Annotated in this window: 60 protein-coding genes and 7 pseudogenes (1 of these 67 running past the window's edge); 36 read left to right on the top strand and 31 right to left on the bottom strand. The window is 67.1% G+C overall.

All coding sequences use genetic code 11. From position 1 onward, the window contains the following. The first annotated feature begins 521 nt into the window (after positions 1–521). Positions 522–1415, top strand: coding sequence for a hypothetical protein (locus ACVGV0_RS09675; protein WP_459159523.1), 894 nt, complete (start codon positions 522–524; stop codon positions 1413–1415). A 105-nt stretch (positions 1416–1520) separates the two neighbouring features. Here the strand turns inward: ACVGV0_RS09675 and ACVGV0_RS09670 are convergent. Next, positions 1521–2027: pseudogene (locus ACVGV0_RS09670) on the bottom strand (Tn3 family transposase); the annotation flags it as partial. 7 nt (positions 2028–2034) lie between these two features. Here ACVGV0_RS09670 and ACVGV0_RS09665 point away from each other — a divergent pair. Next, positions 2035–2865 (top strand): UbiA family prenyltransferase, encoded by an 831-nt coding sequence (locus ACVGV0_RS09665; RefSeq protein ID WP_459159522.1) that lies wholly within the window; start codon positions 2035–2037, stop codon positions 2863–2865. Positions 2866–3497: 632 nt separating this feature from the next. Here ACVGV0_RS09665 and ACVGV0_RS09660 read toward each other — a convergent pair. From ACVGV0_RS09660 to ACVGV0_RS09650, 3 genes are all read right to left on the bottom strand, one after another. Next, positions 3498–3941, bottom strand: a complete 444-nt coding sequence (locus ACVGV0_RS09660; RefSeq protein WP_459159972.1) for an endonuclease/exonuclease/phosphatase family protein — start codon at positions 3939–3941, stop codon at positions 3498–3500. Further along, complete coding sequence (locus ACVGV0_RS09655) at positions 3857–4444, bottom strand: endonuclease/exonuclease/phosphatase family protein (RefSeq protein WP_459159521.1); 588 nt, start codon at positions 4442–4444, stop codon at positions 3857–3859. Before ACVGV0_RS09655 ends, ACVGV0_RS09660 begins: the two co-directional genes overlap by 85 nt. 316 nt (positions 4445–4760) lie before the next feature. Then, complete coding sequence (locus ACVGV0_RS09650) at positions 4761–4952, bottom strand: PspC domain-containing protein (protein ID WP_459159520.1); 192 nt, start codon at positions 4950–4952, stop codon at positions 4761–4763. 124 nt (positions 4953–5076) lie between these two features. Here ACVGV0_RS09650 and ACVGV0_RS09645 point away from each other — a divergent pair, with 124 nt between their 5' ends. The 5 genes and pseudogenes from ACVGV0_RS09645 to ACVGV0_RS09625 form a co-directional block, all read left to right on the top strand. Further along, positions 5077–5397 (top strand): hypothetical protein, encoded by a 321-nt coding sequence (locus tag ACVGV0_RS09645; RefSeq protein WP_459159519.1) that lies wholly within the window; start codon positions 5077–5079, stop codon positions 5395–5397. Positions 5398–5464: 67 nt separating this feature from the next. Continuing rightward, the gene (locus tag ACVGV0_RS09640; protein ID WP_459159518.1) at positions 5465–5728 is read left to right on the top strand and encodes a hypothetical protein; all 264 of its coding nucleotides are present in this window, start codon (positions 5465–5467) and stop codon (positions 5726–5728) included. A gap of 131 nt (positions 5729–5859) precedes the next feature. After that, the gene (locus ACVGV0_RS09635) at positions 5860–6240 is read left to right on the top strand and encodes a hypothetical protein (protein ID WP_459159517.1); all 381 of its coding nucleotides are present in this window, start codon (positions 5860–5862) and stop codon (positions 6238–6240) included. A 687-nt stretch (positions 6241–6927) separates the two neighbouring features. Next, complete coding sequence (locus ACVGV0_RS09630; protein ID WP_459159516.1) at positions 6928–7518, top strand: hypothetical protein; 591 nt, start codon at positions 6928–6930, stop codon at positions 7516–7518. A gap of 289 nt (positions 7519–7807) precedes the next feature. Beyond that, positions 7808–7942 (top strand): annotated as a pseudogene (locus ACVGV0_RS09625) (helix-turn-helix domain-containing protein); the annotation flags it as partial. Positions 7943–8264: 322 nt separating this feature from the next. On the opposite strand, the gene ACVGV0_RS09620 reads toward ACVGV0_RS09625, so the two are convergent. Then, positions 8265–9050: an alpha/beta fold hydrolase gene (locus tag ACVGV0_RS09620; RefSeq protein ID WP_459159515.1), complete on the bottom strand. Its 786-nt coding sequence runs from the start codon at positions 9048–9050 to the stop codon at positions 8265–8267. A 309-nt stretch (positions 9051–9359) separates the two neighbouring features. On the opposite strand from ACVGV0_RS09620, the pseudogene ACVGV0_RS09615 reads away from it, so the two are divergent. The 3 genes and pseudogenes from ACVGV0_RS09615 to ACVGV0_RS09605 all read left to right on the top strand — a co-directional run bounded on the left by ACVGV0_RS09615 (position 9360) and on the right by ACVGV0_RS09605 (position 12414). Continuing rightward, a pseudogene (locus tag ACVGV0_RS09615) lies at positions 9360–10861 on the top strand (ISL3 family transposase). A gap of 559 nt (positions 10862–11420) precedes the next feature. Continuing rightward, the gene (locus ACVGV0_RS09610; RefSeq protein WP_459159514.1) at positions 11421–11900 is read left to right on the top strand and encodes a hypothetical protein; all 480 of its coding nucleotides are present in this window, start codon (positions 11421–11423) and stop codon (positions 11898–11900) included. Between the two features lie 112 nt (positions 11901–12012). Continuing rightward, entirely contained in the window at positions 12013–12414 is a 402-nt protein-coding gene (locus ACVGV0_RS09605; RefSeq protein WP_459159513.1) for an STAS domain-containing protein, read from the top strand. Positions 12415–13079: 665 nt separating this feature from the next. Here the strand turns inward: ACVGV0_RS09605 and ACVGV0_RS09600 are convergent. From ACVGV0_RS09600 to ACVGV0_RS09575, 6 genes are all read right to left on the bottom strand, one after another. Next, positions 13080–13256 (bottom strand): ANTAR domain-containing protein, encoded by a 177-nt coding sequence (locus ACVGV0_RS09600; RefSeq protein ID WP_459159971.1) that lies wholly within the window; start codon positions 13254–13256, stop codon positions 13080–13082. Positions 13257–13605: 349 nt separating this feature from the next. Next, complete coding sequence (locus ACVGV0_RS09595) at positions 13606–13812, bottom strand: hypothetical protein (protein WP_459159512.1); 207 nt, start codon at positions 13810–13812, stop codon at positions 13606–13608. A 54-nt stretch (positions 13813–13866) separates the two neighbouring features. After that, on the bottom strand, positions 13867–14457 hold the full coding sequence (locus ACVGV0_RS09590) for a GAF and ANTAR domain-containing protein (protein WP_459159511.1): 591 nt from the start codon (positions 14455–14457) through the stop codon (positions 13867–13869). Between the two features lie 285 nt (positions 14458–14742). Further along, positions 14743–15468, bottom strand: coding sequence for a GAF and ANTAR domain-containing protein (locus ACVGV0_RS09585; RefSeq protein ID WP_459159510.1), 726 nt, complete (start codon positions 15466–15468; stop codon positions 14743–14745). 80 nt (positions 15469–15548) lie between these two features. Then, positions 15549–15914, bottom strand: coding sequence for a hypothetical protein (locus ACVGV0_RS09580; RefSeq protein ID WP_459159509.1), 366 nt, complete (start codon positions 15912–15914; stop codon positions 15549–15551). Between the two features lie 66 nt (positions 15915–15980). Beyond that, the gene (locus ACVGV0_RS09575) at positions 15981–16202 is read right to left on the bottom strand and encodes a TetR/AcrR family transcriptional regulator (RefSeq protein WP_459159508.1); all 222 of its coding nucleotides are present in this window, start codon (positions 16200–16202) and stop codon (positions 15981–15983) included. A 375-nt stretch (positions 16203–16577) separates the two neighbouring features. On the opposite strand from ACVGV0_RS09575, the gene ACVGV0_RS09570 reads away from it, so the two are divergent. From ACVGV0_RS09570 to ACVGV0_RS09560, 3 genes are read left to right on the top strand one after another with little or no spacing between them, the layout of a single operon-like run. Continuing rightward, complete coding sequence (locus ACVGV0_RS09570; RefSeq protein WP_459159507.1) at positions 16578–16817, top strand: STAS domain-containing protein; 240 nt, start codon at positions 16578–16580, stop codon at positions 16815–16817. Beyond that, entirely contained in the window at positions 16814–17155 is a 342-nt protein-coding gene (locus tag ACVGV0_RS09565; RefSeq protein ID WP_459159506.1) for a hypothetical protein, read from the top strand. The genes ACVGV0_RS09570 and ACVGV0_RS09565 overlap by 4 nt, the downstream gene beginning before the upstream one ends. A gap of 49 nt (positions 17156–17204) precedes the next feature. After that, positions 17205–19319: a sensor domain-containing protein gene (locus tag ACVGV0_RS09560; protein WP_459159505.1), complete on the top strand. Its 2115-nt coding sequence runs from the start codon at positions 17205–17207 to the stop codon at positions 19317–19319. Between the two features lie 83 nt (positions 19320–19402). Here ACVGV0_RS09560 and ACVGV0_RS09555 read toward each other — a convergent pair. Beyond that, positions 19403–19699, bottom strand: a pseudogene (locus ACVGV0_RS09555) (STAS domain-containing protein); the annotation flags it as partial. A 243-nt stretch (positions 19700–19942) separates the two neighbouring features. Between ACVGV0_RS09555 and ACVGV0_RS09550 the strand changes: the two are divergent. From ACVGV0_RS09550 to ku, 6 genes and pseudogenes are all read left to right on the top strand, one after another. Further along, entirely contained in the window at positions 19943–20683 is a 741-nt protein-coding gene (locus ACVGV0_RS09550; protein WP_459159504.1) for an OBAP family protein, read from the top strand. A gap of 261 nt (positions 20684–20944) precedes the next feature. Beyond that, positions 20945–21244 (top strand): hypothetical protein, encoded by a 300-nt coding sequence (locus ACVGV0_RS09545; RefSeq protein WP_459160131.1) that lies wholly within the window; start codon positions 20945–20947, stop codon positions 21242–21244. Next, the gene (locus tag ACVGV0_RS09540; protein WP_459159970.1) at positions 21186–21875 is read left to right on the top strand and encodes an ANTAR domain-containing protein; all 690 of its coding nucleotides are present in this window, start codon (positions 21186–21188) and stop codon (positions 21873–21875) included. The genes ACVGV0_RS09545 and ACVGV0_RS09540 overlap by 59 nt, the downstream gene beginning before the upstream one ends. A gap of 44 nt (positions 21876–21919) precedes the next feature. Next, positions 21920–22719 (top strand): IS5 family transposase gene (locus ACVGV0_RS09535; protein WP_459156287.1). Its coding sequence is split into 2 segments (ribosomal slippage): positions 21920–22265 and positions 22265–22719, totalling 801 coding nucleotides; the frame shifts between segments, so codons are not numbered across the junction. A gap of 385 nt (positions 22720–23104) precedes the next feature. Beyond that, positions 23105–23444, top strand: a pseudogene (locus ACVGV0_RS09530) (IS481 family transposase); the annotation flags it as partial. Between the two features lie 352 nt (positions 23445–23796). Beyond that, complete coding sequence (gene ku / locus ACVGV0_RS09525) at positions 23797–24783, top strand: non-homologous end joining protein Ku (protein ID WP_459159503.1); 987 nt, start codon at positions 23797–23799, stop codon at positions 24781–24783. 1211 nt (positions 24784–25994) lie between these two features. On the opposite strand, the gene ACVGV0_RS09520 is transcribed toward ku, so the two are convergent. The 3 genes from ACVGV0_RS09520 to ACVGV0_RS09510 all read right to left on the bottom strand — a co-directional run bounded on the left by ACVGV0_RS09520 (position 25995) and on the right by ACVGV0_RS09510 (position 28692). After that, the gene (locus ACVGV0_RS09520) at positions 25995–26471 is read right to left on the bottom strand and encodes a glutamate-cysteine ligase family protein (RefSeq protein WP_459159502.1); all 477 of its coding nucleotides are present in this window, start codon (positions 26469–26471) and stop codon (positions 25995–25997) included. A gap of 60 nt (positions 26472–26531) precedes the next feature. After that, the gene (locus ACVGV0_RS09515) at positions 26532–28247 is read right to left on the bottom strand and encodes an FAD-dependent oxidoreductase (protein ID WP_459159501.1); all 1716 of its coding nucleotides are present in this window, start codon (positions 28245–28247) and stop codon (positions 26532–26534) included. A gap of 76 nt (positions 28248–28323) precedes the next feature. Next, the gene (locus ACVGV0_RS09510) at positions 28324–28692 is read right to left on the bottom strand and encodes a plasmid stabilization protein (RefSeq protein WP_459159500.1); all 369 of its coding nucleotides are present in this window, start codon (positions 28690–28692) and stop codon (positions 28324–28326) included. 163 nt (positions 28693–28855) lie between these two features. On the opposite strand from ACVGV0_RS09510, the pseudogene ACVGV0_RS09505 reads away from it, so the two are divergent. Both ACVGV0_RS09505 and ACVGV0_RS09500 read left to right on the top strand, forming a co-directional pair. Continuing rightward, positions 28856–29137, top strand: a pseudogene (locus ACVGV0_RS09505) (patatin-like phospholipase family protein); the annotation flags it as partial. 65 nt (positions 29138–29202) lie between these two features. Then, on the top strand, positions 29203–29838 hold the full coding sequence (locus ACVGV0_RS09500; RefSeq protein ID WP_459159969.1) for a patatin-like phospholipase family protein: 636 nt from the start codon (positions 29203–29205) through the stop codon (positions 29836–29838). Positions 29839–29927: 89 nt separating this feature from the next. On the opposite strand, the gene ACVGV0_RS09495 is transcribed toward ACVGV0_RS09500, so the two are convergent. Continuing rightward, a complete protein-coding gene (locus ACVGV0_RS09495) occupies positions 29928–31235 on the bottom strand; it encodes a hypothetical protein (protein ID WP_459159499.1) in 1308 nt (435 codons plus the stop codon). Positions 31236–31721: 486 nt separating this feature from the next. Here ACVGV0_RS09495 and ACVGV0_RS09490 point away from each other — a divergent pair, with 486 nt between their 5' ends. Continuing rightward, positions 31722–32228: a hypothetical protein gene (locus ACVGV0_RS09490; protein ID WP_459159498.1), complete on the top strand. Its 507-nt coding sequence runs from the start codon at positions 31722–31724 to the stop codon at positions 32226–32228. Here ACVGV0_RS09490 and ACVGV0_RS09485 read toward each other — a convergent pair. The 4 genes from ACVGV0_RS09485 to ACVGV0_RS09470 all read right to left on the bottom strand — a co-directional run bounded on the left by ACVGV0_RS09485 (position 32225) and on the right by ACVGV0_RS09470 (position 35610). Next, complete coding sequence (locus ACVGV0_RS09485; RefSeq protein WP_459159497.1) at positions 32225–32638, bottom strand: multicopper oxidase domain-containing protein; 414 nt, start codon at positions 32636–32638, stop codon at positions 32225–32227. The genes ACVGV0_RS09490 and ACVGV0_RS09485 overlap by 4 nt on opposite strands. Positions 32639–32798: 160 nt before the next feature. Next, positions 32799–33497, bottom strand: a complete 699-nt coding sequence (locus ACVGV0_RS09480; protein WP_459159496.1) for a multicopper oxidase family protein — start codon at positions 33495–33497, stop codon at positions 32799–32801. A gap of 388 nt (positions 33498–33885) precedes the next feature. Beyond that, on the bottom strand, positions 33886–35286 hold the full coding sequence (locus ACVGV0_RS09475; protein ID WP_459159495.1) for an MBL fold metallo-hydrolase: 1401 nt from the start codon (positions 35284–35286) through the stop codon (positions 33886–33888). 3 nt (positions 35287–35289) lie between these two features. Beyond that, complete coding sequence (locus ACVGV0_RS09470) at positions 35290–35610, bottom strand: rhodanese-like domain-containing protein (protein ID WP_459159494.1); 321 nt, start codon at positions 35608–35610, stop codon at positions 35290–35292. A 310-nt stretch (positions 35611–35920) separates the two neighbouring features. On the opposite strand from ACVGV0_RS09470, the gene ACVGV0_RS09465 reads away from it, so the two are divergent. Continuing rightward, complete coding sequence (locus ACVGV0_RS09465; RefSeq protein WP_459159968.1) at positions 35921–36898, top strand: TIGR03557 family F420-dependent LLM class oxidoreductase; 978 nt, start codon at positions 35921–35923, stop codon at positions 36896–36898. 464 nt (positions 36899–37362) lie between these two features. Here the strand turns inward: ACVGV0_RS09465 and ACVGV0_RS09460 are convergent, their stop codons facing one another. The 5 genes from ACVGV0_RS09460 to ACVGV0_RS09440 form a co-directional block, all read right to left on the bottom strand. Then, the gene (locus ACVGV0_RS09460; protein WP_459159967.1) at positions 37363–37674 is read right to left on the bottom strand and encodes a DUF3500 domain-containing protein; all 312 of its coding nucleotides are present in this window, start codon (positions 37672–37674) and stop codon (positions 37363–37365) included. Positions 37675–37741: 67 nt separating this feature from the next. After that, a protein-coding gene (locus tag ACVGV0_RS09455) for an IS5 family transposase (RefSeq protein WP_459156287.1) occupies positions 37742–38541 on the bottom strand; the annotation gives its coding sequence in 2 pieces (ribosomal slippage) (positions 37742–38196 and positions 38196–38541; 801 coding nt in all). A 185-nt stretch (positions 38542–38726) separates the two neighbouring features. Then, positions 38727–39629 (bottom strand): non-homologous end-joining DNA ligase, encoded by a 903-nt coding sequence (gene ligD / locus ACVGV0_RS09450; RefSeq protein WP_459159493.1) that lies wholly within the window; start codon positions 39627–39629, stop codon positions 38727–38729. Between the two features lie 8 nt (positions 39630–39637). Next, positions 39638–40633: a non-homologous end-joining DNA ligase gene (ligD, locus tag ACVGV0_RS09445; RefSeq protein ID WP_459159492.1), complete on the bottom strand. Its 996-nt coding sequence runs from the start codon at positions 40631–40633 to the stop codon at positions 39638–39640. Next, a complete protein-coding gene (locus ACVGV0_RS09440; protein ID WP_459159491.1) occupies positions 40626–41216 on the bottom strand; it encodes a DNA polymerase ligase N-terminal domain-containing protein in 591 nt (196 codons plus the stop codon). The genes ligD (ACVGV0_RS09445) and ACVGV0_RS09440 overlap by 8 nt, the downstream gene beginning before the upstream one ends. Positions 41217–41509: 293 nt before the next feature. On the opposite strand from ACVGV0_RS09440, the gene mbhE reads away from it, so the two are divergent. From mbhE to mnhG, 7 genes are read left to right on the top strand one after another with little or no spacing between them, the layout of a single operon-like run. Beyond that, positions 41510–43771 carry a hydrogen gas-evolving membrane-bound hydrogenase subunit E gene (gene mbhE / locus ACVGV0_RS09435; protein WP_459159490.1) on the top strand — a complete coding sequence of 754 codons (2262 nt, stop codon included), beginning with the start codon at positions 41510–41512 and terminating at the stop codon, positions 43769–43771. After that, positions 43768–44187, top strand: coding sequence for an MnhB domain-containing protein (locus ACVGV0_RS09430; protein WP_459159489.1), 420 nt, complete (start codon positions 43768–43770; stop codon positions 44185–44187). The genes mbhE and ACVGV0_RS09430 overlap by 4 nt, the downstream gene beginning before the upstream one ends. Before the next feature lie 5 nt (positions 44188–44192). Next, positions 44193–44591, top strand: coding sequence for a sodium:proton antiporter (locus ACVGV0_RS09425; RefSeq protein ID WP_459159488.1), 399 nt, complete (start codon positions 44193–44195; stop codon positions 44589–44591). Further along, on the top strand, positions 44588–46027 hold the full coding sequence (locus ACVGV0_RS09420) for a complex I subunit 5 family protein (RefSeq protein WP_459159487.1): 1440 nt from the start codon (positions 44588–44590) through the stop codon (positions 46025–46027). The genes ACVGV0_RS09425 and ACVGV0_RS09420 overlap by 4 nt, the downstream gene beginning before the upstream one ends. Next, complete coding sequence (locus ACVGV0_RS09415) at positions 46024–46356, top strand: Na+/H+ antiporter subunit E (RefSeq protein WP_459159486.1); 333 nt, start codon at positions 46024–46026, stop codon at positions 46354–46356. The genes ACVGV0_RS09420 and ACVGV0_RS09415 overlap by 4 nt, the downstream gene beginning before the upstream one ends. Further along, a complete protein-coding gene (locus tag ACVGV0_RS09410) occupies positions 46353–46628 on the top strand; it encodes a monovalent cation/H+ antiporter complex subunit F (protein WP_459159485.1) in 276 nt (91 codons plus the stop codon). The genes ACVGV0_RS09415 and ACVGV0_RS09410 overlap by 4 nt, the downstream gene beginning before the upstream one ends. Then, positions 46625–47014 (top strand): monovalent cation/H(+) antiporter subunit G, encoded by a 390-nt coding sequence (mnhG, locus tag ACVGV0_RS09405; protein ID WP_459159484.1) that lies wholly within the window; start codon positions 46625–46627, stop codon positions 47012–47014. The genes ACVGV0_RS09410 and mnhG overlap by 4 nt, the downstream gene beginning before the upstream one ends. Positions 47015–47393: 379 nt before the next feature. Here mnhG and ACVGV0_RS09400 read toward each other — a convergent pair whose 3' ends face one another. From ACVGV0_RS09400 to ACVGV0_RS09385, 4 genes are all read right to left on the bottom strand, one after another. Continuing rightward, positions 47394–47531, bottom strand: a complete 138-nt coding sequence (locus ACVGV0_RS09400) for a hypothetical protein (RefSeq protein WP_459159483.1) — start codon at positions 47529–47531, stop codon at positions 47394–47396. A gap of 277 nt (positions 47532–47808) precedes the next feature. Further along, the gene (locus ACVGV0_RS09395; RefSeq protein ID WP_459160130.1) at positions 47809–48063 is read right to left on the bottom strand and encodes a hypothetical protein; all 255 of its coding nucleotides are present in this window, start codon (positions 48061–48063) and stop codon (positions 47809–47811) included. Continuing rightward, positions 47987–48145: an IS3 family transposase gene (locus tag ACVGV0_RS09390; protein ID WP_459159482.1), complete on the bottom strand. Its 159-nt coding sequence runs from the start codon at positions 48143–48145 to the stop codon at positions 47987–47989. The genes ACVGV0_RS09395 and ACVGV0_RS09390 overlap by 77 nt, the downstream gene beginning before the upstream one ends. A gap of 375 nt (positions 48146–48520) precedes the next feature. Continuing rightward, complete coding sequence (locus ACVGV0_RS09385) at positions 48521–48718, bottom strand: DUF2795 domain-containing protein (protein ID WP_459159481.1); 198 nt, start codon at positions 48716–48718, stop codon at positions 48521–48523. Between the two features lie 179 nt (positions 48719–48897). Here ACVGV0_RS09385 and ACVGV0_RS09380 point away from each other — a divergent pair, with 179 nt between their 5' ends. Both ACVGV0_RS09380 and ACVGV0_RS09375 read left to right on the top strand, forming a co-directional pair. Next, complete coding sequence (locus tag ACVGV0_RS09380) at positions 48898–49179, top strand: CocE/NonD family hydrolase C-terminal non-catalytic domain-containing protein (protein WP_459159480.1); 282 nt, start codon at positions 48898–48900, stop codon at positions 49177–49179. Further along, a complete protein-coding gene (locus ACVGV0_RS09375) occupies positions 49094–49288 on the top strand; it encodes a hypothetical protein (RefSeq protein WP_459160129.1) in 195 nt (64 codons plus the stop codon). Before ACVGV0_RS09380 ends, ACVGV0_RS09375 begins: the two co-directional genes overlap by 86 nt. Before the next feature lie 348 nt (positions 49289–49636). On the opposite strand, the gene ACVGV0_RS09370 is transcribed toward ACVGV0_RS09375, so the two are convergent. Continuing rightward, positions 49637–49831, bottom strand: coding sequence for a ubiquitin-like protein Pup (locus ACVGV0_RS09370; protein ID WP_459159479.1), 195 nt, complete (start codon positions 49829–49831; stop codon positions 49637–49639). Positions 49832–50042: 211 nt separating this feature from the next. Between ACVGV0_RS09370 and ACVGV0_RS09365 the strand changes: the two genes are divergently transcribed. From ACVGV0_RS09365 to ACVGV0_RS09355, 3 genes and pseudogenes are all read left to right on the top strand, one after another. Then, positions 50043–50612 (top strand): hemerythrin domain-containing protein, encoded by a 570-nt coding sequence (locus ACVGV0_RS09365; protein WP_459159478.1) that lies wholly within the window; start codon positions 50043–50045, stop codon positions 50610–50612. Positions 50613–51552: 940 nt separating this feature from the next. Continuing rightward, positions 51553–52734 carry a zinc-dependent alcohol dehydrogenase gene (locus tag ACVGV0_RS09360; RefSeq protein WP_459159477.1) on the top strand — a complete coding sequence of 394 codons (1182 nt, stop codon included), beginning with the start codon at positions 51553–51555 and terminating at the stop codon, positions 52732–52734. Between the two features lie 286 nt (positions 52735–53020). Continuing rightward, positions 53021–53158: pseudogene (locus tag ACVGV0_RS09355) on the top strand (hypothetical protein); the annotation flags it as partial. Between the two features lie 212 nt (positions 53159–53370). Here ACVGV0_RS09355 and ACVGV0_RS09350 read toward each other — a convergent pair. Beyond that, the gene (locus ACVGV0_RS09350; RefSeq protein WP_459159966.1) at positions 53371–53697 is read right to left on the bottom strand and encodes a hypothetical protein; all 327 of its coding nucleotides are present in this window, start codon (positions 53695–53697) and stop codon (positions 53371–53373) included. Between the two features lie 170 nt (positions 53698–53867). On the opposite strand from ACVGV0_RS09350, the gene fdh reads away from it, so the two are divergent. Continuing rightward, positions 53868–54662 carry the start of a formate dehydrogenase gene (gene fdh, locus ACVGV0_RS09345; protein WP_459159476.1) on the top strand. The gene runs 2508 nt beyond the window's last position, so only the first 795 of its 3303 coding nucleotides appear in the window; it begins with the start codon at positions 53868–53870; the stop codon falls past the right edge of the window.

The following is a 54662-nucleotide window of genomic DNA, read 5'->3' as shown; positions in this document are numbered from 1 at the left end:
CACGGACTTCCCCAACCGGCCTCTGTCCTGCTCGTCGGCGACTACCTCGGAGTGTACCCGCACCGGTGGCCCGAGACCGACCGCGGCGTCGACGAGGGCTTTTGCCGGATGGAACATCTGCGTCTGCTGCCTGCCGAGCAGGCCGCCGGCCACGCCGCAGGGAAGCCAGGCCCCGGAGTATGCGACGACGAACCACCCGGCTACTTTGCCGGAGCTTCCCTGCTAACGAGCTGGGCTGTGTGCGAACCACCCCAACACGGATGCTCACATCCAGCAGAGTCAATTAATCGCCCAAATGGATGCTACACACTGTTATATTTTTCATGCCCGCCCCTTTCGCTGTTCAGCCGAATTTGCCAAGCTGACCGCATTTTCTGCTGCATTCGTGTAGTCATGATCATCTTTTAGTGTCTGGCCCTTGTTGTTCTTCGCGAGGAGCTCTAATCTCGAATGTGGCGCTGTCACGCCGAAGTTAGCGGCGTGGAGGCGCTGCCGATATGACACTACTCCGTTAGGAGGTCATGGTGGGAATCTCGGTCGACATCGACCTCGGCACGGACAAGAGCAAGTCCAAAGGATCCGTTTCTGGCAGTGTGACTCATCAGATCACACCTGCCGAAGCCGCAAAGTTCAACGTCGATGACGGCAAGCTCAAAGGCCTGGTTTCCCGCGCCATCAATAATCCCGTACACGGTGCTTGGCTGCATGATCCCACCACCCATGCTCCGTACTCCAACATGTACAAGTACTACTCGAAGAACAACTGGAACCCGGTCACAGTGACCCTTGCGGCCAAGAGCGTCGAAATTGTCGACATGACCCCTGAGTCGCAAATGGCTGGGCACAACACAATCTACAACGACACACCGCATCCAGTGCAGCACACGGCAGGCGGCACTACCGCTAGCTCCGAAAGCGTCGAACATAGCTGGTCCAACAGTCAAAGCTTCGAGCTGGGACAGTCGATCTCGTACTCGATTGGAATACCGGGTGTCGAAGGGGTTAGCGGGGAAACATCATTTAAATACAACCAGCAATGGGGGAAAAGCGGTACCCACAAAAAGGAAGTTCAGCTGACCGTCTCGAACAGCGTTCAATCCGAGGTTCCTGCGGGACAGTGGGAGACTACCTATATCTGGGGTACGGTCAGTACCGTCAAAGCGCGAGTCACCTACGAGGCGACCCTGAGTGGCGACTGTGCCTTTACTACCGATTGGAAAACTCCACACGACTGGTGGGGACAGGGGCATCGCGACCACTGCATGGGCATCAATGAAGTGCTGAGCAAGTCCAACCTTCCCCAGGTAGCCACCATCACCGAGACGCTTTCCATTGGTTTTTACAGCGCCGTGGATCTGTATGTGACCCCGCACAACTTCGATCCGCACTATCTTCCCAAGAGGGACGATTCGTGACGCGGCAAACGAACTGAAACTGCCCATAGGTGAGCTTTCCCCCGGTCCACCGGGGGAAGCTCAGCGCAGCTGTTTGAGGATGGCGTCGAGGTAGACGCTGTTTCACAGCACGACCATGTTCAGCACCAGCCCGAGCGTGCCGAGCTGGTTTTCCTGACCTTGGCGGTAAGGCTGATACAGCTGGCCGCGTTTGCCGTGGAAGATCCGCCGGGCCAGCGCGTGGCGGGATTCTTGAGTGTTGATCTGGGTGTGGATGCGGCGCCGGTAGGTCTCATCAGCGTCGACGAAGGCCAGCATGTGCAGAGTTTTGGCGATACGTCTGTATTCGGCCAGGGCCTTGCCCAGGGTGATTGGGCTTCCACCGCCCTGGGTGATGTGCATCAGCTCTGAGGCCTTCATCGCCCCGGTGGACAGCGACCGGTCACGCAGGAGGTCGGGCCAGTTGCGCCGGATCAACTCCAGGTCGAGCAGGCGCGGGCGGTGTCGGTAGGCGCGGACGCGGCAGAGCAGTTGGAGCAGATGGCTCGTTTGGTGGTGCGGCGTGACCGTTGATGAGCTGATGCCGACTCGGGAACACGCCCTCAGTCGGGTGCGGCGGGAGTGGGCGATCACGTGGCGGATGCTGCGGGACAACACGCTGGTCACTTTCGTGCCGCACCTGGTGTTCTTGCTGGGGGCCTGCGCGGTGCACGGCACCCCGGTTGTTGGCGTTGCCTGGGGTGTGCTGGCGCTGGCCGTGCTCACCGTGTTGTTCGGGTATACCTTCGAAGCGGCCAATCAAGCGTTCGGGGTCGACGAAGACCGCGTGAACAAGCCACACCGTCCGGTTCCGCAAGGGTTGACCACGCCGCGTGGGCTGCTGTTCCGGTATGCGGTGGCGACGCCGCTGTACACTCTCGCGGGCTGGGTGTTCGGGGTGTTGCCGTGGGTTCTGGTCTGGCAGGTCGTAACGGTCCTGGTGTATCTCGTCTTGCCGCAGCGGTGGTACTTCTGCTTCAAGAATCCGTCCACCATGATCGCGGCGTTCGTGCAGCTCGCGATCAGTTGGGAACTCGTGGCGCCGCTGGATCGGTTCGCGGTCACGTGGATCTTGGTGGCGGGCGTGGGCTGGACTGTCGCGCTGCACTACGAGGACGTGCGGGACATGGACGGTGACCGCGCGGCCGGGAGGCGCACGTTTCCGCTGCTGATCGGGGCGTGGCCGGTGCGGATCTGGTTCACGGCGGTGCTGCTGGTGTTGCCGATGGTGCAGCACATGGTGTTGTGGGCGTCGAGTGGCGCGGGCCTGTGGCGGATACTGCTGGCCGATGCGCTCGTGTTCGTGCCGTGCTGGGTGTCGGCCTACCGGTCCCTGCGGTGGCGTGGCCCGCGTGCGGACGCGGTCACGTACCAGGTTTACTGCACCGTCTACGGTTTGGGGCTGCTTCAGTTGTTCGTGCTCTACATCTGACCCGGAAGACGGGGTTTAGGTGTTTCGCAAGCCCGGCAAGCTCCACGGCGACAAAGCCTACGATCAGACCGAACTGCGCCGCTGGGTCCGTGATCAGGGCTTCACCGGGCGCATCGCCTGCACCGGCAGTGAACCCCGCGACACTCTCTTAGCGCTGTCTGTCGTTCGGATGTTCCTCACGCCCCAGTCTCGCGAAGCGCTCGGCTGGGAGAGTCCAGCCGAGCGCTTCGCGTGGGCGACCGTCGCATTCGGCGAGGCCGACATCGAGGTCGTGGTGACTGCGGTGGCTGGTGGGATCGGGTCGACCTCCAGCGCGGCACCCCGAGCTGCCACGGCACCCGGTTGGGCTTCGACCGCTTCGCGACATGCGCGCACGAGCTGTTCCTACCGGTCCGGGCTGGTCCAGGCCTCGCCACGGTGCTTCCGAGCACGACGAGCACGCGGAGTGGGAACGGCCCACGCCCGGGCAGTGGTACTGGCACGAGACCGATGGCGGACGACGCACGGTACAGATCACCCGCATCGACGTCGGCGCCAATGGCATGGGGCCTGAAGCAACATCGGAACGACAAACAGCGCTCAGCCTGGCTGCGCCAGTCAGCGGCGACTCCTGTCTGAGACACCGGTAGTGGTTATGCGGAGGTCGGGGAGATGTCGGCCAGGACGGGGCGGTGGTCAGATCCAGGATCGTTGCGGCGCTCGGTGGGATGCTCAGTGACCGAGCCGGGGTCGTTGTCGAACGTGGTGGCGGTGTCGACGTGGGTGACCAGGGCGTGGCTGACGAGGATGTGGTCGATCAGCTCGGGACGGCCCCGGTAGGTGCGCGAGTGGCGCTTGTCTTCGGGGATGAGCGGGGCGAGGTTCCACAGCCGGTCGCCGTCGCCGGCGTCGGGCCGGTCGAAGCCCCCGGTGCCGATCTCCGAGCCGGGTGGGCCATTGAGCAGGGTGGTGGTGGCTGCGTGTGGGGTGTCGTTGAGATCGCCAAGCACGATCACCGCGCGGTCCTGTCCCCGGCCGTCGAGGAGGCCGTTGGCGTAGCTGCGTACGGTGGCGGCTTCGGCGGCACGCCGATGCAGCGCATAGACCGCATACCGGGCACGTTCCCCCTCGTCGCGGGGCTGAATCGCCCGCCCGGATAGGTCAGCAGTTTCGATTTCATATGGCAGGTCACCAGCGTGATCGTGGTGCCCTCGGCCTCGACACGGGCGCGCAGCAGTGGGCGGCTCATCTCGCGGGTCGTGTCACCGTCGTCGTTGACCTGCACTCCGGCCAGTTCGGGTGGGTACTCGGCGCTCTGCTCGGTCTCGGACAGGGGCAGGCGGGACAAAAAGCCCACACGGATGCCACGCCCGTCGGGCTCGGCCAACGCGGTGTGCCACTGCCCCTGCAGATGCTGGACGAGATCCTCCAGGGCCTCGGGCTCACCGACCTCCTGCACGGCCAGCACCTGCGGGTTCATCGTCGTGATCGTGCCCGCGAGCGAGGCGAGCTTGGCCTGGTACTGCTCGTCGGTGTCCGGACCAGCCTCGCTGTCCGGACGGAACAGGTTCTCCAGGTTCCACGTCGCAACCCTGACCACAGCGTGCTCCCTGCCCGTCTCGACACCACGTCCATGATCACTCTCACCACAAGGCGACCAACATGCAACACCGCCGCGGTCACCAGCAGGCAAACATCCCCTGACACCGTCCCGAGCAACCCCTTGCCGTCGCGGACGATCTGGGGGCGTACAGGACCTGGCGGTACCGGGCTCTGAGTAGTAGGCGTACAGGATCTGGCGGTGCACACTCCAGTTACCGGTGTCGGAAACCACGTCGACAAACGCGGGAGGCGGTCGGCCTCGAGGCAGAGAACAGCCCGGTGAGGCCGTCACTGCTCAGAGCTCGCCGTCGGTGTCACGGGCGCGGGACCATCACCCACAGCACGAGGTAGAGCACGAACTGCGGACCCGGCAGCAGGCAGGAGAGCACGAACACCAGCCGCACCAATCCACGCGGCAGGCCGAACCGGTCGGCCAGACCCGCGCACACGCCGGCGATCCACGCGCCCTGGCGCGGACGGATGAGCCTGTTCTTCTGTGCCGTCATGCCCCCATCCTCCCGCAGAGGAAGGGCCCTGACGCGATGGGAGTCACCCAGGACCATCTTTATAACTGTTATAAATCTGGTCCTTAGTGATGACCACTACCCCACGTCGCTGCCGCCGCGCGCGGTGCTGCAGGACTGGGCCCGGCACGTGCAGCACGAGCTCGTCAGCGACACGCTCACCGCCGAGCAAGCCGTGGGCGCGTTGGCAGAGCTGCGCCGGGCGAGCCGGGATTTCAGTGCTCTGGCCGATGCGCTGCTGCTGGCCGCGCGCCGACAGGGCGCCTCACTGCCGGCCCTGGCCGCGGCCTGGTCCACGTCGGGCCGCCGCGAACTCGTCCGCGAGCCGGACGCTCGCCTCACAACGCTGGTCGACCGCGTCGGCACCGTCGAGGACGCCCTCGAGCGCATCCTGCGTCTACCCACGCCCGACAGCGACACGACGTGACCACCGGCGCCCATTTGTGCATTCGGGTGGGTACGATCACGCCGCGGCGCGAACTTGGGGGTGGAGCATGCGTCCTGAGGCGTTAGCGCAGCTCGTGGACCGGCAGGCAGACCTCGGCACCGGGTGGGTGCCGCTCCAGCAGGTGGCGCACCTGTTGGGATGGTCGCTGCAGCAGCAACGCAGCCAGCTCTCGACGCTGCAGCACGCGTTGGAAGCCCACCCGTGGTACCTCGCGTTGACGCAGGCGAGCACCGGCCCGGTCGTGCACGCCGGGGACCTGCGCGCTCGGGCCCGGCAGCTGACCCACGGCTACCGCGAAGGACTCGCCTGACAACCCGACCCCCCGGGAATGCGGGCACCGTTCGCGCGGCCGGCCGGTGCCACGGCATGACGTCACGCGAGTAGGTGGATCACCACCCCACGCTCTCCCCGAGTTGGCGTTCGCGCTGCATGCTGATCAGCATGATCGTCCCCCGAAACCACCGCCGCGGTGAGCAGCACAGCATCCTCGAGCACGCCCCGATCCTGCAGTTCGCCCCGAAACCGACGCAGGTCGTCGACGTCGAGCTGCACCGCGTGGCCGATCCCGAGGGCCCGGAGGTCACCGGCTGGACCGCGCGCTGGGGCCTGCACGGCTCGGACCGCAGCAGCGCAGACCACGACGAGGACCTCGCCGAGCTGCTCCGCGCGATCCTCGACGACCTCGTCCCGCTGTCCGAGTTCTACACCCTGACGCTGGCCTGGCAGCTCGGCGGAACCGCCCCCGAAGGGCACACCGTCGCCGAGGCCATCGCCGACGCCGGCATCACCCTGCCCACGAGCATGCCCCAGACCTACGCCTAACCCCGCTGCCGGGACGAGCACCGCGCACGAACGCGCCGCCGACGCCTCAGCACCGGGCCGCTGAGGTTGGCTGCGCGCGCCTGGCGCGACCGTCCGCGACCGATCGATCCGACCGCGGACCGAAAACCGCCACAACACCCTGTGATTTCCACTGAGACGCGAACAACCAGCGCACAGGGTGGTTTCGGCGGTTGAGGAACATCGGAACGACAAACGGCGCTAAGCCGTGAGCGTTGCTGGTCGGTGGGTTGAGCCGTGTCTCTTGCTCCGGCCGTCGAGGCAGGTCCCGCAGATAGTCATGCGTTATCTGCGGAACCCGCCCACCAGCACGCTCACCGCTTAGCGCACGATCCGACATGGATGTTCCTCAAGCCCCGCGCTTACCACCGCGGTGGTAGCCACTTTCGCCGACAAGGGACACCAAGGCGCTGGTGGCGCCGTCGGTACCCCGTACCGCGGCCGAACCTGGCCGAGTTCCCCAAACCTACAACCAGTGCCACGCCGCGGCAGCACCTCCCCACCATCCGCAACCTCCATCACGCTACGACGTAATCAGATTGAAAAGGGCTCCCTGATTCTGACATGAGCGTTTCGAGGTTCGACTGTCACTCGTCCAGCTGTTTCGACACCCGGTTCAGCACACCTAATCTCGGAGCTGGAAATTCCACGACGAAGGAGTCACAGGCGATGGCGTGCAACAACTCCGTCGAAGTCCTCCACGACGCCGTCAACACAGAAAAGCCGGTAGTCATCGTGAACAGGCTCAGCGGCGGATTCCTCTGGAACTCCGGTGACCTGCAGCTTGGTTGGGCCGAATACGACCTCAAGGACAAGAACGGCAACGTCAACCCCGCATACAGCTACCTCTGGCGCATCTACTCGGAGCGCGTCAACGGCGAAACCGTCTACCGCATCCGGACGAACGCCGGCGCGAACCCGGAAAACCAGACCCAGTATTTCTGGACCGTCAACACCACCGTCGATCCCGGAAATAGCGGCATCCTGTGGAAAGAGTGGATCGAAAGCGGTGACTGGGCGGATGCCCAGCGTTGGAGCATCATCACCACCTGCGAAGGTGGAGTCGCGTTCGTCCCGCACTACGCGCGAATCTACGTTCTCGGCCTCATGAACCGCGAGTTGACGTCAGGCGGATGCGTGCGTCCAGTCCACGTTTTCTACAACGGCTATATCGCCCTTGGCTGCACCTGGGAGATTGTCTACGAAGCTGAGGTCGATCTTGTTGCAGCGTCGAAGGCTGACAACCGGGTCGTCGGTTGATCCGAACGGCGGCCAGGGAGGCCACGATGCGCGGCTAACCTCCCGCCCGATCTGAGTAGTATTGGTACAAGATCTTTCGGTAGCTGGCGGTCCGCTGCTCTATCGGAGGATCCTGTACGTCTGCTGCTGATGTTGCGGTCATGAGGTTGTTGTCTGCTGACGGGGTATGCGAGGGGCGGGTCTTTCAACGGCGGGATGAGAAGTGCGACCAACTCGTCTGCCGAAACAGAAAGACCCGTCCATGCATCATCGTCATGCCCCGCTGTCTGTCGAGGGCCGCCGCTGACTCATCGCGTGGTGCCAGGGCCCGCCCGATCGCGCATGTCGCTGCCGAGATGGGCTCTCGCGTCAATGCGCATCCAAGTGGGTCAACCGGTGGCGCCGCTACGGCGAGGCTGGATTGCTCGACCGGCCCAGCGCCCCGCACCACCGGGCTTGAGGAACATCCATGCAGGATCGTGCGCTAAAACCCCGATACGCCCGCGCCTCGACCCACTCAACCCGTTCGTCGTTGCTGTCCATACCGGCCAGCCTGACAGGGGGTCCTGACATTGATGGATTTCAGTCAACACTGATGGCATAGCGACATCTATCTTGTTCCTCGCCGGAGTCACTGGTCAGCGATCTGTTTCCACCCGTTGGCCCCGTGACGCTCGTCCGCGTACCGGCTGACCACGCTCGCCAACGTCTCGTCGACCTCGGTGTAGCGGGCTGGGTTACTCCTCCAGTGCCTGATGTGCACGGATTCACGGAATCGCGGTGCTGATCTCCGCGGCGAGTTCCCCCGGCCCCTCGACGTGAGCGAGATGCCCCTGCCCGTCCAGGCGCACGACCTTCGCCTGCGGCATCGCCCCTGCCACGGCGTCGAACGCCGTTCCGTACGGCGGAATGCCGTCGTTGCGACCACCGAGGATGAGCGTGGTCGGGACCTCGACGGCCCCGTATCCCTCGAAACCGGGCTCGTGATCGTCGATCACCGCGAGTTCTTCGACTGCGGCAGGGGTGAGGAGGCGAAGCGACGACCACAGTTCGGAAGCGCGGAGCTCGGCGACATCCGCCGCGGGAACCCGCGCAATGTCCACGTTCACGATCTCCAGAGCCGCATCGAGGTCCCCGCGCTGGACGGCTTTCCGCAGCTTCGCGAGGGATTCACGACCGAACGGGCGAACGACCGGTTCGTAGAGCACCAGAGCGCGCACATCGTTGCGTTCCGCGGCCGCTTCCTGCGCGACAAGACCGCCGTAGCTGTGCCCGAACAGCACAGCAGGTTCACCGAGCGAGTCGAGCACGTGGTGGAGATCGTCGATCTCGGTGCGCAGCGAGTATCCGCCGCCGAGGGGACCGCTCGGCGCGCGACCCCTGCGGTTGAGCACGATCACGGGGTTGGGGAGCTCGATCGCGTCGACCACCTGCTGCCAGGCGTCGGCGTCGGCGAGGGCGCCGTGCACCAACACCAGCGGCGTGCCTTCCCCGGCGCGCATGTTGGCGATCAGTTCGATGCCGTCGGGACGGTCGAAGCGCAGCTCGTTCACGGCGACCCCTTCGTAGATCGGACTCTGCGCCAGGTCAACCCGCCTCGGAACGACAGTATTCCACCAGGCACGCGCCACGACGGCTCGTCACACGTCCACCTCCGCCAGCTCCTTTTCCCGCACACGCCGGTAGAGCAGCTTCTTGCCGACCTCGACGACCGAGTCGTCTCGCTCGAGGATCAGCATCCGCGCGGGGACTGTCAGGAGAACGGCTCTGTCCCATATTCGGTGGTGACGGTCCGTTTCGGTCGAGCGCGGTGCGTTATGCCAGGGTGATCCCGGTGCGACGTTGATCAACTTCTAAAACTAGTGTTCTCGGGATTGTCTTCGCTGGTCATCCAGGGGTTGAAGACGATGCCGGGACGATCGTTGTCCGAGCCGCGACACGGTCGCGACCGGTGGTGTGCCCGGGATGCGCCATGAAGACCGGGCGCGTGCATGGCTATGTCGAGCGGCGGCTCGCGGATGTGCCGGTGGATGGAAGACCGGTCGTGGTGCGAGTGCGGGCACGACGGATGCGTTGCTGCACTGTGGACTGCTCGCGGCAAACGTTCCGCGAGCCGCTGACCGTGGCCGGGCGGTATCAGCGCCGTACTGGCCGGCTGGCTACACAGGTGGGTCATGTGGTGCGGGAGTTGGCTGGTCGTGCTGGTGCCCGAGTGCTGGCCGGCCTCGGTGTGCTGATGTCACGACGTACCGCGCTGCGGACATTGTTGCGGTTACCGGTGCCGGACCGGCCGGTGCCGACGGTGATCGGCGTGGACGATTTCGCTTTGTGCAAGCGGCAGCGCTATGCCACTGTGATCATCGACGCGGGCACCGGTGAGCGCGTCGACATTCTGGCCGACCGCACCGCGGCCACGCTCGAAGCCTGGTTGCGCGAGCATCCCGGTGTCCGGGTGGTGTGCCGGGATGGGTCCGGCGCCTACGCTGAAGCGATCCGCCGCGCGCTGCCCACCGCGGTGCAGGTCGCGGATCGGTGGCACCTGTGGCCCGGCCTCGCCGCGGCCGTGCTCAAGGAAATCGCAGCACACAGCGCCTGCTGGGACAAAACTGGCCCACCACCCCGCGAAGGCAAACGCGCCGCCACGACCCGCGAACGCTGGCGGCAAGTGCATGATCTGCTCGATCGCGGCGTCGGGCTGCTCGAGGTCTCCCGCCGGTTGAACCTGGCGCTGAATACGGTCAAGCGCTACGCCCGCATCGACCAACCCGAACGATTGGTGCGGGCTCCGCAGTACCGGCCCACCCTGGTTGACCCGTTCCGGGACCACCTACGCCGCCGCCGTGAGGAAGATCCGGCTGTGCCCGTACTGCAGCTGTTCCACGAGATCACCGAGCTCGGCTACACCGGCAGCCAGAACCTGCTGTATCGCTACATCACGCAAGGACGCGTCGAGTCAGAGCGGCCGGCGATCTCTCCCAAACGCCTCACCCGCTACCTGCTGACCCACCCGGACAAGCTCACAGATCACCAGCGAGAGTGGATCGACGCCGCGACCGGTGCCTGCCCCGAGATGATGAGACTCGCTGCCCTCGTTGGCGACTTCGCCGCGCTGCTCCGTTCCAACGCTGGCAACGACGAATCCCTGAGTCGCTGGATCGAGCAGACTCGATCCGAAGAACTGCCCCACCTACACGCCTTCACCCGCGGCCTCGAGCTCGATCGCCAAGCCGTGGATGCCGCGGTCAACCTGCCATTCCACAATGGACGAACAGAAGGCGTGAACACCAAGACGAAGCTGATCAAGCGGCAGATGTACGGGCGCGCAGGCTTTACCCTGCTGCGCCACCGCATCCTCCTCGGCTGATACCACGAACCGTCACCACCGAATACGGGCCAGAGCCGTTCTCCTGACAGTCCCGTCCAGCGGTAGCCCCGCTCGAAGCCTGGTTGCGCGAGCATTCCGGCGTGCAGGTGGTCTGCCGAGATGGCTCCGGCGCCTACGCCGAAGCGGTCCGCCGCGTACTGCCCGAGGCGATACATGTCGCGAATCGGTGACACGTGTGATACGTGCGCCGTGAGGCGCTGGTTGATCGGGTGGAGGTGTGAGACCTTCGCCGCCCTCTTGTCGCAGCAGGGAAGTTGGGGGCAGCCCGATCTGGGCGGGGTTGATCGAGCGGGCAGGCACCTCGTCGGTGGAGACGAAGCTCAGCAGCCCTCCCAGGAGGTTCCCGCGAGGAGCACCAGAGGAGCTCGTTGCCGTGATGTGTGCACGCTGGATAGCCACCCCGAGTGCACATCGTCACGAGGTTTGGTGACCGCGATGTTCGTGCATCCGAGGGGAAGCACGAGCCCAATGCCCTGCCATCGCACTCGCGCGGATGGCAGGTCAAATACAGATGTGCACGCCCGCTAGGTAGGCAATTATGCAGGAACCCGACGAACGCTTAGCCATGCCGCAACCGTGCGATGAATGGTCTCAGTTGATCGTGGCCGCCGAGGCTGCCGGGCGAGAGGCCGCCCGGCAACTCGCACAGCGTTCCCCGTGTTCCCAGCTGGGCCGACGGGGCACCGCATCAATCGAGGTCACGCCTATCGATTCCCCCGTTGCCGCGTGGCTCTACGAAACGGACCGCGCGTTGCCCACCGCGACAGACAGCGGGGTGGTGCTGCCGTTGCCGGTGACCGCCGAGGATCTGGCCCCCGCTGCCAACGCGGCGGAGAAGGCCCACACCCTGCGCATCGCACGCGCCTACGCGAGTGCGTACGCCACGGTGCTGGAGGAAGAAGCTGGCGTGACCACCGAGATCCACCTCCTCGCCCGCCTGATGCCCCTCCCGCAGCAGCGCACGGAGCCGCCGGCCCGATCGGACACGCGGACGCCGCTCGTTCCGCCGACGCCGTAGACACATCGCCGGTTTCCGCCGACACTGGCACTGTGCGGCTCAGCTGCGAGAGCCGCACCCCAGTCATGAGTAGCCCGGCCCGGAAGCCGCAGCGAACGAAGCTGGTGCATCCATGCATGACCACCCTGATGCCAACACCGTGACAACATGTGCTGCTGCAACCGCGGAACCGCAGGAGATCCCTCGGCAGCAGCCCGCCGACCGGTTGCAGGTGGTAGTGAAACACTGTGGCGATGTTCTGACGCTGACCGCGAGCGGGGTCGTCGACGCCGACACCGCCCTCCGCTTCGGTGAACCTCTCCGCAACGGAGGCGCCAAGTTAACTGGATCCGTTTTGATCAACATGGCTGAAGTGTCGTCTCTCGATACCGCGGGGGTCGTGGCGCTGCTCGAAGCCGCACGGCGAGTGAAGATGGCCGGCGGAGTCCTGATCCTGGTACCCAGTGCCGCCGTCGAACAACTTCTCGAGCAACTCGAGCTGACCGAGCGGTTCACATTCCACCCTCGGACATAATTCGTGGCGCTCCACGACGACCAGCCTCCACGACCACCCCACCAGTGAGCCGGGGCACCGCCTCGACGGGTCAGGAGACTGCAGGCCAACGGCGCAGGGCCCGGTCGCCCCCGACTGGGATGCGATCACGTCGCCGCGACTGCCCAGGGAGGAGGAGTCTGCGGCCCGCCTAGTTGGTTCGTCCTGCATACCGGTCGTCCAGGACGCATACTCGGCTGGTCACGGCAATGGCTGTGACGATCGAAGTGGGTTGAGTTGCAGAGGGGCGGCATCGGACTCTCGGTCCCGGCTGCTCCCTGTGTCCTCCGGTAGGCGCGCACGGGCTGCAGGAGGGGATGCGCGCGGAGGTGAACAGAGCCTCGGGGCCTGCCATCGCGCCGACCCCGGGGCTTCTGTCGAAGCGGTAGAGCGTGCCGAGGACTCGTGCGCCACACAGCTCGACTGGTCACGCTCACTTGCGGCTGGCAACTGTCCCACCGCTGTCGAGCCTCGGAGGTGCCCGAGGGAACGGTCCACTTGACCGACGTGATCGTTTCAGTGCCGGGGAGGCCGCCACCGAGCGCTTTCCGCGCGAGGGCGCTCATATCCCGCTGGCCAGCAGACGTGTTCGTGCGCTCCGTTTCGGGTGCGCTCTGTCTCTTCCTGCTCCCACCGGGCGGAGTGGATCACACCTGCGGCTGGTGGGCGAGCAGGTGGGCAGGACGGATGGTGCGTTCGGCGAGGCTGCGGGCCAGGTCGGTGAGGTGTTGGTTGTTGGCGCGGGGGTAATCGCGCAGCAGTGCAAAGGTCTGCTGCGGGGACAGGCCGCCGGCTTCGGCGAGAACGCCGTTGGCTTGTTCGATGACGACGCGGTGGTGCAGGGTCGCTTGCAGCTGTTCGGGCAGGGTTTCCCGGCGGTGTGGTGGTGCAGGATGCCGACGGTGGCCTGGTCGGCCAGTGCTTGGCCGAGCTGGAGGCTGTCCTCGTCGACGGCGACGGGTTCGGTGTTGAGCAGGGTCGGCGCTCCGACCTTTTCGTGGCGTAGCCGCATGGGCAGGGCCGCGGCGGTGCGGAAGCCGGCGGCCATCGCGGCTTCGGTGAAGGCGGGCCAGCGGGTGTCTTCGGCGGCCAGGTCGGAACTGCTCACCGGGGCACTGGTCTGGATGCTGTCCTGGCAGGGGCCTTCGCGGGTTTGGGTGGCCAGAAGCTCGATCAGGCGCACGTCTTCGCTGGTGGCGGCGGTGGATGCCAGCCGCCGCTCTGGTCGGACAGGATCACGCCGGCTGCGGTCACGTCGAGCAGTTCTGCGGCGCGTTCGGCCAGCAGGGTCAGAAAGTCGAGGACGTCGAAGTCGTCGACCAGCGTGTCCGACAGGGCCACGAAGGTCTGGGCCAGCCGTTGTTCTCGCGGGGAATTCATCACCGATCTCGTTTCTCGTCCGTGCCGCAACCGCTGTCTCAGGCGGAGTTGTTCCTACGGGTCCTCGTCGGGGCTGAAGCGCAGCTGGCGGGTGGTGACCTGCCGGGCCACCTCGGTCAAGGAGAGCTCGTGGGTGTAGGCGTGTGCCCGCAGCCGCAGCAGCGCCGTCGCGCTGGTCGTCTCCAGCTGGACTTGGACCATGCCGGTGGCCTGGTGCACCTCGGCGTGCGGGTCGGCCAGCCAGCTGGCGTCGGCGCTGCTGCGGCCTTCCAGTTCACCGAGGATGGTGTGGGTGGCCAGCTCGGCCAGGATCACCCCGTCAGCGGTTTGGGCGGCCGACAGCGAGCCGGGCGTATCGCGGTAGAAGTCCAGTGAGCCCACGCGGATCACCCCTATGTGCAGGGGGAAGGAAAACACCGCGGCAGCTCCCCGCGCCTGCGCGGCGGGGGTGAAGCCGGGCCACCGGACGGTGGCGCTGGCCAGGTCGGCGATGAACACCGGCCCGCCGGTGGTGAAGGCGTCCAGGCAGGGGCCTTCGCCGACGGTGAGCTGCAGATCTTCCAGCCCGGCGCTGACGTCGTTGGTGGTATGCACCAGCCCGCGGCGCGGGTCGTGGTCGTTCCCGTCGGTGACCGGTGTGAGCACCGTGGCCCCGGCTCCGGTGACCGACAGCTGCTACACGGCCAGTGCCGCACAGCACACCCATCCGCGAGGTCGTCTCGTTCGCCCGGGCACTGGCCGTCTTCAGCTGGGACACCAGCAGTGCCCGCCGGTCCTCGCTCATCGTTCACTCCGTAGGTCAGCCGCTGCGGCGGCTGGAGGAGAATGCTCCCGCCGGCTGCTGGGCCGGGGCGACCGGCGAGACCTCAGTCCTTCCCTCGCGTCCGGGCCAAGACCTGCTCGGGGCCCCGCTTGGGAGAGGATCCTTCATCATTGCGACTGCGAGTCCGAACGTGCGTCCTGTCGGGTCAGCCACTGGGCGACCGCGACGAGTTTCATATTGGCCTCCTGCGAGGAGGACACCAGCAGCCGGAAGGCTTCGTCGGCCCCAACACCGAAGCGTTCCATGAGCACGCCCTTGGCCTGGCCGATCACATCACGGGTGGCCAAGGCCTGCTGCAGCCGAGCCACGTGGCGAGCCTCGCCCAGAGCCGTGGCCGCGTGCTCGGCGAACAACTCGCCCAGCAGGTGCGCGTTGCTGTCGAAACTGCGCGGACGAGCAGCATACAGGTTCAACGCTCCCAGTGAGCCGTCGCGGGCGAACAGTTGGAACGAGAGCATGCTGCCCACCCCGAGCGCGGCGGCCTGCGGGGCGAACCGCGGCCACCGGTGCGCCTCGCCGCTCAGGTCCGCGATGGTGACCGTGTGCTGGTCCCACAACGTCGTCACGCACGGGCCCTCGCGGTACTCGGCCTGCCACCGGTCGACCTCGTCGACTGTGGCGTGGCTGGTTGCCGCCGAGGTGATGGTGCTGTCTTTGTGCAGCAACGACACGCCGGCCTGTTCAGCACCTGGCACGGTTTTGACCGCCGCGGTCACGATCAGCGATAACGTGGCTGTCTCATCGCCGATCTGGGCCGTGATCAACTTCCGCGCCGCCGAGGAGAGGGCGGGCACGAAGCCGTCAGCCCCGGCGAGCGCGTCTGTGTCTGCCATCGTCTATGCCTGTTCCATTTCGGGCCCCCTCACCATGGGGCCAGTTCGAACTCAACCAACAGCTTTCGAGAACTCTCGCCTCAGCCGTGCCCGCCCCGGGCCCTGCGCTCGGGATGGGTCCTGGAAGGTTGCGGCTGGGGCTGCTGTGCGGCAGCGCAGTGCCCTGCGATGAGGGAGCGGGCCAGGAGTTGGGCGCGGCCAGCGGCCGCCTGATCACCTTCGGCCGCAGCGATGATCGCGCCTTTCATCATCAGATGGAAGCTGTGGGCGAACTCCTCCGGGGCGGCCAGTCCCGCCTGGTCGGCGAGGTCCTCGATCAGCGTGCGGATGTCGGCCAGGTAGTCGAGGCCGGCCTGGCCGAGCGGATGCGCTGGTCCCGTTTCCAGCAGCACATTGATAAACAGGCAGCCCTCGAAATCCGCACAGTGAAACCACTCGTCGAACACGTCGAAGACCGCTAGCAACTGCTGCTCGGCCGCGTCGGCCCGCGCCCGGATCCCCGCGGTCAGCAGTTACTGGGTCCAGCGCTGTTCGCGCTCGACCAAGCACGCCCGCACCCGCTCGGTCTTCGAGGCGAAGTGGCGATACAGGCTCGCCTTGGCCACACCGGAACGGGACACGATCTCGTCCACGCCCACGTCCCGCACACCGCGTCGGGTCCCCAACGTATACGCATGCGCCACGAGGCTGGCCCGCACCGTCGACCGTGCTACCACCACCGGTTCGTGTGTCATCAGTCCGAGTGCAGGCAGGCAGCCCTCCGCGTAGATAGGCAGAGCGGTCTCACCGTCAGTACGTTGGACTCGGTTGGTTTAACAGAAAGCCGCCAGGAGGACATCAGGCGTGGTGCCTGCGGCACCCCGCTCTGCGACGAATGGGGCTTTCTGATGCATCCATCCGAGTTGGCCTCTCGCTCGGGGCCGAGCACGAGCAGTAGCGGCGCTTCAGAAGCGGGAACCGCTATCACTCGTTCGGGGGTCAATCTGCGAGTGAGCTATCCGGCTCCGCAGCTGGCTGTGGTGCAACGTAAACGGTGAGCTCGACGCGGCAACCACACCCAGGCTGGCGGCGCTGGTATGGCCCCGCCTGCAGTCCAAGCTGGGTGGGCCGTGCTCGACCTGCACGAAGTGACCTTCCTCGGGGTCGCTGGCCTGGAACTGGTCGACGCCCTGCGCTTCTACGTCCTGCACTGCGGCAAGACACTGGTGCTGGTCAACTCTAGCCGGGCCGTGGACCGGGCTCTGGCGGCCGGCGGGCTGGCCGCGATCGTGCCGTGCTACCCCACCCACGAGGCCGCCGCCGACGCCCTGTTCATGCCCACCGGCGCTGCTCTGCCCCAGGAGACATGATGGGCATCTCCTCCCACCTGTTGCACCGCGACGCGCTGGTCAGCCTCCGGGCAACGCCTGGCCCCACGCAGAGCGACGAACACGCTCAGAGCGAACTGCGGGGCCAGCTCGACGCCCTCGACGAGGCCATCCGACTGGCCGCCCCTCCGCGTGCGCCCCGGTTGATACCCGGGTTGTTCGATCTCGTGCCGCTGCCGAACGGCATTCTGGATGATTCCGATCAGCTGCAGGATGCCAACGACGCCCTGGCCCAGCTGCTGGGCTACGCCCGCAACGAGCTGGTGGAACAGGACACCGGCGAAGCCTGGACGTGTCGTGGTACCCGTTGCGCCGTATGATGGGTGCGCTGTCCACGGCGAGACCGCCTGCGCTTGGGTGGGGGGAGGCATGAGAGGGCCGCAGGAACACGAGGCCCGCCCACATGACGATGAGACGGGGCGCCCGCCATCGCGGAACGAGACCCACCAGCAGCTGTCCCTGCTGCCGGAGAGCATGGACGAGTACGCGATCTTCTCGTTGGACGCGGGGGGGCGTGTGCAGAGCTGGAGTGCTGGCGCCGAGCGGGTTAAGGGCTACCGCCCCGAGGAGATCATCGGCGCGCACTTCTCGGTGTTCTACCCGCAGCAGCAGGCCGCTTCCGGTTACCCGGGCTGGGAGCTGGAGCGGGCCGCAGAGATCGGCTTCTACATCGACGAGGGCTGGCGCCTGCGCAAGAACGGCGAGCATTTCCGGGCCCAGGTGGTCATCACGGCGCAGCGGACCCCGGAGGGGGCGCTGAGCGGTTTCATCAAAGTGACGCGGGACCTGACCGAAGCCCGCGAGCGGGAACGACGATCGCGCCGGCAGTTCACCGACCTGTTCTACCTCGCGCCGGTGGGCATCTGCGTGCTCGACGACTCCGAGCAGGTGCTGGACGCCAACGAGGCGATGTGCGAGCTGCTGGCATGCCGGCTGCCCGACCTCCACGGCACGACCGCCACCAACCTGCTGCATCCCCGGGATCCGGGCGGAAAGCTCCTGCCCACGAACACGGGCGCTCCGGGTTTTTCGGGGCGTGAGCGCATGCCGCTGCGGGTCTTGGCCCGCTCGGACGGACAACCGGCGGAGTGCGACGTGCACAGCACGCTCTCGACGCAGCAGGACGGGCTCCGCCTCTGGCTGGTCGTGTTCCAGGACGTCAGCAAGCAGGCCCGACACGCCGAGGAGCTGCACCAGCAGGCCACCCACGACGACCTGACGGGGTTGCTCAACCGTTCGGGACTCAACGAGCTGCTCGGGAAGTTGCGCGAGACCCCCGCCGGGCAACCCGCCGTACTGTTCTGCGACATCGACAACTTCAAGCGGGTCAACGACTCTCTGGGCCACGACGCGGGTGACGAGCTGCTGGTAGTACTGGCTCGGCGCCTGCGCAGGGGACTGCCGGAGCAGTGTGCGGCGGCTCGGCTCTCCGGCGACGAATTCCTGCTCGTCTGCTCGGACGTCGACGCCGTCGACGGCCTGCACGCCTTCGCGACGTGGGCTGCGGACCTCTTGCACACGACGCTGCCGATGCGTGGTGAGGTGGTGCGCGTGTCGGCCTCCGTCGGAGCCACGTTGTTCGACCCCGCCAGCATGGCCGCCGACGACCTGCTGCGCATCGCCGACACGGCGATGCTCAACGCCAAATCGGGAGGATCCGGGCGCATTTCCCTGGCTGATCCGAACCAGGTCACCACGCTCAGCGGGCAGGTGCGCTTGGAAGAGGAGCTGCGCCAGGCCATCGACCACGACGGCTTGGCGCTGCAGTACCAGCCGCTGGTGACCCGGGACGGCTCCGTGGTGATGGCTGAGGCACTGCTGCGCTGGCCCCATCCCGAGCGAGGCCAGCTGGCTCCGGACATCATCATGCCCGTGGCCGAGCAGGGAGACCTGCTGCGCGCCCTGGACCTCTGGGTGCTGCGCACGGCAACGCGCGAGGCCGTGGGCTGGCCGCACTCGCACGGCAATCCCGTGGCCATCGGTGTGAACCTAGCCGGACTGCTGCCCGACGACCCCTCCTTCACCGAGGAGATCCGCACCCTCGTCACCGACAACAGCCTCGACTGGCACCGCCTCGTCCTGGAGGTGCTGGAGACCGTCCTGGTGGATCAACCCACGCAGTCGCGGGAGGTCATGGCCGAGCTCGCCGAGAGAGGGTTGCGATTCGCCATGGACGACTTCGGCACCGGCTACTCCTCGCTGGCCCGCCTGAACGACATCCCCACGCAGATCATCAAACTCGACCGCCGGTTCGTCTCCCGGCTGGAGAACGCTGCCGACTACGCTATCGCACGGGCCGTGGTGGACATGGCCCACGCCATGGGACGGGCCTGCGTCGCCGAGGGGGTGGAAACCGCCACCCAGTTCCGAGTGCTCGACGAACTCGGAGTGGACATCTTCCAAGGTTTCCTGTTCTCCCGGCCGCTGGCGCCCGAGGATTTCCGCGCCCTGCTGAACGGCGGGCCGCTCTCACCGCACCCGTAGTTCCGGGGGTTCGCTCGAGCGGGAACTCCGCACTTCCCCGCCTCGGAGGCAGTGCCGCTGACGGTTGGTAGGGCCTCCTGCAGGCTGCTGGCCAGCAGATCTTCGTCGAGGTCGGCGACGTGCAGGGCGCGCAGGAGCTCGTGTCCGGTGCCCACGACGGGCAGGGTGATGTTGTGCTCGGCCGCGCTCACACGGAACTGCTCGAGCAGCTGCAGCCCGGCCGCTCCGAGGAATTCGACCGCGGAGAGCTCGATCGCAGAGCAGGCCGCTTCTCCCCCGCGCAGAGAACGATACCTGGACGTCAGGCCGGAGCGGATCACCGGCCTCCTCGGCAGGAGGCTCGCCGCTCCCCCGGCTGACTGCTCAATCGCCTCCAGCATGTGCAGCGGGCGCGAACTGCCACTCGTTCACCGCGTGCGCGCACCGATGATGTCCCTACCGGAAGATCGATGACGTGCGGGAGACCGGGCTCCCCGCGCCGGAAAGCGCGTACAACGCAGGAATGGCCCCTCGTCAACGGCTTCCCCTCCTCCCGAGCACCGGTTTCGCGCCCGGCGCTCACGGGCAGGCCTCGAGGGATGACATCGCACGAGAAGTCCTGTTCACCTCGCTCCGTCCGGAGGGTGGCCGGGGCCGTCGGCATCGGTGCCGCCGGCGGGATGGCCGCTGCGATCAGCGCGTTGGTCGGCCGCAAGGTGGCGGCGACCACCAAAGTCGGCAGGGGCCACCCCCTCATGCACCGCGCGCTCGATCTGGCGGCCGGCATCATGCAGCCGAAGTACCCGTTGGAGGCGATGAGCACCTACCTCAACGGCTTCCACATGTACGCCGACGAGATGGGGCGGCAAGTCGAGGCCACGCACTTCTGTACCCATCTGCGCCATGACCTGCACCAATGCGTGATTTTCGACCGCAACGCCCCCGACGCCCGACTCATCGGGATCGAATACATCATCAGCGAGGAACGCTTCCGCAACCTCCCCCACGAGGAGAAGCAGCTCTGGCACAGCCACCACTACGAGGTCAAGTCCGGCATCCTGACCGCGCCCGGCATCCCCGAGATCGCCGAGCACGCCTACTTCAACGACCTCGTGACCACCTACGGGAAGACGTTCCACACGTGGCAGTACGACCGTGAGGATTTCCCCTACGGGATCCCGCGACTGATGATGGGTTTGACCGAGGACGGGCAGGCCCACGAAGCGTTGATCCACCACCGGGACCGCGCGTTGGGCCTTTCCACGCCGCATGCGCGGCAGAACCGGGCCGACATCCCGACTCCGACGGTCGCGCCGGGCGCCAACCTCTGGGAAAGCGGCCGAACCGTGCAAACACGCCTGGAGGAGATGCCTTTCCAGTGGTGACCGCCCCCGAGGCTTCCCTCCCAGATGGGCAGGTCGATGAACCTGCTATCGGTGCGGGTCAGAGCATCCCCTTCGTGCCGTGTTCGTAGCAGCCCGGAAACCGGGCCGGATGCCCGCAGCAAACGAGCTGCACCCCAGAGGTGCGACGGTGAACGAGACTCGGCATCTTGGCGGTGGCCCAGGCTGGTATCCGGGTAGTGGCCGGGCAACGGCCGGCCGGGTTCAGCCCCACGTGCGCATGGCCGCCCGCACGTCCGGAGGATGAGCGAGCAGCGGCACGCACTCGCCCGCACCATGAGCACGCTGGCCACAGCCTCGAGACCGAGTAGGAGGAGAACCACACCCCGGCCACCGTTTGCGCAGACCGCGGTAACCACGACGTTCGGGGCAGCCCCCGACGAGATCACCCAGCTGCACCATCGCCGGATCATTTCGCAGGTGCACAGCGAAGGTGCGCCAGTGCGATGCGATCAAGAGGAACTGGGCGAGGGCCCGGGTCTGGATGCGATCTGGAAGCAGGATGCCCCCGTCGCCATCGACCTGGCTACCGACGATCGCTGACCCATCCTCGGGCACGCACCAGCGCGCTCGGCGCCGAGAGCCCGGCCACGTGCCAATTCTACGTGGCCCAGGACACGCTCGGCGCGCTGAACCTCTACGGCAGGCGCAGTGGACGGTTCGACCACGAGACCCAGACATCGGCGGGGGTGTTCGCCACCCACGCGGCAGTCACCTTGCTCGGGCTCAGCTCAACGAGGCGCTCGTCTCCCGCGACGCCATCGGCCAGGCCAAGGGGTTGCTGATGATCCAACACGACATCACCAGTCCCCACGCCTTCGACCTGCTCGTGCGCGTCTCGCAGAAGTCCAACATCAAACTCACCGAACTCGCCTCCTGGATCGTGCCCAACCACGAACAACCCGGCTGGCTGCCCCGCCGCAGAGCACGTGAACCGCGATCAGCCCGAGAGGCGAAAAAGTCCATCAGCTCCGGTGGCCGATTTCATGCCCAACGGACTTCGAGGAGCCACACTTCGGCTCGTTGGTGCAATCGCAGAACTGCACTGGTCAATCTGTTGTGTGAACTTGAGCTGCTCAGGAACGCATCAACGAGGGCTCTGCGTTGGCATCGGCGGCGAATTCGCGTTCCGCATGCGACTGTGGACCTGTGGAACCTCGCCACTCTTCAGTAAGAGGCCCTAACACATTGATGATCTTGATGTGAGATGATCTTGGTGTGACTGCGCCATGGATCGTCTCGGACGCGTTGTGGGAGCGCATCGAGCCGTTGCTGCCGGTACGCCCGGCCGGTAAGACCGGTCCGAAGCCGTTGCCGGACCGGCAGGTGCTCCAAGGCATCTTGTTCGTGCTCATCACGGGCATTGGGTGGGAAGACCTTCCCCAGGAGCTGGGGTTCGGTTCGGGGATGACCTGCTGGCGCCGGTTACGGGACTGGCACGAGGCGGGCGTCTTCGCTGAACTCCACGAAGTGCTGCTCGCCGAGCTACACGCAGCCGGTCAGATCGACTGGTCACGAGCGATCGTGGATTCGTCCCATGTGCAGGCGAAAAAAGGGGGTCAGCGACCGGCCCCAGCCCGGTAGACCGCGGCAAGACCGGCTCCAAGCACCACCTCATCACCGAGGGCCGCGGGCTGCCGCTCGCGGCCATCCTCACCGGCGGCAACCGCAACGACATCACCCAACTCCTCCCACTGGTCGAAGCCATCCCGCCCGTGCGCGGCCGACCTGGCCGACCGCGACGCAAGCCCGACGTTCTGGTCGCTGACCGTGGCTACGACTATGATCATCACCGGATTCTGTTGCGACAGCGGGGAATCCGACCGCTGATCAGCCGCCGTGGTACCCGGGACAACAACCAACCCGTGCGCTGGGTGATCGAACAAACCCTCGCACTACTGCACCAGTTCCGACGCCTGGCCACCCGCTGGGAGCGCCGCACCGACATCCACAACGGCTTCCTCACCCTGGCCACCAGCCTCATCTGCTGGCGCCGACTCCCACAACCAATGCGTTAGGAGCTCTAAGCAGAAACATGGCTCCCACCTTCCCGGATCGAGGGCTTGCCGGTTGGCCACGGTCGTGGCCCTTGGGCTGGTCGTCCTCACCGGGTGTTCGGCGACCGGAGCGCTGCTCGGCCCCAAGACCCGTCTCCCCGAACCCCGCGTTGTCGCTCTGAAGACCGAAGTGCCCGTGCACGGACCGGTCTGGTCCAAGAACGAGCGTGTACTGCTTGCTTTGTCCGAGGGCACCTCCCGGATCGCGAAGATCGACCCGTCTGTGGGAGGTTCCGGTTCAACGCCAAGGGCGCGGACCACGTTGTCCAGGAGCTTCCGGGAGGTCGGGAAAAACATCGAAACCAGCCCCGCTGGACACAATGTCGTGTACTTGCCTCAACCGGGCCTGAAGAAAGTCGGCCGCATCCGGGGACGGCGGCGGCTGGCGGGCCGCGGCCACGGCAACAGCCAGGCCAAGACCGTCGAACGTCGCAAGACAGCCTGTGCCCGGGCCAGATACGTCTATCTGCACTCCGCGCTCGATGGCTACTCGCGGCTGGCCTACACCGAGGCGCTGCCGGAAGAGAAAGCCAGCACGGCATCACCCACATCCAGGGGAGCGTGACCGACCACGGCGCCCGCTCTCGCGCCGGCGACTTCGCCACCCCGCTGCGCGGGCCCGGCACCAGCGCATCACCCCCTCCACACCCCGGCACCACGGGAAAGGCGAGCGCTATGCACGCCTTCATCCGCAAGCTCGATCAGGGTCGGCAGGCCGTGAACGCCGACCTCTCCCCTCCGCAGCACAATGGCGGAAAGAGTGAACACCAAGGTGATCAAATGACAAATGTACGGTCGCGCAGGATTCGCTCTTCTCCGCCACTGCATGCTGCTCGGCTGAACTATCGAACGTCACCACCGAACGTGAGCTAGGTCCGTGAGGTCGACACTGCTGTTTCGCGCTATCCGAGTCCGGGAACTCCCGCTTGAGACAGTCGAGCCGGATTGCCCGCTGCTGTTGGGCTCGCTTTCCTGGCCAGACGGTCTCCAGCGGGCTCGACCGGCGCTGCAGCGTAACCCGTGGTCGTGGAGGGTACGATGGCGAGCAAGATCTGGACAGGTTCGCTCAACTTCGGTCTGGTGACCATCCCGGTCGCTGCCTACAGCGCGACGCAGAACCACACGATTCAGTTCCACCAATACCAAAGCGGCACCTCAGACCGTGTCCGCTATATGCGGGTGAATGAACGCACCGGCAAGCAGGTGAACTATGACGACATCGTCAAAGGTCGCGAGGTGCGGGGCCAGCTAATCACCGTCACGCCTGAGGAACTGGACGAGATCGCACCCGGGCGCTCCCGCACCCTCGACATCACCACGTTCGTCGACCTCGACGAGATCGACCCGATCTACTTCCACAAGACGTATTGGCTCGCCCCTACCAGCGATGAACACGCGCGCCCGTACGCCTTGTTACGCCAAGCGCTGGCGGAGCGGAACAAGGTCGGCCTAGCCAGTTTCGTGCTGCGCGGTCGACAATACCTGAGCGCCATTCGCGCCGATGCCGGCATGCTGGCACTGGACACGCTCTTCTACGCCGACGAGATTCGCCCCCCGTCCCAGGCCAGCCGCGACTGGTCACAACCCGAGCAACTCCGCCAAGACGAGCGGCGCATGGCCACCGAGGTCATCGATTCCATGTCCGGCTCCTGGCAACCCGAGAAGTTCAGCGACACCTACACCGAACGTGTGGAGGAACTGCTCGAAAGCAAACGGCAGGGGCGCAAGCCCGAGGCCGCAGCACCACCTCCCGAAGCGACCAACGTCGTCGACCTCACGGACACGTTGCGCCGCAGCGTCGAGCAGGCCCGGGGCTCCCGGGAGCCGCAACGACGCAACTCCCAGCATGACAGCCGTTCCTCGCAGCATCAGCGCAGCAACCGAGATGACCTTGCCGAGCTCACCAAGTCGGAACTCGGCCGGCTCGCCCGTGAACACGGCATTCCGAAACGCTCCACGATGCGGCGGGCCGAACTCGAACAGGCCATCGCGCACGCGCGCACGAGCGGCAAGAAGGCCTCATGAGGCCGCCCTGCACCTGCCACGACAAGCGGCGATGACAGCGCAGAGCCTGCTAGCCGGGCTGTGCACCTAGCCGGCCGGCCTCGGGACGCACTGTGCTCTGGCGTATCCGCGCTTGCGCACACGGCCACATCACTCATGCCGCATACTGCAGACGTGTGCGTCTGAGCGAAAAGCCCCCTTCGCGGGTGAGTCTGGACTGAGTAACAGGTCTTTCCGACACGGTGCGTGTCCGAAGCCCCGCACGCCTGCGTTGGCACACAACAGGGTCAGTACCGGTATGGGCTTCCCGGGTGGGCGTACGCCGAAGAACCGGGGACGGTTGCGGAACGCAGGAGCTGCCGGCATCGCGGGCGGCTGCTCGTTTGCCGTTTCAGTTCGTGGCGCACGTGGTACCTCCTGCGGCGTGGTTGCTGAGGCCGCCGGGGGTGTACCGGCCGCAAGCGGATACTCAGTTGCTCGTGGAGGTGCTCAACGACAGCGGCATGCGGCATGGAGCGCGAGTGCTTGATGTGAGCACGGGGCCGGCGCGCTCGCCATTGCTGCGACCCAGGCCGGCGCTGCGCACGTCGCTGTCGTGGAAGTCTTCCGTTGTGCAGTAACGGCGACTCGTTTCAACAAGCTTGTGCGTGGGCTGCCAGTACGGGTGCAGCGTGGTGATGCAGTGGATGGGGTCCGCGATCGGTAGTTCGGCGTGGTGACGGCCAACCCCGTACGTGCTCTCCGAAGCGTCACCGCCGACCCGAGGAGCGTCTCGATCCTGGGAGGCGGGCGCGCGTGGCCGGATGATGCTGGACCGCTTATGTAAGCACACGCCGCGGTTGCTCGCGCCTAAGGAGTGCTCGCAGCAGGTGCAGCGCGGGCACGTGCCGCTCCTGCGCGGGATGCACTCCCGAGCCGTGCAGGCCGTTTCGCGCCGCCGAGCACACCGCCGCTCTCGCGAGCTCTGCGTTGAGGTCTGGTGCTTCCCCGGCCCGGGCGAGGTCGGCGAGCACCGTGCGCACCAGGGCCCGAGACAGCGCCGCCTGCAGCCAGGCTTCGATCACGGTGGGCCCCACATAGGCCACCCGAAAATCGACCGTGGGCCATCGCGACGAGGGCGCAGCAGCCAGAAGGAGATCTCCTCGTCGACGAGTTGGGTGATCTGCTTGCCGTGATCCGCGGCGGAGGCGCACCGCGGTGGCAGGTCGGAACCAGGACTGTTGCACCATGCGTCAACTCACGTGGCCGGTCTCCTGACCGTGGTGCAGCGGGGAGTTGCCCGACAGCGCGAGCAACGTCGGCAACCAGGGCCGCAGGTGGTTGGCCACGGCGGTCTCCCGGCCGGGGACGCCGACGTGCGCGTGGCAGCCGCAGGCCTGGTAATCCGCGACCACTCCGGTGCATTTGTCAGCGATGCAGCGGAAACGTTCTCCCGCGGAGCCCGCGGGAGCTTCGGCAGCCAGCACCGGGGTGGCGCAGGAGATCAGCCGCACGTGGTGCGCGGCAGCGGCGACCCCGAGGCGCCGCCGACCGCCCACGAGCTGTTCGCGCAGTGCGCGCATGCTGGTGCATCGACTGGTCACCCCTGCGACCTGCGTTGTCAGCAACTCCGGATCTACCGCGGCGTCCGGAGCCGGAGCGGAGTCGCGGCTGCGGCCAGCACGGCGGGAGCGCGGGCCACTGTGCGTGCGGAGGTGCTGTCGATGCACAGGAACTCTCTTCCACCCCGACCGTGCACCCGGCGGTGATAGCGGGATCGACAACTCGACTTACTGGGACTCCTCGCCGGGCGGTGACTTGACCGGCAACGGTTGTTGCGCCGGCCCCTCCAGCACGCGGCCGTCGATGTCGAAGCGCGAGCCGTGGCACGGGCAGTCCCAGCTGCGTTCAGCACCGTTGAACCGCACGAGGCAGCCGAGGTGCGTGCAGCGCAGGGATACCGCGTGCGCGACATCATTTTCGTCGCGGTAGATGCCGGTCAATTCGCTGCCCGAACGCACGACCCGCGCTGCGTTCCGTGGCACCTCTGCGCTGCTGTGCACCTCGGCACGGGCGAGCCGGTCACCGACGAAGTCGATCCCGGTGCTCAGGTTGATCCTGGCCAGCTCGCCGGCTGAGCACGGGCTGAACCGGTTCGGGCAGAACGATTCCGCCCACGGGTTCTCGCGTCCGGTGATCAGGTCGGCCAGCACCATCCCGGCCGCTGTGCCCCCGCTGAGACCCCATTTCATGAATCCCGAAGCCACGAGCAGCCGGGACGAGAACGGGGTGTAGGGCCCCACCACCGGGTAGTGGTCGTAACTCGTCGGATCCTGGGCCGACCAGCAGTGCGTGACCTCCGCAACGTCCCAGTAAGCACGGGCGAACTCCGCCAGCTGCCGGTAGCGCTGCTCGTCCACCCCCCGCTGGCCCACCGGGTGGCTCTCCCCGCAGACGAGGAGCAGCTCCCCGTAGGAACGCAAGGAGCGCGTCGGCTGCCCCGCGTTGATCGCCAGTCCTTGCGGCGGCGTGCCGCGCACACGGGCGGCGATGCAATACGACCGTTCGGGTTCCAGCCGCGCGAAGTACAACCCCCGGTCCAGCACCGGGTAGTGCGTGGCGACCACGACCCATGCGGCACGCAGCGTGCCCCCCGCGGTGCGGACCCGACAGGGCGTGCCCTCTGCGACCTCTGCGGCACTGCTGTGCTCGAACACCGCGCAGCCGTCGCCGTGGATCGCCGCGGCCAGGCCCAGCGCGTAGCGCACCGGGTGGAACGCGATCTGCTCGTCAAGACGCACCGCGCCAGTGACCGGCAGCGGCAGGTCGGGCTCGGCGTCGAGCTCGACCGGCAACCCCGCGGCCCGGGCGGCCCGGCCCTCGGCCTGCACGGTCTGCCGCTCAGCCGCATCGGTGGCGTAGGTGTACGCCGGACGCCGGTGCAGATCGCAGTGGATGTTCTCGCTGTGCGCCAACTCCGCGACCTGCTCCACCCCGGCCGCGTTCGCCGCCGCATAACTCTGCGCCGCGTGCGCACCGCGATGCGCACGCACGGTCGAGTACACGGTCGACTGCAACGCGGTGACCTTGGCCGTGTTGTGACCACTCGCGCCGGCCGCCACACGGTCGGCTTCCAGCACCGCTACCCGCATCCCCCGTCGTTTGAGCAGCAACGCCGTGGTCAAACCAGTGATCCCGGCGCCGAGCACCACCACATCGAACGTGCGGTCACCGCAGTAGGCGGCGAAACCCGAGCGTTCAGCTTCCAGCCACAACGACTGACCCATGCACGTGCTCCTGCTACGGACGAGACCCGGGCCCTGAGATTTCCGAAAGCCCGCCACGACAAACCCGGAAACGACCCCGCCTCCGGCACAGCGTGCCCTGTCCGCACCCGCCCTGCCGTGGGCTTGCTTTGAGCAGACACTCCGATCAGACACGTACCGCGTTCTGGCAACGGAACGCACGTGTGCCGCGGAGTTTTCGACCACGGCCTGCGACAGCACTCAACCTTCCCAAGGTGGCAAGGCGCGCCGGGCGTGGTGTGGCTGATGCCGGCTCTACTCGTGGTTATCCGCGGGCTCAGCGTGCGAGGTGTTTTTCGAGTTCGGCCTTGCTCATCTTGGAGCGGCCCTTGATGCCCTGCGCCTTAGCATCGGCGTACAACTGGTCCTTGGTGCGCCCGCCGGGGCCGTAGCGGTTGCCGGAGCGGATCCCACCGCGGCGCGGTGCGGAGATGTCCTCCGTGGATCTCTTGCTCTGCTGGTCGGCCCGTCCGCTGCGGGCACGCTGCTTGTTCACGGTGCGCGCCGCGATCTCCTCGGCCCGGCCCCGACTGGCACCGCGCTGCTCCTGGGAAGCTTCGACGTGTTCGTACTGCCGGTTGGCTTTGCGGCTCCAGTCCTGTTCACGGGGGTTCCGCCGCTGGTTTCGGGAGCTCTGACGCGGCATGACGTACCTCCTGTGCTAAACATCCACTCTTTTATTGTCGATTTCCCACCTGGTGCGGAGATGAAACGTCACCACTCACGGCTCGTGCGCGCTGCCCGAGGCAGTCGATGGTGTGGAGGTACGAAGGTGCATAGCGCTCAGACCCGATGGGGCACCCTCGGCCATGAGTGTCGCGGGGCAGGGAAGAGCACCTGATTGCACCCGGGCGGCGAGAGCGCCCGACCGCCCGCGCCGCGGTCTCGTGCTCGGAGGGGGCGGTGTGCTGGGTGGCTGCTGGTCACTGGGTGTGTTGAACGTGTTGTGCGAGCGCAGCGGCTGGCACCCGCACGAGGCCGACGCCATCGTCGGCACATCCGTCGGTTCCATCCTGGCCCCACTGCTCGGGACCGGACTCTCGGTGGCGGAGTTGGTGGCCTTCCAACGTGCCCAGCCGGTTGCGGATCCGCTGTCGCGAGCCCCCTCGACCACGAGGCGATGTTTCCTCCGCGATTACCTGCGCTGTCGCGGCTGGTGGGCTCGCCGCAGCTGCTCAAGCACAGCCTTCGCCACCCCCGGCAGTCGTCGCCGCTGCGGATGCTGGCAGCGCTGTGCCCTTGCGGGACTTCGCCGTTTTACCCCGTTCGCGCGTTCCTCGGCGAGGTGCTGCCCGACGGTGCCTGGCCGGCCGGCAACCATGTGCTCGCGACCGATTACGACACGGGTGAACGCACCCTGTTCTCCGGAACGGACGGCGTGGACGTCCTGGACGCCGTAGCCGCCTCCTGCGCGGTTCCCGGCTGCTTCCCGCCGGTGCCCATCGGCGAGCACCGCTACGTCGACGGTTCGGTGGCCTCGGTGACCGGCGCGGACTTGTTGGTGCACTGTGATCTGGACGAGGTTTACGTGCTGGCCCCGATGGCGGCGCGCTCATTCGATACGCCGCGATCGATGCTGACGTGGCTGGAACGCGGCGTGCGTGCCGTGTTCAACCAGGTGCTGCAGCGGGAAGTGAACACGTTGCGCCGCTGCGGGACGCAAGTCACCGTTCTGCGGCCCTGCGCGCAGGACCTCACCGCGATGGGTTGGAACCCGATGGATCCCGCACGCAGCCTCCGCGTGCTAGACACGGCTCAGGAAACCGCGGTCCACGCGCTGCGGGACACGTGACCGGTGCCAGCTCACAGCAGCGGTGGCAAGGAGGTGAGCACGGTGGTGACCAGCCTAGCCCTCCTCATCCGCTCCGGAACATTCGTTGATCAGACACTGCGGTCGGAGTCGCTGCCGTGCTGGACGCGGCGTTGCTGTTCGCGGTAGCCGTAGGCGGCTTGCCGGACGGCGCTGTCGGTTTCAAGACTGGAGCCCAGTGCCCCGGCGATCGTACCCATGGTGGTGAAGCCCCAGGCGAGATTGAAGTAGGTATCCGGTGTCACCGGTGCCTGCAGGGTGCTGGTCAGTACGGCGGAGGGCACGAGGAACGCGGCCACGGCAGTGTTGATCAGCAGTAGTCCGATGTAGAGGCAGCCGACGCCGAGGGTCAGGGTCAACACGGTGGAACTGTTGTAGAGCCGGGCCAGGCGTCGAAACCCCTGCTTGCGGTTCCGGGTGCGTTCCAACAACCCGTGGGCGGCGATGAGCCAGAACACCAGCAGGGCCACGGACAGGAACGCGACGAGCACCTGTCGATATGGGTGGATCGTGTCGGCAATCTGCCAGATCGTGCTCGAGGTCAGTCCGAAGACGCTCATGGCCAGAGCCGCGGCCAACGCACTCGACAGGCCGAAGATCAACCGCCAGGGCCGGTTGGTGCGCACCATGCCGGACAACAGGCGGAACCAGCCGTTGTGCCGAGTGGTCGTGTAGCGCACCCCGGCGCCCTCGGGGAGGTGCGTGCGGTGTACGGGAGCCAGCCAGTCCGTCAGCCAGCTGGACAGCCGGTGCTGACTCGTACCGCTCGTCTGTTGTTGCCCGTCGTTGAGCAGTTCTTCAAGCAGCTGCAACAGCACCTGCCGCATCCGTCGATGCGGCTGCAGTCCTCCGAGGGCGGGCAGCGACACCACGCCGACCTGGCGGGAGGGGCTCACGTCGGCGATCAGCGGGCGCTGCTGCAGCAGCAATGGCAGGTCGGTGATGCAGAGCGTGTATTGCCAACCGCGTTGGGGCTGGTATTGCTCCAAAGAGTCGAACAGGTGTTCCCGCTCGTCTTCTCCCGTGGTCACCGGGTCGGAGACCACCTCGATCGTCCACTCGCCCCCGGCGTTGTCATTCAGCCAGTTCGTCAGCTCCTTCGCCAGGCGTGAGCTGATCTGGGTAGGCATGTCGGGGTCGGCCACGATCCCCAAAACACGGGGGCCTTCACCTTCCTGCGCGGCGACCTCGGTCTCCCCGTCCGCCGTGCCTTCGGCCTCTGCATCCTCTTCCGCCTCCGCGTCCTCTTCTGCCGCCATATCCTCGCCAGCCGAGCTGTCGGCGTTGCCGACGGTTTCCTCCTCGCTGTCGGAAAATTCTGCGCTTCGGCCGCTCCTGTCCGCGTTTTCGGCGGTGTACTCGGTGTTGTCGGTGCTCACTGCGCCCCTTCGGGTTTCTCGAGTCCCAGAGCCTGGCCCACCGTCTCCGCTGGATCCGCGCCGCCGCTGGCTCTTCGCGAATGTTGATGCCATCGAGCAGATGAGCCCATCTCTCGCCGCACTCGAGGCCTACCCACGCGCACTACGGTGTACCCAGGGAGACCACCTAGGCGAACACGAGACCCAAGGAGCGCAGTGGCGGTGCGCAGCTGAGGGGTGCGCAGCCGGAGAGTTCTGGACGCGGCCGCGTCCCAGTGGACATCAGTAGCACTGTGCGCCGCCCCCGGGGGGACAGGACCTTCGCCCTCACGCCGTTGCCCGAAGGTTTATCACCGTTTGTTCCTGGGCAGCCGCGGACTGCAAGCGCTGGTTGAGCCCGAGCCGCGCTGCACGACCACCCAGACATCCTCCCTGCCCGGAGGCTGCGGCCGCCCCTGCTGGCGCAGCCTCCGGACAACGACATCTCCACAAGCGAGGTCAAAGACCATGCAAGGGAACGACGTCGATTTCGCCGTGGAGAAACCCCAACCGTGCGATGAGTGGCATAACATCCTCACGGCTGCAGACTCCGCCGGCCGGTGGGCCGCCCGGCAGCTGGCCTGCCGGTGCTCACTGTCCGCGCTGAGCCGGGGCGGCACTGTCCACCTCCAGCTCGAGCCCCTCGATTCTTCCGTGGTGACGTGGCTCCACCATCACGAATACGGAACGATCGCGAGCGGATGCTTGCTCATGCCAGTGACCGTTTCGCCGGTGGCTCTGCATCCCGCCCTGCAGGCGCAGGCCAAGTCCGCTTCGCTGCTGGTGCGCCACGCCTACGCCACGGCCTTCAGCACCGTGTTGGCCGAACAAGCCGGTGCGGTTGCCGAGATCCGCTTCCCGGACGAGCAGGTCTCGGCTCCTCAGCACAGCCTCTCGCCCCGCACTGCCACCACGAGGTCACCGGAGGCTGATCTCCCGGACTGTGCGGCGACCGACGAGAACGTCGAAGCCTAGTCCCACCGGCGCGCGCCTTCGGCCGTCACCAGCTGCGAGGCGAGAGCGCTCCAGGAATGCGGCCGTGTCCCGCGTGCTCGACTGTGGCCATCCTGCCGCGTCTTCGTGGTCGAGGATGTGGCAGTGAAGCCGCTGCGGCCGGGGTGGGCGGTGAACGGGGTCCGCAAGCGTACCCAGTCTTGTGGTGGTACGAGCACGACGTCTTGCGGTGTTCCGGACAGCGAAGCGTTGTCGCTGGTGGCCAGCACGACGAACGGCCATACGTGCAGGTGGAACGGGTGGGCAACGGGGGTGGTGTTGACCACACTCCATTCTTCGACCTTGCCGGAACGAACGAGTTGGTCGGTGCGCTCGGGGGCGAAGGCGCGGCCATCGATTCCGAGGCTCATGCCTGCCGTGCCCATTCCCATGGTGAACGCGACCTCGCGCCATTTCCCGTCCGCCGTGGCGCTCGGTTGCTCGGCGGGCAGCGTCGGCGGCAGCGGGCTGGCCTCGCTTCGGGGCCCGGCCACCAGAGTGGCCAGCAGCGCCCGTTCGCTGCGGCCGCCCTACCACCTATGCCACCGCGATCTACTGGCTCGGACAGAAGGGGAAACGCCCGGGTTTCCTCGGGCGCACCAGGACGTCGACGGGGTTGCCGGGTGCGAGCACGACGCGTTGCTGGCTTTTCGGGGGCAGGAACGCCCCGTCTTGAGCGACGAGGTCGAGCTCGTGTCCGGCCAGCCGCAGTGCCAAGGCCCGGAAGACGCAACCGTTGATCACTCGCCAGCGCTGCGCGGTGCCCGGCGTCGCGCCGAGGGTGGGCTGATGCTGTCCGTTGACCAGGACCAGTTCACTCTCCCGGCCTTGCATCCGCTCCATCGGGTCGGGGCGAGCAACGACGCCGTCCACGGTCATCGTCGTGTCCGTCACCAGGACAACGCGGGCCTGCGCGACGAGCAGGTCCGGGCCGTCATCGACCAGCATCGCTCCGGCGAGCTCGCCGCAGATCTGATCGGTGACGTGCCCGTGGCGGTGCGGGTGGTCCCAGAAGGTTCCGGCCGGGTGATCGCGTGGGATGCGGAAGAGGTAGTCGAACGAGGTTCCCGGTTCGGTCCGCAGGAACGGATTGTCGCCGTTGCCCTGCGGGGAGACACGAAGCCCCTGGGTGTGCAGGTTGTTGGGCTCGGCGAGCCGGTTGATCAGCCGGACCGCGAGGTCGTCTCCCGACTGGACCCGCAGCGTCGGTCCTGGGGAGCTCCGTGGTAGCCCAGCACCTCGGTCTCGCACCCGGCCAGCGCCACGCCCCGGCGGCAGCGAGCTCCACCTGCAATCTGCCGCCGCGGCTGCTGAGCACGCGTGGTTCGCGCGGCGGTGCTGCGGTGACGTCCGGACGGAACCCGTCGTCGACCGAGTTCGCGCTCCACAGCCATCCCGCGGTGCTGCCTGCGACACTCGCGGCGCCTGCCGCGGCCACCCCCATCGCGCGTCGTCGGTTGATCGGCCGGGCACTCACTGCAGCTCGCCCCGCATATGGCGGTGCTGCTGCTCGTCGATCTCCCCGCGGGCGAACCGCTCGTGCTGGTGGTGACCGTACCGTGGAAGCCGGCCACGGCCCGCTGATCCGGCGTCAGGTCCCGCACCACAGCGCCACTGTCTACCCCTCGGAGTTACCGCATTACCCTTCCCGGGTGACGGGTAGGTCGGCTTGTTTCCAAGCTGTCATGCCGCCGAGGACGTTGCGCACGTCGGTGTGCCCGTGGCGTTGCAGCAGGCTGGTGGCCACCGAGGAGCGGTAGCCGCTGCCGCAGGCCACCGCCACGGGCTTGTCGTCGGGCACCTCGTCGAGGCGTTCGGGCAGTTCGGCACCGGTGACATAGGCCGCCCCGGCCACGTGACCGTCGGCCCACTCACTGGGTTGACGCACGTCCAGCAGCTCGACCTCGCCGCGGGCGAGTTCCTCGTTGAGCTCGTGCACGGTGATCTGGGGTGCGGTCTCGACGGGTTGGGCGGCGGTGCGCCAGGCGTTCATGCCACCGCGCAACCAGCCCAGCGGGGGCGGGTAGCCGATCCGCAGCAACTGCCAGGTGGCCTCCCACAGCTGCCCTGGCTGGTCGAGCACGAGCAGCACCTGCGCGTCCGCGGGCAGCACCGTGCCCGCCCAGGTAGGAAACGCCGCGCCCAGACCCACGTTGAGGGCACCGGCGACGTGCCCGCCGCCGAAGGCTTCCGGGGACCGGGCGTCCAACACGAGCGTGCCAGCTTCGCGATGGGCTTCGAACTCGGCGACGGTCAACGCCGGCGGCTCGGCCAGCACCCCGAGTGGCTCAACACCGGTCATGTTGCGACTGCGCATGCGCCGCCAGTACGGCGGTACCGCGGGCAGGTTGTCCAGCCGGATGCATTCGCGGACGAAGCCCTCGGTGTCATCCACCTCAGCCAAGACCGCGTTCGATCGACGCTCGTACCCCACGGTGGTGGACAGTCGGCTGCCGATGCTGCCTCCGCACAGCGAGCCCGCCACATGCGTGGGCCACACCTGCACGTGGTCGGGCAGGGTCAGCAGCTTGTCCTGAACCGTTGCACAGAACGTCCGCGCGGCTTCGCGCGCCTGATCCTCTCCCCCGAGCAAGTCAGGCCGGGCCAGGTCACCGACCAGCAACGCCCCGCCGGACAGCAACAGCGCCGGATGGTCGGCGCTCGTGGCGCGATCGTAGACCAGCAGGCTGATGTGCTCCGGCGTGTGTCCCGGGGTGTGCAGCACTTCGAGGCCGACGTCGCCGATCTCGACGATCTGCCCGTCGGTGATCGGCTGGTGTGCGTAGCCGAACTCGCCGGCGGCTGACCCCCACACCTGCGCACCGGCGCGCTCGGTGAGCTCGGTCAGCCCGGAGAGGTAGTCGTTGTGGGCGTGCGAGTCGGCCACATACGCGATGCGCACACCGTGGGCCCGAGCCGCCTCGGTGTAGACGTCCACGTCCCGGCGCGGATCGAACACCAGCGCCTGCCCGGTCCTCTCATCGCCGATCAGATACGACGCGTGCCCCAGCGACTCCAGGTAGAACTGCTGGAACAGCACGGTTCATGCCACCCTACCCGGCTGCTCACCGTCGGGAGTGCGCACCGGCAGGACCTGCTCGGCCCAGGCCTGGATTCCCCCGGCGAGGTTGTCGGCACGATACCCGCGACCGCTGAGGAACTCGGCCCTCTCGCCGCTGCGACTGCCGCTGCGGCAGACCGTGACCACCGGCTGCTGCTGATCCACCTCCTCGAGGCGCTCAGGCAGCTCACCCATCGGGATCCACCGCGACCCGGGAATGCGCCCGGCCTGCCACTCCTGCGGCTCCCGCACGTCGACCAGTTGCAGCCGCTCCCGCTGCCCGGACACCTCCGTCGGATCCATGGCTCCACCTCCTTCCGCAGCACTCGCGGCACCATCACGGCCGCAGGACGCGCCGATTCAGCCCTTCCCATCTCGGTTACCCGATAGTCACGCCCTCCATTCAGGGATATCAGTAGCAGTAGCGCACCTCGAAAATCACCTACAGACATGATGATCTCCACGATGGATTACGAGCGCGACCTCGACGTGGTGCCGACCTGCTGCGGACAGCCCCACTCGACGCACTGTTGCGGCCAGTCCACTCCCGAACACCGTTTCCCAAACTCGACTGCGCGCGCAGCACCGAGCGCAGTGGCACGCTGAGGGCATGATGCGTTTCGGGTACACGCTGCTGACCGAGCAGTCCGGCCCGCGCGAACTCGTCGACCACGCGCGGTCCGCTGAACACGCCGGGTTCGACTTTCTGGCCATGAGCGACCACTATTTCCCATGGCTGCGTTCGCAGGGGCACTCGTCCTACGCCTGGAGCTTGCTGGGCGCGGTCACCCAGATGACCCGGCAAGCCGAACTGATGTCCTTCGTGACAGCTCCGATCATGCGCTACCATCCGGCGGTGGTCGCCCAGAAGGCCGCCACACTCGCAGCGCTGTCCGAAGAACGATTCACGCTCGGTCTCGGGGCGGGCGAGAACCTCAACGAGCATATTCTCGGACGCGGCTGGCCACCCATCAACGTCCGGCACGACATGCTCGCTGAGGCCGTCGCAATCATCTCCGGACTGCTCGAAGGCAATACAGTCAGCATGGAGGGCCACCACTTCCGCGTGGACTCCGCCTACCTGTGGGACCTTCCCGAGCAGCGTGTTCCTATCGGGGTCGCCATTTCCGGAAAGCAGTCAATCGCGATGTTCGCGACATCTTGCGACGCCATGATCGCTACCACCCCCGACTCCGCGTTGTGCCGGGAATGGGACCACGCCACCAGCGGAAACGATCGAAAGATCGGGCAGCTTCCAATCTGTTGGGACCGCGACCACGACACCGCGGTCGCTCGAGCCCACGATCAGTTTCGATGGTTCGCCGGCGGGTGGAAGGTGAACTCCGAACTTCCCGCCCCTGGCTCCTTCGAAGCCGCAACTCACTTTGTGCGGCCCGGCGACGTCGCCGCCAGCATCCCCTGCGGTCCCGATACCGACCCGATCGTCTCGGCGGCGAGGAACTTTCGTGACGCTGGGTTTTCCGACCTCGCGCTGGTCCAGGCGGGCGTGGACACCGACCCCGAAGGTTTTTTCCGGTTCGCAGAAAACGAGCTGCTTCCCGCACTGCGCAAGGCAGCAGCTCCGCACTGATTCTTTCCCGCCCCTCGTAGGAGCCTCGGGTGTGCGCAGCACACCGGGGCCCGCCCAATTGGTGCTCCCTGGCACGCGTCAGGTCACTGGTGGTCCGGATTGGGGCGGGCGCTGGCACACCCAGCAGTCGACAAGGTCTCGTCACTGATCCGCCGGGACGCCTCGAGCCGGTGGCGCCCTACGGGCCCAACACCGGTGGTTCACACCACACAACTCAGCACTACGCCGAGTGCAGCTACGACGGGGCCTACCTCCAGCAGATCGGAACCAATCAGGACAACTTCCTTCAGGCCTGTTCTTTCAGGCCTGGTTGGAGGAACTGCTGCCCTTCCTCCAACGCTCCTGGCTGGGCCACCGGGTCGTCCGACGTCACCAAAGACCAACATCACCTCGTGGGCACAGCCGCATCCCCGGAGCGCTCTCGTTTCGCAGCTGGTGACGGCCGAAGGTGCGCGCCGGTGGGACTAGGCTTCGACGATCTCGTCGGTCGCCGCAGCAGCGAAAGCAGCAGCACAGAGAAAGAGCAACAACATCAGGAGCAGAGGAGTCTGGTGCGTGGCCAGTGCCTGCCCCGCACCACGTGTGTTTTCAATCTGCGAGCCGAACACTGCGATCCAGTAGTGACCGTGGTGCCGCTGGTTCTCGCCGTGCTCGACCCGGTCGAGCACTTCTTCCAGGCCCATGATGTTGGTGGTCTGCGCGAACGCCTGCGGGCTCAGTGTGGTGGCGAGGAGCTGGTGCGCGGCTTTGGCCGCGTCGTGGCCGAGGTCGGCCAGGCGCGCGCCGGGACCGGGACGTGGGCACGTAGGTCCACTGCAACCGCCTGTCGTCGGCTAAGAGCTCCTAACGCATTGGTTGTGGGAGTCGGCGCCAGCAGATGAGGCTGGTGGCCAGGGTGAGGAAGCCGTTGTGGATGTCGGTGCGGCGCTCCCAGCGGGTGGCCAGGCGTCGGAACTGGTGCAGTAGTGCGAGGGTTTGTTCGATCACCCAGCGCACGGGTTGGTTGTTGTCCCGGGTACCACGGCGGCTGATCAGCGGTCGGATTCCCCGCTGTCGCAACAGAATCCGGTGATGATCATAGTCGTAGCCACGGTCAGCGACCAGAACGTCGGGCTTGCGTCGCGGTCGGCCAGGTCGGCCGCGCACGGGCGGGATGGCTTCGACCAGTGGGAGGAGTTGGGTGATGTCGTTGCGGTTGCCGCCGGTGAGGATGGCCGCGAGCGGCAGCCCGCGGCCCTCGGTGATGAGGTGGTGCTTGGAGCCGGTCTTGCCGCGGTCTACCGGGCTGGGGCCGGTCGCTGACCCCCTTTTTTCGCCTGCACATGGGACGAATCCACGATCGCTCGTGACCAGTCGATCTGACCGGCTGCGTGTAGCTCGGCGAGCAGCACTTCGTGGAGTTCAGCGAAGACGCCCGCCTCGTGCCAGTCCCGTAACCGGCGCCAGCAGGTCATCCCCGAACCGAACCCCAGCTCCTGGGGAAGGTCTTCCCACCCAATGCCCGTGATGAGCACGAACAAGATGCCTTGGAGCACCTGCCGGTCCGGCAACGGCTTCGGACCGGTCTTACCGGCCGGGCGTACCGGCAGCAACGGCTCGATGCGCTCCCACAACGCGTCCGAGACGATCCATGGCGCAGTCACACCAAGATCATCTCACATCAAGATCATCAATGTGTTAGGGCCTCTAAGGAGTGGTGAGCTCGGGCGCGCTGCGCGTCCTGCAGGGCCTCGAGGAACCGCCGCGGCGCGCATGTTCTCAGCCGGTGGGAGTTCGCTCGTCATACCACAACCTCGGTAGTTGCACGGCGCGGTCGCACGGCAACGTCCTACCGGCCGGAGGCGTGCAGCGTCGTGGCGTTCTCGGACAGCTCCGCCCACGGGTCGCGCTTCTGCGTGAGTCGCTGGTGCATGTTGCTCATCCCGTGCCCGTTCGGCGTGGCTTTGGGAACTTCCGACAGGTCCAGCGGAGTCGCCGCGGGCGCGCCCGGCCGGGCGCGCAGCGAGTACGGCGCGATCATGGTCTGTCCGTAGGCGTTGCGGTTGGTGTCCAGGAACACCCGGTCGCCGCGCTTGTCCTTGCGGTGTTGGGTGGTCAGCCGGTCCGGGTCCTCGCGCGCCGCCGCGTCCGCCAGCTCCCGGACGGCCTCGCGGACCTCGTCGAACGAGGTCCTGCCGCTCAGCGGGGCAACGACGTGGAACCCCTTCCCGCCGGTGGCCTGCACGTGCGGGGTGAGTCCCGCGTCGCGGAACCGGTCGCACATCCCCTGCGTGACCGACCGCAGCTCCGGTAGGCTCATGTCCGCCGGGGGGTCGAGGTCGACCACGGCCACCACCGGCGCGTCCAGGTCATCCGTAGTGGACAGTGCAACGTGGAACTCCAGGCATGCCTGCGCCGCCAGGTACGCGAGCGTCGCGGCGTCATCGCAGACCACGTGGTGCACTGGGTTGCCACCGCTGGCTTGCGGCACGGTTTCCACGCGCATCCAGTCCGGGAAGTACTCGGCGGCCTCCTTCTGGAAGAATCCCTCCGCGCCGATCCCGTCCGGGAACCGGCGCAGCGTCAGCGGCCTCCCGCGCAGGTGCGGCACCATCGTCGGCGCGATCCGGCGGAAGTACTCGACGACGTCGTGCTTGCTGTAGCCCTCGTCGGGGTACAGCAGCTTGTCGCTCTTGGAGAGTTCGAACCGCCTTCCCTCGATCTCCAACGTCTCGGTCTTCGTGGTTGCCACGGTTGTCCCTACCCTTCGCGGACGACGTTTCGCGCCTGCTTGTCGGTGCGCAGGCCGTTGTAGCGGGGGTGGCGCAGTTTGCCGTCGGTGGTCCACTCCGTGAAGCCGATCTGCGCGACCAGTTCCGGTGCGACCCAGTGCGCACCGCGCTCGCGCACGTCGTCGGTGAACGGTGACGAGTCGCGCGCCATGCGGTCGAGCCGTGCGTGCAGCTCGTGCAGCGTCCGCTCGTCGTAACCCGTGCCGACCTTGCCGGCGTAGCGCAACCGCTGCTGGTCGAAGTAGCCCACCAGCAGCGCCCCGAAACCGGAACGCTGGCCCCGCGGGTCGGTGAACCCTCCGATCACGAACTCCTGGTCGGCGACGCACTTGAACTTCAGCCAGTCCCGCGTGCGGCCGTGCTGGTACGGGGCGTCGCCGCGCTTGGCGATCACTCCTTCCCAACCCCGCTTGCAGGCTTGCCGGTGGAACTCCTCGCCCTTCTCCTCCCGCTGGGAGCTGAACCGGAGCGGGTCCTCGAACGCGAAGCACTCCCGCAGCAGGCGCTTGCGGGTCCGCAACGGCAAGCGGGTGAGGTCGGTCCCCTCGTAGGCGAGCAGGTCGAACAGGTAGTAGTAGACCGCAACGCCGGTGGCGCGGGCCTCGTCCGGATCGGTCAGGTGCACGCGGTGCTGCAGCCGCGCGAAGCTGGTCTGGTTGCCCTCGAACGCGACGACTTCCCCGTCGGCGAGGAAGCGGCCGGCCTGCTGCGCTGCCAGCGCCTCGGCGATTTCGGGGTACGCGGTGTTGACCCGTTTGCGGTTGCGGGACCAGAGGGCGGGTTCGTCGTTGTCACGTCCGGCCAGCACCCGCGCCCCGTCGAGCTTGCGTTCGAACACCCACTCGGGGTCGGAGAACGTCTCGTGGGTCAACGTGGCCAGCGTGGGTTCGGCCCAGTCCCCGGCGTTCCAGGTGCGCAGGAGCGACTCTTCCCGCTCGTTGAGCGACCTCAGCGGATCACGCATGGTCGTCCTCGCTGACATCGGCGTTGCGGCGCCCGGTCAGCACCGATTTCGGCTGGGTGCGCACCGGGTTGCGGCGCCGGTCGACGTGCTCGTCGTCCTTCTTCACCAGCAGCCATGACTCGTGCCCCCGCATGCGCGTTCGGGTCAACGCGTAGCCGTCGCGCAGCTTCTCCCCGTCCAACCACACCTTCACGTGACCGTTGTCCAAGGCCTCGGCCACGTCCACCGTGCTGCCGCGGTGCGAGGTCAGGTTGCGGTAGGTGCCCGTGTCCCAGACGATCACCGTGCCCGCGCCGTAGGAACCCTCGGGAATGCTGCCCTCGAACTCGGCGTAGTCCAGCGGGTGGTCCTCGGCCGGGCTCGCCAGCCGTTTCTGCTGCGGGTCCAACGACGGCCCCTTCGGGATCGCCCACGACTTGAGCATCCCCTCAGCCTCCAGGCGGAAGTCGAAGTGCACGCTCGAGGCCTCGTGGCGCTGCACCACGAACCTCGCTCCCTCCCCCGGCGTGCCACCCGAGGGCTCGCCGGAAGCATTGAGATCACGCTTGGACCGGTACGTGCTCAGCTTGTCGCCCTTCGCCATGCTCCGCGGGTACCCGCACGACGCCCGTTCACAACGGGCCCCGCAGCGGTGGGGCTTCGCGGCGCGGGCCGGACCACGCTCCAGCCCGCTCGCCGACGCGCGATTCGGTCGAACACCGCAGCGGTGTGAAGCCACTTTCGTGGGACGCACATCGGCGCTGGGGACGATCTCGGTTCCCGACCGCGGTCCATCAGCGCGCGGACGACGACCACCAGCGATAGTTTCTGCGGGTTGAGGCGAGGTCCTCGTGGTCAGGAGCATTCGGAGATCGCAACTGCGGAGAGAGTTGGAACATGTCGCCCGAGATCGTCCTCGTCGCCGTGCCGGTGGTGCTCACCGGCGCGACGGTCGCGGCGCTACCGCTGGGGCGGTCCTTCGGCGTCCACGCGGGGTACCCGCTCGCGGTCCTCCTCGCAGTCAGCGGCGTCCTCCTGGTGGCCCTGCTTCCCGAGACGCTCGAGGAACCGATCACCGCAGCAGCGCCCTGGGTACCTGCTCTCGGTGCCGAGTGGAGCTTGCGCCTCGACCCGCTCGCGCTGGTGTTCGGGATCGTGATCACGTCGGTCGGCGCGGTCACGCTGGCCTACTCCTCGCACTACCTCGGCGAACACCACCGCCCGGCCGAGTACTACGCCCTGCTCACGGGGTTCGCGGCGGCCATGACCCTGCTCGTCCTCGCCGGGGACGCGCTGGTCCTCTACCTCGGCTGGGAAGGCACCACCCTCGCCTCCTATGCACTGATCCATTCCGCCGCGGACGGCGCCCGTCCGGCGATCCGGGCGCTGCTGATCACGTTCCTCGGCGGGCTGGGGCTCTTGGCGGCGATCCTGCTGGCCTCCGCGGAAGCCGGCACGCTCGCGCTGTCCGAGCTGAACGATCCCGCGAACTGGGCGCCAACCCCGTTGACGGTGTTCCTGGCGCTGCTCGTCGCGGCGGCTGCCGTGAAATCAGCGCAGATACCGTTCCACGTGTGGTTGCCACCGGCGATGGTGGCTCCCACTCCGGTCAGCGCATACCTGCACGCCGCCGCGATGGTGACCGCCGGCTTCTACCTGCTCCTCCGCTTCGCCAACCCGATCGCTCACCAACCGGTGGTAGCAGCCTCCGTGGCCATCGCAGGCACTGCCACGGCCGCGTTCGCGGCGGCAGCGGCGATGCGCCGCGAGGACCTGAAGGAGCTACTGGCGTATTCGACGATCGGCCATCTCGGCTTCATGATCGCGTTGGTGGGGGTGGGAACTCCCGCAGCGATCTCAGGTGCGCTGGTGTTCTTCATCGCGCACGCCACCTACAAGAGCGCGTTGTTCCTCGTTTCCGGGGTGTGCGAACACGTGCTCGGTACGCGGCAGCTGGGAGAGCTCGCCGGTGCTGCCCGTCGGCTCCCGCTCACCGCGGCCGCGGCCGCTCTCGCCTGCGTGTCGATGGCCGGGCTCCCACCAGCGCTGGGGTACGTGGGCAAGGAAAGGGCCCTCAAGGGCCTGCTGGAACACCCGACCGGCACGCAGTGGGTGACTGCGGTGGGTGCGGTCGCCGCTCTCGCCCTCACCGTCGCCTACTCCACCAGAATCGTCACCACCCTCCTGAGCGGGGGCAGTCGCGGGGACGCTGCGACGACGCGGCACGGGCCCTCGTTCGCACTGTGGCCCGCACTGCTCGGGGCTTGCACCGTTGGCTTCGGGATCGCGGCGCTGCACCTGACGCCGCTGATCGACGCCGCGGCCGAGACCGCGATCGGGACGGCTCCGCAGGAGCCCCTCGGGCTCTGGCACGGCGTCACCCCGGCATTCGTCACGTCGCTGGCGGTGCTCGCCGCGGGCGGTGCGGTGTACGGCCTGAGGCGCAAGCGGGGGTGGATACGAGCCCTGCCGGACGATGTGGGTGTCCGGTGTTTCGACGGGTCCGCCCGCCTGCTTTCGGCAGCGGGTCGCGCGGTGGAGCGGCTCGTCGCCCATCCCTACCCCGCCGGACATCTGGCAACCATCCTGGTCGTGACTGCCGTGATCGTCTGGAGCGCACTGCTGCCCCTCGACGCGACCGCCCCCGCGGCCGACACGGGGCCGCGATGGATCGTGTCCCTGCTGCTGGCCGCCGCTGCCGTCATCGTCGCCGAAGCTCCCGGCCGGTTGACCGTGCTCGCGGTGCTCACCGCCGTCGGCTTCCTGGTCGCCGCGTGGTACCTGCTGCACGGCGCCCCGCAGCTGGCCGCAGTGCAGCTCGTCGTCGACGGCCTCACGGTGGCGCTGGCCGTGTTCGTCCTGCAACACCTTCCGGCCAGTCAACCGAAACCGCGCCGGAGGCACCGCGTCGCGGCGACCGCGGCCGCGGCGGTCGTCGGGAGCGCTTTCGCCGGCCTGTCGCTGCTGCAACGTTCGCCGCACCCCTCGCCCGCCGGGGAGGCCTACCTCCACGAAGCGCACTCCTCGAGCACCGGGAACCTGGTCAGCGCGGTTCTGACCGAGTTCCGCGCCCTGGACACCCTCGGGGAAACGACCGTGATCGCGGTAGCCGCGATAGGGGTCGTCGCCGTGCTGAGAATGCGCGGGAGCTCATCATGAACACCGTCATCTCCCGGATCGCCGCCCGGATCGTCACGCCGATCGCCCTCGCTCTCGGGATCTGGCTCTTCCTGCGCGGCCATTCGTCGCTAGGGGACTCGTTCCTCGCGGGTGTGGTGGTGAGCCTCGCTGCGGTGTTCCGATGGGTGACCATCGGTGCGCGTCCCGTCGAGCAGATCATCGACCGTGGTGTCATCGGCCTCGTGGGGGCCAGCCTGCTGCTGATGATCGCTGCCGGCTTCGGCGGATTCCTGTGGGGCGACGGCTTCTTCAGCGCGGAATCCGCGCATCTGCACGTCCCGGGGATCGGGGAAGTGTCCCTCTCGTCGGCTTACCTGTTCGAACTCGGTATCGCCGCAACCGTGCTGGCGGTCGTGGTGGCGGTGATCCAAGAACTCGGGAGGGACGAGGAATGAGCGCCATGATCGCCACGGGTGCACTGGCCGCGGCGGGGGTCTACCTGCTGCTGCAGGGGCAACTGGTACGCGTGGTCGTCGGGTTCCTCCTGTTCCAGCACGCCGTCAACCTCCTTCTCGTCACCGCGCGCACGGCGCAGCGCGACGAGCCGCCGATCCTTCCGGCACCCGCGCCGGCGGACCCGCTCGGACAGGCGTTCGTCCTGACGGCGATCGTGGTCGGTTTCGGCTCCGTGCTGTTCGTGCTCGCCCTCGCACTGCGGTACAGGGACGCCGTGATCACCGAGCAGGACCCCGCCGTCCCTGGAACCGCAGGAACCGAACCATCCCCAGCACGACCGCGGAAGCGTCGAGGGCCCTTCCACTGGAACCGCGTCCGCCGGCAGCGGAGGGGAAATCGGTGAGGACGCAGCTGTTGCTTCTCGCGCCGCTGATCGCACCGCTGACGGCGGCCGGCGTCGCGGCGATCGGCCGCAGATCTCGCGTCGTGCAGCGTAGCGCGAGCGTGGCTGCGCTCGCCGTCGTCGTGGTCGCGGGGGTGCTCCTCACGCGGCGAGCCCTGCGCTCCGGCGTGGTGCACACGAGCGTCGGCGCAGACGGCGCACTCGCCGGTATCGCGCTGACGGCCGACCCGTTCGGTGCCGCCGCCGCGACCGCCACCGGACTGCTCGCCGTCGTGGTGGTCAGCGCGATGTGGGGCACCAGCGACGACCACCACCCCCTGCTGCACCCCGTGCTGCTCATCCTGATCGGTGGCTCGTGCGGGAGCTTCCTCGCGGGGGACCTGTTCAACCTGTTCGTGCTGTTCGAGGTCGTGCTGATCGCCAGTTACGTCATGTTGGTCCTCCGCAGCGGGTTCCGGCAGCTGCGAGCCGGCATCGTCTACATCACCGCGAACCTCATCGGCACCGTGCTGCTCCTCACCGGTGTCGCCGCCGTGTTCGCGGCGACCGGAACCGTGAACCTGGCGCTGTTGGCGGAGCAGTCGACCGGCCCCGGTGCGATGCCCGGTGCCGTCCTCCTGCTCATCGCGTTCGCGCTGAAGGCCGGGTTGCTGCCGTTCTCCGGGTGGCTCGTCGTCGGCTATCCCGCAACTCAGCGCACCACCATGGCCCTGTTCGCGGGCACGTTGACCACTCTGGGAATCGCAGCGCTCTACCGCGTGGTCCTGCTCGGCTTCGGAGATTCCGAAGTGCTGCGGACAGCAACGCTGGTCGCAGCGGCGGCGACGTTGGCGTTGACTGCGCTGGCCGCCATCGCGGCGACGGACCACGACCGCGTGCTCGCGCTCGTGATCACGACCCAGGTGGGATTCATGGCCGTCGGTTTCGGCCTCGGCACCACCGCCGGCGTCGCCGCCGGAGTCTTCTTCGTACTGCAGGACGTACTGGTCAAGGCCACCATCGTACTGGCATACCTCTTCCTCCACCTCCACAGGTCCCGCGTGATGGGCGGAGTCGCCGCAGCGAGCTTCGCCGTGCTCGCCCTGTCCCTGGTGGGTTTTCCACCACTGTCGGGATTCGTCGGCAAGATGTTGATCATGTTGGCCGCCGTGGAAGACGGGGCGTTCGCGGTCGTAGCAGCCATGCTGGTCTCCTCGGCGCTCACCCTCGCAGCACTGCTGCCGTTGTGGCAGTGCGCGATCCAGGAGGGCGGAAGGACCAACGCGACGACGGAACGCTGGCCACGTCCCAATGTCGGTGTCGCAGCCGTCGCTGCCGTTGTCGTCGGCGTCGTCGCGGTGGGGATCGCGCCGGGCGGGTTGCTCACGATCTCGAACGCCGCAGCTGAGGTACTGGTAGACCCCGCCGGATATGCGCAGGAGGTGCTCGGTTCTTGAACGTTCTGCTGAGAAGAGCCGCGAACGTGACGATCTTGACGGCGTTCTACTTCGGACAACTCGTGAGGGCGAACTTCGAACTGGCCCGCATGGTGATCACCCCGCGCACGGCCGAAACCGCTGTGATCGCGATACCACTGCGCACCGGCAATCCGTGGCTCCTCACGGCGCTGGCCAACCTCATCACCCTCTCCCCTGGCACCACCACCCTCGAAGTGGCGGACGACCGCTCCGAGATCTACGTCCACCTGCTCACCACGCGTCCGCTCGAGCAGATGCGGACCGACATCATGGCGCTGCAGAGCAAAGTGCTGGAGGTCGCGACATGAACCCCGTCGACGTCCCCCTCGGCATCCTCGCCGTCGCGTTCGCGCTCAGCCTCGTACGCATAGCGACGGGCCCCTCCCTGGCCGATCGGGTGGTCGCCGCGGAGCTCGCGCTCGTGGTGCTGCTGGCCGCGATCGGTCTCCTCGCTGCGTTGCTGGATTCTTCGCACGTCCTCACCGTTGCGCTGATCGCCGCCCTGCTCCAATTCATCGCTACGGCATCACTGGCCAGCCTGCTCGACCGCGCCGATGCGGAAGGATCGACGGAATCGTGATCTGGCTCGGAACGGGACTCGCCACGCTCGGTGCGCTGCTGTGCCTGCTCGCGGCCATCGGGCTGTTGCGGCTGCACGATGCCCTCGCGCGCCTGGGGATGACGACCAAGGCGAGCACTCTCGGTTTGATGTTCTCCATGGCAGGCGTCATCGTCCTGCACCCGGAACCGGACGCCGTGGTGAAAGCCGCCCTCACCCTCGCATTCCTGATGCTCGTCACGCCCATCGCCGGGCACCTCGTCGGACGTGCCGCGTACCGGAGCGGGTCCACGGGCGTCCTAGTGACCGACGAGCTCGCCGAATCCCGTTCAGGGGACGTCGGGACCGCGGACCCGACGGGTCGGCCCGGTTCGTCCGACGACACCTCGCAGCCCCCGGGTCCCTGAGGGAGTCCTCACCACCGGCGGCCCCCGTGCGTCAACCGTGCGGGCACCCACGGCAGCTGGCCGCGAGGTCCGCCAGGTGCGCGGTGCTTCGGCCGGCACCGCTCGATTCGCCCCGGAGCCGACCGGCCTGCCGAGCAGCTGTGCGGCCGAACCACGCTCGCCTGCGGCCGGAGCCGGTCGCGGTCGGGACCGCATGCGGCCGACGTTCACGTGGGGTGTACCACGCGTGGCTGCTTCAACCTCCGCCCCGAGCAGCGACCAGGGAGGACCGCGGTGCGCATCGGTTACTGCCTCGCCACCGAGGAGTTCAACCTCGCCGAGCTCGTGCGGCAGGCGCAGTTCGCCGAGCAGTCCGGTTCTGCGGGCCGTGAAACTCCAATCACTTCCACTCCTGGCTGCATGCCCAGGGCAACAGCCCCTTCGTCTGGTCGGTGATCGACACGCTCTCCCAAGCGACATCACTGCCGCTCACCACGGCCGTGACCTGCCCGGCCATCCGCATCCACCCCGCGATCATCGCTCACGCTACCGCCACGGCCAGCGTGCAGGCCGCGGAGCGCTTCGTGCTCGGAATCGGTAACCCAAAGCGAGTTCGTGCACTCCGGGCGAATTCGCGATCGACCAGGTCGGTCGCGGTCTGGTCCGACTTCGCTCGCCGCTACCACGGCGGCCGGATACCCCGGCCCGGCGCATGAGCACCTCCACCGCCCCGTGGCCCAAGCGCGGCTCAGCGTGGATCCGACGGGAACCAGAGGTGCCACGGAGTGCTGGTACACCTGCCCGAGTCTTTCCGATCAGGTTGTGGTTGTTGGGGTCCAGCCCCGGCGGGGTGATGAAGCGTTGACCACGGCATGGCCCAGCACCCGGCGCGAGCCGACATCGAGCACAGCGGCCAGGTACAACCAGCCCTCGTCGGTGGGGGCGTAGGTGATGTCGCCGGCCCACCGTTGGTCCGGAAGCCAGGGTGTGAAGTCACGCCCGAGCAGGTCCGGGGCGGGTTCCGGCTGCGCGGAAGGGGCCGTGGTGCGCACCCGCTTGCGCGGGTTCACCGACGAGGTCGTGAGCCCGCATCAACCGTTCCACACGCATGCGGTTGACCACCCGGCCCCGGTGGCGCAGTTCGGCATACACGCGGGGTGAGCCGTAGGTAGCACCGGAGGCTTCGTGCACCGAATGGATCTCGGCGACCAGGTCGACCTCGGCCTGCTGAGCAGGAGTCGGTTCCCGGAGCTGGGGCTCGTCGCCAGTCGCCGTAGGCCGAGGTCGACACTCCGACGGCTCGGCAAGCGGCCATTACCGGGGAGCCGTCGACCTTCTGGGAGCAGGCGAAGCGGTAGCGGGCCACTGCCCCGATTCCCTCACCCAGAAGGCTCATGACTCGCTTGAACAGATCACGCTCCATGCGCAGCTTCGCGGGCAAGAACACCGCTGTCGCTTTCCCTGCCTGCATACCCCCGACATAACCCACAACATGATCAGCAAACATCAGTGAGTCGGCTGCCGAGGTCAGCTGCCGAGAGCGACCTCCTCGCGCACTTCCTCCTGGGTCTGATAAATGCGATCGGGGACGATGAGCACGGCGCGGAGCACCTCGCGGTCGACGTCGCTGCGTTCGGCCATGTGCACTAACTCCGCCTTGCTGATCGGGTACTCCACGTCCTGCAGGAAGGGTCCCACTCGCTCGGGGTCGGGTGGCCGGGTCATCAACGCTCACCTCGTTCCGCGTGGGAGATTGTTCCGTCGCCATCCGGTTTCCCGGCGTCGGGGCCTTCAAATCGAACGCGCGTCGAATCCTCGATGCCTGCGCTTCGAGCTAGACCGACCGGTGGCAATGCTGGCCGCCCGGCTCTCCTACGTGACCCCTCGAGGGTCACGTCACCCGCATGACCTACGGGTTGCTCAACCTCACGCCCCGCGACGCCCACACCAAGTCGAAGCAGCTGGAACCCGGCACGCGACAACGGGTTCAGCTGCGACTGCACGGAGCCGCACTGGTGTTCCCCGCCGGGAATCGGATCCAGATGGCGCTCTCCACCTCGTACTGGCCACTGGCCTGGGTCGCCACCCGAACCGGTGCGGATGACCGTCCACCTCGGCGAGAGCGAGACCGAGCTGCCAGTGCGCCCCGCGGAGGCCCAGGAATTGCCCGCCGAACTGTTCGGTGAACCCGAGGGAGCACCGGAGATCAGCTCGCAGCAGATCGAGCCGGGCGAGCAGCGCTGGCGGGCCAGCCGCAACCTGATCGAGTACGGTACGGTCCGCCACTGGAAATGATGAAGGTTTTGGGCTTGCTGCACTTCGACGACATCGGCCTGCACGTCGAACGACACGCCGAGGAGGCCTACAGCCGAGTCGTCGACGACTTCATCTCGGTACGGCGGCCACATCGAGCGGAAGAAGCGGTTCAGCCGTGGCGTATGGGCGGTCACCCGCACCACGTTGAGCTCCACTTCGACGGAGTTCGTGTTGCGTGCCGCGCTCGACGCCTACGCCGAGGATCGGCGGGTGTTCTGCCGCAACGGTGGTCCGAGGACCCCCGCGCGACCTGGTGACCTGGTGTGAGGCCTCCTCAGCGGTCGGCGCGTGCCGCCGGGACGGTGAACCGACCGAACAGGCGCCGGGTCATTGCCCACCCTTCTGCACATAGGACCGGACGAACTCCTCAGGCGAATCCTCGAGGACATCGTCGATCTCGTCGAGCACGTCGTCGGTCGCATCGTCGAGCACGTCGCTGCGCTCCCGCCCCTGCACCTGGGGCTCGGCCTCCGCGGTTTCCTCGGTGCTCCTCGGGTGCTTCTGGCTCTGGTCCCGCTGCATGCACGCCTCCGGTGCGTCGGTTCGAAGGGGCCCAGACGCGGTTTCCCGCCGGGCGCGACGATTAATCCTCACCGCGGCGGAAAACAAGAGATACAGGACGAGTGGGTTTACTGGCGCCCTGGTCGGGTAATTCGCGGCGGGTGGTCTTCCATCTGCCGAACCGACCCTCACCCGCCCTGACGGGCACCCTCTCTCTGCAAAGGAGCATTCGATGGTGCACGCGACCAGTCAGAAGGGCGACGTCGTCGACGTCCTGACCACCGACCACCGAGAGGTCGACGAGGCCTTCACCGACTACGAGAACGGTGGGCTCTCCAACGAACAGCGCCGCGAGCTCGTCGATCACATCATCACCGAGCTGGTGCGTCACTCGGTGGCCGAGGAGCACTACCTGTACCCCGCAGCGCGGGAGGCCTTGCCGGACGGCGACGAGATCGCCGATCACGAGATCCAGGAGCACGCGGAGGCCGAGGATCTGATGAAGCGGCTCGAGGGCGCCGACGTGACCGACCCCGAGTTCGACGGCATGGTGCGCAACCTCATCGGCGCCATCCGCCACCACGTGCAGGATGAGGAGCGTGATCTCTTCCCGCGCCTGCAGCAGGCCTGCGACGCCAACCAGCTATTGGACCTGGGCACCAAGATCACGCAGGCCAAAGAATCCGCGCCGACCCGCCCGCACCCGGCGGCACCAGACCGCCCGCCCGCCAACACCATCCTGGACCCGGGCGTCGGGTTGGTCGACCGGTTGCGCGATGCTCTGTCCAACCGAGGCGGTTGATTTCGCCGGGGGAAGTGCGTTCGGCGAAACAGCTCAGACCCATGCTGCTGGCGGCCTGCTGGCGCGCCGAGAATCGGTGCTGACTCGCGAGCTGGAATCATGCATGCTGCCCGAACCACGGTTGGGGGCGCCTCGGCACGCTGACTGACCGAGATCGGCTGTGGGCTGCTGATCGGCGGCGTCGGCCTGTGCCTGGCCACCGCTCTGCTCTTTCGGTGCTATTGCCTCGGCGACGCTCGTCGTGTTGGCCCGGTGCTGCGCCGGGCCAACATCGATAGATGAGGACGTCGGCTCGCTGGTGATCGACCGGCCGTCAGAGCGGACGTGCGTGCGACCGTGTGCCGTGGCTGCTGATGCTGAAGTCCACGAGCGCGGCGCGGCCGCTTCTCGGCGGATTGTGAGTTGAAGCAAAACGCCCTTCGCATCCACATCAACGGACGCCGGGATACCACCGCTCGAAGGGTCGAGACAACATTCCAGGTAGGCCTTCTTGCGGCTGCACGCAGAGGACGGCCCGCGCGTGGAAGCTGGCTCAGGTTACCGGTTGCATGCCGGACCGGGCCCGTAGGCCGGAGCGCGGATGGGCTGAAACAGCCAGCTCAGGTAGGTCACCGTGTCCGCTGCGGTGAAGGGGTCCGCCAGGTTCGTGGCGGGCATCGGTTCTCTGGCAGGGAGTCTTCGCGTTCGAAATCAGTGGATCATGGTGCGAGAGTGCGACAACCCGTTCGAGTTCGCAGACGCGAAGCGCCTCGAGCGCTCGAGCCGATGTGGCCGCTCGCGCAGATCAGCTCCAGAAGCTGCCGTGGAGGCCTCCCGGGGCCGGTTCGAACCGCCTCCCGCCCGCTCAGCACAAACACCTGCCCGGCAGAGCCGAGGTTTTGTACCAGGGGAGCACCGGTTATTCCGACGTCAACAGACGAGGCCGGCCGGGGAGGTGGCAGTGAAGGCACTGACGTGGCAGGGTCCGCGCGACGTGCGGATTGACGACGTGCCCGATCCGGAGCTGCACCACGATACTGATGCGATCATCCGGGTCACCAGCAGCGGCATCTGCGGATCGGACCTGCACCTGTACGAAGTTCTCGCCCCCTTCCTCGAACCCGGCGAGGTCCTCGGCCATGAGCCGATGGGCGTGGTGGAGGAGACCGGAGCGGCTGTCACCCACATCTCGCGGGGCGATCGCGTGGTGGTGCCGTTCAACATTTCCTGCGGGCACTGTTGGATGTGCGAGCGCGGTCTGTTCGCACAGTGCGAGACCACCCAGGTGCGCGAGCAGGGCAGCGGGGCTGCGCTGCTCGGCTACACCAAGCTCTACGGCAGTGTTCCGGGCGCGCAGGCCGAGTACCTGCGGGTTCCGCAAGCCCATTTCGGCCCGATCAAGGTCCCGAAAGGCCCGCCGGATGAGCGGTTCGTCTACCTCTCCGACGTATTGCCCACCGCCTGGCAGGCGGTTGAGTATGCCGACGTCCCCAAAGATGGCTCGGTCGCCGTCTTCGGTCTCGGTCCTATCGGCCAGATGAGCACCCGGATCGCTCAGCACCACGGGTTTCGAGCCGTCGGCATCGATCGGGTTCCTGAACGGTTGCAGATGGCTCGACGGCACGGCGTTGACACCATCGACGCCGCTCAGCACGATGACGTCGCCGAAGCGGTGCGCGAGCGCACCAGCGGTCGCGGGGCGGATTCGGTGATCGACGCCGTCGGCATGGAGGCCCACGGGTCGCCGATGGCGGCGATGGCGCAGAAGGGGGCCGGCTTGCTGCCCGATGCGTTGTCCGAACCGCTGATGTCCAAGGTGGGGGTCGACCGGCTCGCGGTGCTCTACCAGTGCATCGATTCCGTGCGCCGGGGCGGGACGATCTCGCTGAGCGGCGTCTACGGCGGAGCGGCCGATCCGGTACCGATGCTGATCATGTTCGACAAGGGCCTCCGTCTGGCCATGGGGCAGGCGCACGTCAAGCGGTGGATCCCCGACGTAATGCCGCTCGTGAGCGACGAGTCGGATCCGCTGGGGGTCGACGATCTGGCCACCCACCGGATTCCCCTGGCAAAGGCCCCGCACGGTTACGACATGTTTCAGCGCAAGCAGGACGGAGCCATCAAGGTCCTGCTCGAGCCATGACCGGGGTCCTGTGCAGCGAGGTGATCAACGTGATGACGAGAACGCGCGAGCGCGTGAAGGCGGCGGTGCCCAGGTCTTCGGAAGACTCGCCGAACCGGACATGTCCACGCAGATCGGATCCCGCCTGGCTGCGGAGCTTACGGGCCGGCTCAGGTGGTATTGGACGAGCTCGGTGTCCGGTTAGTCGATTGCCGGTCCATAACGGCCCTCCAGAGCTACATGCGACAGTGCTCAACGAAGGAAATGATCAGCTGTGTAGCTGCGGTACCGTTAGCGGCTCTACCCGGGTGAAGCCCAGCGGCAAGCACTTGCCCAGGCGTTCGATAATGCCTGCGTGGCCTATAACGACGCGTGCGCGTCCCCGCCGACGCCTACCAGGCTGGCGAGAAGTTCCCAACCGGCACCGGGTTGCAGAAACGGCTGATCACTGAGGCGAAGTGCACCGAGGAGCGCGGCGGCTGGCGGAGTGCTCGAACACCGTGTTTTAACAGACTGTCCGCGACGCTGATGCGGCGTATCAGAACTTCTTCGGCTCGCTGAAAGGGCACACTCGCGCGGGCAAGCGTCGGTGCGCCCGGTGCAAGTCGTGTAAGCCTGGGACAGGCACCCTCGTCTGAGCGGGTTGTCGATCAGCTATCAGGGGCACGAAGATCGCTGATGAGAGGTGTTCCCGTTGCCCGCGGCGGAACCGGACGAGCTCGCCCACCCGCAAGTGCCGAGGAGACAGAAGAGGGGGTCGGCCTCGGCGAGTTGAGGAGTCGAGTCCCGTGGGCACGTCCTCGACCAGGGTTGCCGATTTCGAGAACGTTCTCGCTGCCTGCCAGTCCCAGACCCGTGGTCATCATGGCGACAGATATGAGGGGGCGAGATCGTCTGCTCGGCCTCGATCGGCAGCGTCCGCTCGCTGTGGACCTGGCCAGCGTGCTCGCCGGAGATGAATCGTCCCGGGGAGACGGTCGCCATCGCCTCGAGCACCTGCTGATCGCCGATTCCGGCGCTGCGCCTGCGCTCGACCACCACCTCTTCAACGAGGTTGCAGGTGGTGTAGGCCAGTGATGAGTCCTCCCGATTTGCGTACCGCTGTTCAGGCCAGCACGATGGCAGCGGAACCGTGGCGTTTCGGGAGGTGACCGTTGGGCAATTGGTTCACGTCTTGGCCTCTCCTGCGTCAGCTCACCGGCCGCGACGCCTGGGGCAGGGGCGCAGCGGCGCAGTCGGAACGCACCCGTCAGCTTTCGTCGAGGACGGAAAGCGCCGACCAGGTCACGCGATCGGTGTGCCCGTACTGCGCGGTCGGTTGTGGACAGTTGGTGTACTCGAAAGATGATCGGGTGACCCAGATCGAGGGGGATCCCGACAGCCCGATCTCACGCGGGCGGTTGTGTCCCAAGGGCGCCGCGAGCGAGCAACTGGTCAATTCGCCCACGCGGCAGCTCTCGGTCCGTTACCGGCGGCCTCACGGCACCGAGTGGGAGGATCTCGACCTCGACACGGCCCTGGACATGATCGCGGAGCGGGTGATCGCCACTCGCGACGAGACCTGGGAGGAACGCGGCCCCTACGGGCGGCGTCGGCGTCGGACGATGGGCATCGCGAGCTTGGGAGGTGCGACCCTCGACAACGAGGAGAACTACCTCATGAAGAAGCTCTACACCGCCCTCGGCGCGGTCCAGGTCGAGAACCAGGCCCGCATTTGACACTCCTCCACGGTTCCCGGTCTGGGAACCTCCTTCGGCCGGGGAGGGGCCACGACCTTCCAGCAAGACCTGCAGAACTCCGACTGCATCATCATCGAGGGTTCGAACATGGCCGAGTGCCATCCGGTCGGGTTCCAGTGGGTCATGGAGGCCAAGGAGCGCGGTGCGACGGTCATCCACGTCGACCCGCGGTTCACCCGCACCTCCGCCCTCGCTGACATGCACCTTCCG

This window comes from Salinifilum ghardaiensis (genome assembly GCF_054491345.1).
Note: the sequence above shows the minus strand (reverse complement) of the source record. Positions and strands in the feature narration are given on the sequence as shown.

Excerpts from the sequence above, each read along its gene's own strand:
- ACVGV0_RS09675 (WP_459159523.1), top strand. The coding sequence starts at position 522 with ATGGTGGGAATCTCGGTCGACATCGACCTCGGCACGGACAAGAGCAAG.
- ACVGV0_RS09665 (WP_459159522.1), top strand. The coding sequence starts at position 2,035 with ATGCTGCGGGACAACACGCTGGTCACTTTCGTGCCGCACCTGGTGTTC.
- ACVGV0_RS09650 (WP_459159520.1), bottom strand. The coding sequence starts at position 4,952 with ATGACGGCACAGAAGAACAGGCTCATCCGTCCGCGCCAGGGCGCGTGG.
- ACVGV0_RS09640 (WP_459159518.1), top strand. The coding sequence starts at position 5,465 with ATGCGTCCTGAGGCGTTAGCGCAGCTCGTGGACCGGCAGGCAGACCTC.
- ACVGV0_RS09635 (WP_459159517.1), top strand. The coding sequence starts at position 5,860 with ATGATCGTCCCCCGAAACCACCGCCGCGGTGAGCAGCACAGCATCCTC.
- ACVGV0_RS09630 (WP_459159516.1), top strand. The coding sequence starts at position 6,928 with ATGGCGTGCAACAACTCCGTCGAAGTCCTCCACGACGCCGTCAACACA.
- ACVGV0_RS09610 (WP_459159514.1), top strand. The coding sequence starts at position 11,421 with ATGCAGGAACCCGACGAACGCTTAGCCATGCCGCAACCGTGCGATGAA.
- ACVGV0_RS09605 (WP_459159513.1), top strand. The coding sequence starts at position 12,013 with ATGCATGACCACCCTGATGCCAACACCGTGACAACATGTGCTGCTGCA.
- ACVGV0_RS09595 (WP_459159512.1), bottom strand. The coding sequence starts at position 13,812 with ATGAATTCCCCGCGAGAACAACGGCTGGCCCAGACCTTCGTGGCCCTG.
- ACVGV0_RS09585 (WP_459159510.1), bottom strand. The coding sequence starts at position 15,468 with ATGGCAGACACAGACGCGCTCGCCGGGGCTGACGGCTTCGTGCCCGCC.
- ACVGV0_RS09575 (WP_459159508.1), bottom strand. The coding sequence starts at position 16,202 with ATGACACACGAACCGGTGGTGGTAGCACGGTCGACGGTGCGGGCCAGC.
- ACVGV0_RS09565 (WP_459159506.1), top strand. The coding sequence starts at position 16,814 with ATGATGGGCATCTCCTCCCACCTGTTGCACCGCGACGCGCTGGTCAGC.
- ACVGV0_RS09560 (WP_459159505.1), top strand. The coding sequence starts at position 17,205 with ATGAGAGGGCCGCAGGAACACGAGGCCCGCCCACATGACGATGAGACG.
- ACVGV0_RS09545 (WP_459160131.1), top strand. The coding sequence starts at position 20,945 with ATGAGCGAGCAGCGGCACGCACTCGCCCGCACCATGAGCACGCTGGCC.
- ACVGV0_RS09540 (WP_459159970.1), top strand. The coding sequence starts at position 21,186 with ATGCGATCTGGAAGCAGGATGCCCCCGTCGCCATCGACCTGGCTACCG.
- ku (WP_459159503.1), top strand. The coding sequence starts at position 23,797 with ATGGCGAGCAAGATCTGGACAGGTTCGCTCAACTTCGGTCTGGTGACC.
- ACVGV0_RS09510 (WP_459159500.1), bottom strand. The coding sequence starts at position 28,692 with ATGCCGCGTCAGAGCTCCCGAAACCAGCGGCGGAACCCCCGTGAACAG.
- ACVGV0_RS09490 (WP_459159498.1), top strand. The coding sequence starts at position 31,722 with ATGCAAGGGAACGACGTCGATTTCGCCGTGGAGAAACCCCAACCGTGC.
- ACVGV0_RS09485 (WP_459159497.1), bottom strand. The coding sequence starts at position 32,638 with ATGGGAATGGGCACGGCAGGCATGAGCCTCGGAATCGATGGCCGCGCC.
- ACVGV0_RS09470 (WP_459159494.1), bottom strand. The coding sequence starts at position 35,610 with ATGGATCCGACGGAGGTGTCCGGGCAGCGGGAGCGGCTGCAACTGGTC.
- ACVGV0_RS09465 (WP_459159968.1), top strand. The coding sequence starts at position 35,921 with ATGCGTTTCGGGTACACGCTGCTGACCGAGCAGTCCGGCCCGCGCGAA.
- ligD (WP_459159492.1), bottom strand. The coding sequence starts at position 40,633 with ATGCGTGATCCGCTGAGGTCGCTCAACGAGCGGGAAGAGTCGCTCCTG.
- ACVGV0_RS09440 (WP_459159491.1), bottom strand. The coding sequence starts at position 41,216 with ATGGCGAAGGGCGACAAGCTGAGCACGTACCGGTCCAAGCGTGATCTC.
- mbhE (WP_459159490.1), top strand. The coding sequence starts at position 41,510 with ATGTCGCCCGAGATCGTCCTCGTCGCCGTGCCGGTGGTGCTCACCGGC.
- ACVGV0_RS09430 (WP_459159489.1), top strand. The coding sequence starts at position 43,768 with ATGAACACCGTCATCTCCCGGATCGCCGCCCGGATCGTCACGCCGATC.
- ACVGV0_RS09425 (WP_459159488.1), top strand. The coding sequence starts at position 44,193 with ATGATCGCCACGGGTGCACTGGCCGCGGCGGGGGTCTACCTGCTGCTG.
- ACVGV0_RS09410 (WP_459159485.1), top strand. The coding sequence starts at position 46,353 with ATGAACCCCGTCGACGTCCCCCTCGGCATCCTCGCCGTCGCGTTCGCG.
- ACVGV0_RS09400 (WP_459159483.1), bottom strand. The coding sequence starts at position 47,531 with ATGATCGCGGGGTGGATGCGGATGGCCGGGCAGGTCACGGCCGTGGTG.
- ACVGV0_RS09385 (WP_459159481.1), bottom strand. The coding sequence starts at position 48,718 with ATGACCCGGCCACCCGACCCCGAGCGAGTGGGACCCTTCCTGCAGGAC.
- ACVGV0_RS09380 (WP_459159480.1), top strand. The coding sequence starts at position 48,898 with ATGACCTACGGGTTGCTCAACCTCACGCCCCGCGACGCCCACACCAAG.
- ACVGV0_RS09375 (WP_459160129.1), top strand. The coding sequence starts at position 49,094 with ATGACCGTCCACCTCGGCGAGAGCGAGACCGAGCTGCCAGTGCGCCCC.
- ACVGV0_RS09370 (WP_459159479.1), bottom strand. The coding sequence starts at position 49,831 with ATGCAGCGGGACCAGAGCCAGAAGCACCCGAGGAGCACCGAGGAAACC.
- ACVGV0_RS09365 (WP_459159478.1), top strand. The coding sequence starts at position 50,043 with ATGGTGCACGCGACCAGTCAGAAGGGCGACGTCGTCGACGTCCTGACC.
- ACVGV0_RS09350 (WP_459159966.1), bottom strand. The coding sequence starts at position 53,697 with ATGGCGACCGTCTCCCCGGGACGATTCATCTCCGGCGAGCACGCTGGC.